Origin of the sequence: Curtobacterium sp. MCLR17_043 (assembly GCF_003224215.1) — a bacterium.
Classification (GTDB): domain Bacteria; phylum Actinomycetota; class Actinomycetes; order Actinomycetales; family Microbacteriaceae; genus Curtobacterium; species Curtobacterium flaccumfaciens.
Map to the genome: position 1 here is coordinate 57,187 of NZ_QKLH01000013.1, position 54,890 is coordinate 112,076.

General features: G+C 71.4%; 60 protein-coding genes (2 of these 60 only partly in view). 23 read left to right on the forward strand and 37 right to left on the reverse strand.

Going from position 1 to position 54,890, the window contains the following annotated elements; all coding sequences use genetic code 11:
• On the reverse strand, positions 1 to 145 hold the 5' end (the start) of the coding sequence (locus tag DEJ03_RS13225) for a TetR/AcrR family transcriptional regulator (protein WP_258366991.1). The gene continues 434 nt to the left of window position 1, outside the view; 145 of the gene's 579 nt are visible here — the first part of the coding sequence; its start codon is at positions 143 to 145; the stop codon falls past the left edge of the window.
• Between the two features lie 106 nt (positions 146 to 251).
• Between DEJ03_RS13225 and DEJ03_RS13230 the strand changes: the two genes are divergently transcribed.
• Complete coding sequence (locus DEJ03_RS13230) at positions 252 to 566, forward strand: multidrug efflux SMR transporter (protein ID WP_027464946.1); 315 nt, start codon at positions 252 to 254, stop codon at positions 564 to 566.
• Between the two features lies 1 nt (position 567).
• A complete protein-coding gene (locus DEJ03_RS13235) occupies positions 568 to 921 on the forward strand; it encodes a multidrug efflux SMR transporter (protein WP_110864955.1) in 354 nt (117 codons plus the stop codon).
• A 211-nt stretch (positions 922 to 1,132) separates the two neighbouring features.
• Here DEJ03_RS13235 and DEJ03_RS13240 read toward each other — a convergent pair whose 3' ends face one another.
• Complete coding sequence (locus tag DEJ03_RS13240) at positions 1,133 to 2,272, reverse strand: CE1758 family FMN-dependent luciferase-like monooxygenase (protein ID WP_027464948.1); 1,140 nt, start codon at positions 2,270 to 2,272, stop codon at positions 1,133 to 1,135.
• Positions 2,273 to 2,432: 160 nt separating this feature from the next.
• Positions 2,433 to 3,233 (reverse strand): phosphatase PAP2 family protein, encoded by an 801-nt coding sequence (locus tag DEJ03_RS18010; protein WP_181422716.1) that lies wholly within the window; start codon positions 3,231 to 3,233, stop codon positions 2,433 to 2,435.
• Between the two features lie 340 nt (positions 3,234 to 3,573).
• Between DEJ03_RS18010 and DEJ03_RS18015 the strand changes: the two genes are divergently transcribed.
• On the forward strand, positions 3,574 to 4,020 hold the full coding sequence (locus tag DEJ03_RS18015) for a DUF4383 domain-containing protein (protein WP_171907796.1): 447 nt from the start codon (positions 3,574 to 3,576) through the stop codon (positions 4,018 to 4,020).
• 322 nt (positions 4,021 to 4,342) lie between these two features.
• Here DEJ03_RS18015 and DEJ03_RS13255 read toward each other — a convergent pair whose 3' ends face one another.
• From DEJ03_RS13255 to DEJ03_RS13310, 12 genes are all read right to left on the reverse strand, one after another.
• Positions 4,343 to 5,665 (reverse strand): ATP-dependent RecD-like DNA helicase, encoded by a 1,323-nt coding sequence (locus tag DEJ03_RS13255; protein ID WP_071404912.1) that lies wholly within the window; start codon positions 5,663 to 5,665, stop codon positions 4,343 to 4,345.
• The gene (locus tag DEJ03_RS13260; RefSeq protein WP_110864957.1) at positions 5,662 to 7,704 is read right to left on the reverse strand and encodes a cytochrome c oxidase assembly protein; all 2,043 of its coding nucleotides are present in this window, start codon (positions 7,702 to 7,704) and stop codon (positions 5,662 to 5,664) included. The genes DEJ03_RS13255 and DEJ03_RS13260 overlap by 4 nt, the downstream gene beginning before the upstream one ends.
• Positions 7,705 to 7,867: 163 nt before the next feature.
• The gene (locus DEJ03_RS13265; protein ID WP_017886454.1) at positions 7,868 to 8,155 is read right to left on the reverse strand and encodes an HU family DNA-binding protein; all 288 of its coding nucleotides are present in this window, start codon (positions 8,153 to 8,155) and stop codon (positions 7,868 to 7,870) included.
• A 290-nt stretch (positions 8,156 to 8,445) separates the two neighbouring features.
• Positions 8,446 to 8,751: a 30S ribosomal protein S14 gene (gene rpsN / locus DEJ03_RS13270; protein ID WP_017886455.1), complete on the reverse strand. Its 306-nt coding sequence runs from the start codon at positions 8,749 to 8,751 to the stop codon at positions 8,446 to 8,448.
• Between the two features lie 2 nt (positions 8,752 to 8,753).
• Positions 8,754 to 8,924, reverse strand: coding sequence for a 50S ribosomal protein L33 (rpmG, locus tag DEJ03_RS13275; protein ID WP_017886456.1), 171 nt, complete (start codon positions 8,922 to 8,924; stop codon positions 8,754 to 8,756).
• Positions 8,924 to 9,160, reverse strand: coding sequence for a 50S ribosomal protein L28 (gene rpmB, locus DEJ03_RS13280; RefSeq protein ID WP_027464952.1), 237 nt, complete (start codon positions 9,158 to 9,160; stop codon positions 8,924 to 8,926). The genes rpmG and rpmB overlap by 1 nt, the downstream gene beginning before the upstream one ends.
• A 384-nt stretch (positions 9,161 to 9,544) precedes the next feature.
• Complete coding sequence (locus DEJ03_RS13285) at positions 9,545 to 11,026, reverse strand: lipase maturation factor family protein (RefSeq protein ID WP_110864958.1); 1,482 nt, start codon at positions 11,024 to 11,026, stop codon at positions 9,545 to 9,547.
• 108 nt (positions 11,027 to 11,134) lie between these two features.
• Positions 11,135 to 11,830, reverse strand: coding sequence for an alpha/beta fold hydrolase (locus DEJ03_RS13290; RefSeq protein WP_071246243.1), 696 nt, complete (start codon positions 11,828 to 11,830; stop codon positions 11,135 to 11,137).
• A gap of 10 nt (positions 11,831 to 11,840) precedes the next feature.
• Positions 11,841 to 12,266, reverse strand: coding sequence for a Fur family transcriptional regulator (locus tag DEJ03_RS13295; RefSeq protein WP_027464954.1), 426 nt, complete (start codon positions 12,264 to 12,266; stop codon positions 11,841 to 11,843).
• Positions 12,263 to 13,201, reverse strand: a complete 939-nt coding sequence (locus tag DEJ03_RS13300; RefSeq protein WP_071404908.1) for a metal ABC transporter permease — start codon at positions 13,199 to 13,201, stop codon at positions 12,263 to 12,265. The genes DEJ03_RS13295 and DEJ03_RS13300 overlap by 4 nt, the downstream gene beginning before the upstream one ends.
• Positions 13,201 to 14,046, reverse strand: a complete 846-nt coding sequence (locus DEJ03_RS13305) for a metal ABC transporter ATP-binding protein (protein ID WP_110864994.1) — start codon at positions 14,044 to 14,046, stop codon at positions 13,201 to 13,203. Before DEJ03_RS13305 ends, DEJ03_RS13300 begins: the two co-directional genes overlap by 1 nt.
• Positions 14,047 to 14,093: 47 nt before the next feature.
• A complete protein-coding gene (locus tag DEJ03_RS13310; RefSeq protein ID WP_110864959.1) occupies positions 14,094 to 15,005 on the reverse strand; it encodes a metal ABC transporter solute-binding protein, Zn/Mn family in 912 nt (303 codons plus the stop codon).
• Between the two features lie 113 nt (positions 15,006 to 15,118).
• Here DEJ03_RS13310 and DEJ03_RS13315 point away from each other — a divergent pair, with 113 nt between their 5' ends.
• Both DEJ03_RS13315 and DEJ03_RS13320 read left to right on the forward strand, forming a co-directional pair.
• Positions 15,119 to 15,664: an RNA polymerase sigma factor gene (locus DEJ03_RS13315; RefSeq protein WP_181422717.1), complete on the forward strand. Its 546-nt coding sequence runs from the start codon at positions 15,119 to 15,121 to the stop codon at positions 15,662 to 15,664.
• Positions 15,657 to 16,697 carry a CU044_5270 family protein gene (locus DEJ03_RS13320; RefSeq protein ID WP_110864961.1) on the forward strand — a complete coding sequence of 347 codons (1,041 nt, stop codon included), beginning with the start codon at positions 15,657 to 15,659 and terminating at the stop codon, positions 16,695 to 16,697. The genes DEJ03_RS13315 and DEJ03_RS13320 overlap by 8 nt, the downstream gene beginning before the upstream one ends.
• Positions 16,698 to 16,756: 59 nt before the next feature.
• Here the strand turns inward: DEJ03_RS13320 and DEJ03_RS13325 are convergent, their stop codons facing one another.
• Complete coding sequence (locus DEJ03_RS13325) at positions 16,757 to 18,025, reverse strand: PTS transporter subunit EIIC (protein ID WP_110858671.1); 1,269 nt, start codon at positions 18,023 to 18,025, stop codon at positions 16,757 to 16,759.
• 178 nt (positions 18,026 to 18,203) lie between these two features.
• Between DEJ03_RS13325 and DEJ03_RS13330 the strand changes: the two genes are divergently transcribed.
• Complete coding sequence (locus DEJ03_RS13330; RefSeq protein ID WP_110864962.1) at positions 18,204 to 18,440, forward strand: PTS transporter subunit EIIB; 237 nt, start codon at positions 18,204 to 18,206, stop codon at positions 18,438 to 18,440.
• Positions 18,437 to 18,889: a glucose PTS transporter subunit IIA gene (locus tag DEJ03_RS13335; protein WP_110864963.1), complete on the forward strand. Its 453-nt coding sequence runs from the start codon at positions 18,437 to 18,439 to the stop codon at positions 18,887 to 18,889. Before DEJ03_RS13330 ends, DEJ03_RS13335 begins: the two co-directional genes overlap by 4 nt.
• Positions 18,890 to 18,967: 78 nt before the next feature.
• On the opposite strand, the gene DEJ03_RS13340 is transcribed toward DEJ03_RS13335, so the two are convergent.
• Entirely contained in the window at positions 18,968 to 19,702 is a 735-nt protein-coding gene (locus DEJ03_RS13340; RefSeq protein ID WP_017886466.1) for a GntR family transcriptional regulator, read from the reverse strand.
• A 208-nt stretch (positions 19,703 to 19,910) separates the two neighbouring features.
• Here DEJ03_RS13340 and DEJ03_RS18020 point away from each other — a divergent pair, with 208 nt between their 5' ends.
• From DEJ03_RS18020 to DEJ03_RS13355, 3 genes are all read left to right on the forward strand, one after another.
• Positions 19,911 to 20,303, forward strand: a complete 393-nt coding sequence (locus DEJ03_RS18020) for a lactococcin 972 family bacteriocin (RefSeq protein WP_181422718.1) — start codon at positions 19,911 to 19,913, stop codon at positions 20,301 to 20,303.
• 63 nt (positions 20,304 to 20,366) lie between these two features.
• Entirely contained in the window at positions 20,367 to 22,394 is a 2,028-nt protein-coding gene (locus DEJ03_RS13350; protein ID WP_110864964.1) for a hypothetical protein, read from the forward strand.
• A complete protein-coding gene (locus tag DEJ03_RS13355; protein ID WP_110864965.1) occupies positions 22,391 to 23,029 on the forward strand; it encodes an ABC transporter ATP-binding protein in 639 nt (212 codons plus the stop codon). The genes DEJ03_RS13350 and DEJ03_RS13355 overlap by 4 nt, the downstream gene beginning before the upstream one ends.
• A 4-nt stretch (positions 23,030 to 23,033) precedes the next feature.
• Here DEJ03_RS13355 and DEJ03_RS13360 read toward each other — a convergent pair whose 3' ends face one another.
• The 5 genes from DEJ03_RS13360 to DEJ03_RS13380 form a co-directional block, all read right to left on the reverse strand.
• Entirely contained in the window at positions 23,034 to 23,615 is a 582-nt protein-coding gene (locus DEJ03_RS13360; protein ID WP_181422719.1) for a GNAT family N-acetyltransferase, read from the reverse strand.
• 140 nt (positions 23,616 to 23,755) lie between these two features.
• Entirely contained in the window at positions 23,756 to 25,354 is a 1,599-nt protein-coding gene (locus tag DEJ03_RS13365; RefSeq protein WP_110864967.1) for a dihydrolipoamide acetyltransferase family protein, read from the reverse strand.
• A gap of 41 nt (positions 25,355 to 25,395) precedes the next feature.
• Positions 25,396 to 26,355: an alpha-ketoacid dehydrogenase subunit beta gene (locus DEJ03_RS13370; protein WP_110864996.1), complete on the reverse strand. Its 960-nt coding sequence runs from the start codon at positions 26,353 to 26,355 to the stop codon at positions 25,396 to 25,398.
• A gap of 86 nt (positions 26,356 to 26,441) precedes the next feature.
• Positions 26,442 to 27,578 (reverse strand): thiamine pyrophosphate-dependent enzyme, encoded by a 1,137-nt coding sequence (locus DEJ03_RS13375; protein ID WP_110864968.1) that lies wholly within the window; start codon positions 27,576 to 27,578, stop codon positions 26,442 to 26,444.
• Between the two features lie 23 nt (positions 27,579 to 27,601).
• On the reverse strand, positions 27,602 to 28,681 hold the full coding sequence (locus tag DEJ03_RS13380; protein WP_110864969.1) for a histidinol-phosphate transaminase: 1,080 nt from the start codon (positions 28,679 to 28,681) through the stop codon (positions 27,602 to 27,604).
• A 60-nt stretch (positions 28,682 to 28,741) separates the two neighbouring features.
• Between DEJ03_RS13380 and DEJ03_RS13385 the strand changes: the two genes are divergently transcribed.
• The 5 genes from DEJ03_RS13385 (at position 28,742) to DEJ03_RS13405 (ending at position 33,253) form a co-directional block, all read left to right on the forward strand.
• Positions 28,742 to 29,140, forward strand: a complete 399-nt coding sequence (locus tag DEJ03_RS13385) for a phage holin family protein (RefSeq protein ID WP_027464967.1) — start codon at positions 28,742 to 28,744, stop codon at positions 29,138 to 29,140.
• Between the two features lie 47 nt (positions 29,141 to 29,187).
• Entirely contained in the window at positions 29,188 to 29,700 is a 513-nt protein-coding gene (locus DEJ03_RS13390) for a low molecular weight protein-tyrosine-phosphatase (RefSeq protein WP_017886476.1), read from the forward strand.
• Positions 29,697 to 31,082, forward strand: coding sequence for an adenylosuccinate lyase (gene purB / locus DEJ03_RS13395; RefSeq protein ID WP_110864970.1), 1,386 nt, complete (start codon positions 29,697 to 29,699; stop codon positions 31,080 to 31,082). The genes DEJ03_RS13390 and purB overlap by 4 nt, the downstream gene beginning before the upstream one ends.
• A gap of 165 nt (positions 31,083 to 31,247) precedes the next feature.
• The gene (locus DEJ03_RS13400) at positions 31,248 to 32,444 is read left to right on the forward strand and encodes a hypothetical protein (RefSeq protein ID WP_146237729.1); all 1,197 of its coding nucleotides are present in this window, start codon (positions 31,248 to 31,250) and stop codon (positions 32,442 to 32,444) included.
• 41 nt (positions 32,445 to 32,485) lie between these two features.
• Positions 32,486 to 33,253 (forward strand): L,D-transpeptidase family protein, encoded by a 768-nt coding sequence (locus DEJ03_RS13405; protein WP_110864972.1) that lies wholly within the window; start codon positions 32,486 to 32,488, stop codon positions 33,251 to 33,253.
• 65 nt (positions 33,254 to 33,318) lie between these two features.
• On the opposite strand, the gene DEJ03_RS13410 is transcribed toward DEJ03_RS13405, so the two are convergent.
• Entirely contained in the window at positions 33,319 to 34,233 is a 915-nt protein-coding gene (locus DEJ03_RS13410) for a LysR family transcriptional regulator (protein ID WP_110864973.1), read from the reverse strand.
• Positions 34,234 to 34,305: 72 nt separating this feature from the next.
• Between DEJ03_RS13410 and DEJ03_RS13415 the strand changes: the two genes are divergently transcribed.
• Positions 34,306 to 35,280 carry an EamA family transporter gene (locus DEJ03_RS13415; protein WP_110864974.1) on the forward strand — a complete coding sequence of 325 codons (975 nt, stop codon included), beginning with the start codon at positions 34,306 to 34,308 and terminating at the stop codon, positions 35,278 to 35,280.
• On the opposite strand, the gene DEJ03_RS13420 is transcribed toward DEJ03_RS13415, so the two are convergent.
• Together DEJ03_RS13420 and DEJ03_RS13425 are read right to left on the reverse strand one after the other, a co-directional pair.
• Positions 35,249 to 36,226, reverse strand: a complete 978-nt coding sequence (locus DEJ03_RS13420) for an epimerase (protein ID WP_110864975.1) — start codon at positions 36,224 to 36,226, stop codon at positions 35,249 to 35,251. The two genes, DEJ03_RS13415 and DEJ03_RS13420, sit on opposite strands and share 32 nt — an antisense overlap.
• A 1-nt stretch (position 36,227) precedes the next feature.
• Positions 36,228 to 36,896 (reverse strand): DUF4166 domain-containing protein, encoded by a 669-nt coding sequence (locus DEJ03_RS13425; RefSeq protein ID WP_110864976.1) that lies wholly within the window; start codon positions 36,894 to 36,896, stop codon positions 36,228 to 36,230.
• Positions 36,897 to 36,943: 47 nt separating this feature from the next.
• Here DEJ03_RS13425 and DEJ03_RS13430 point away from each other — a divergent pair, with 47 nt between their 5' ends.
• Positions 36,944 to 37,858, forward strand: coding sequence for a cation diffusion facilitator family transporter (locus DEJ03_RS13430; protein WP_110864977.1), 915 nt, complete (start codon positions 36,944 to 36,946; stop codon positions 37,856 to 37,858).
• Between the two features lie 111 nt (positions 37,859 to 37,969).
• Here DEJ03_RS13430 and DEJ03_RS13435 read toward each other — a convergent pair whose 3' ends face one another.
• Together DEJ03_RS13435 and DEJ03_RS13440 are read right to left on the reverse strand one after the other, a co-directional pair.
• Complete coding sequence (locus DEJ03_RS13435; protein ID WP_146237730.1) at positions 37,970 to 38,575, reverse strand: hypothetical protein; 606 nt, start codon at positions 38,573 to 38,575, stop codon at positions 37,970 to 37,972.
• 130 nt (positions 38,576 to 38,705) lie between these two features.
• Positions 38,706 to 39,995 (reverse strand): MFS transporter, encoded by a 1,290-nt coding sequence (locus DEJ03_RS13440; protein ID WP_110864979.1) that lies wholly within the window; start codon positions 39,993 to 39,995, stop codon positions 38,706 to 38,708.
• 81 nt (positions 39,996 to 40,076) lie between these two features.
• On the opposite strand from DEJ03_RS13440, the gene DEJ03_RS13445 reads away from it, so the two are divergent.
• A complete protein-coding gene (locus DEJ03_RS13445; RefSeq protein WP_181422720.1) occupies positions 40,077 to 40,955 on the forward strand; it encodes a LysR family transcriptional regulator in 879 nt (292 codons plus the stop codon).
• A 132-nt stretch (positions 40,956 to 41,087) separates the two neighbouring features.
• On the opposite strand, the gene DEJ03_RS13450 is transcribed toward DEJ03_RS13445, so the two are convergent.
• The 6 genes from DEJ03_RS13450 to DEJ03_RS13475 all read right to left on the reverse strand — a co-directional run bounded on the left by DEJ03_RS13450 (position 41,088) and on the right by DEJ03_RS13475 (position 47,348).
• Entirely contained in the window at positions 41,088 to 41,864 is a 777-nt protein-coding gene (locus tag DEJ03_RS13450; RefSeq protein WP_146237731.1) for a hypothetical protein, read from the reverse strand.
• The gene (locus tag DEJ03_RS13455; protein WP_258370821.1) at positions 41,854 to 42,399 is read right to left on the reverse strand and encodes an RNA polymerase sigma factor; all 546 of its coding nucleotides are present in this window, start codon (positions 42,397 to 42,399) and stop codon (positions 41,854 to 41,856) included. Before DEJ03_RS13455 ends, DEJ03_RS13450 begins: the two co-directional genes overlap by 11 nt.
• A 114-nt stretch (positions 42,400 to 42,513) precedes the next feature.
• On the reverse strand, positions 42,514 to 42,777 hold the full coding sequence (locus tag DEJ03_RS13460; protein ID WP_071404886.1) for a hypothetical protein: 264 nt from the start codon (positions 42,775 to 42,777) through the stop codon (positions 42,514 to 42,516).
• Positions 42,774 to 43,451 carry a DUF308 domain-containing protein gene (locus DEJ03_RS13465; protein WP_110864982.1) on the reverse strand — a complete coding sequence of 226 codons (678 nt, stop codon included), beginning with the start codon at positions 43,449 to 43,451 and terminating at the stop codon, positions 42,774 to 42,776. The genes DEJ03_RS13460 and DEJ03_RS13465 overlap by 4 nt, the downstream gene beginning before the upstream one ends.
• A gap of 125 nt (positions 43,452 to 43,576) precedes the next feature.
• Positions 43,577 to 45,592 carry a DUF11 domain-containing protein gene (locus tag DEJ03_RS13470; protein WP_110864983.1) on the reverse strand — a complete coding sequence of 672 codons (2,016 nt, stop codon included), beginning with the start codon at positions 45,590 to 45,592 and terminating at the stop codon, positions 43,577 to 43,579.
• A gap of 109 nt (positions 45,593 to 45,701) precedes the next feature.
• Positions 45,702 to 47,348 carry a glycoside hydrolase family 13 protein gene (locus DEJ03_RS13475; protein WP_110864984.1) on the reverse strand — a complete coding sequence of 549 codons (1,647 nt, stop codon included), beginning with the start codon at positions 47,346 to 47,348 and terminating at the stop codon, positions 45,702 to 45,704.
• A gap of 106 nt (positions 47,349 to 47,454) precedes the next feature.
• Between DEJ03_RS13475 and DEJ03_RS13480 the strand changes: the two genes are divergently transcribed.
• The 5 genes from DEJ03_RS13480 to DEJ03_RS13500 all read left to right on the forward strand — a co-directional run bounded on the left by DEJ03_RS13480 (position 47,455) and on the right by DEJ03_RS13500 (position 51,362).
• Positions 47,455 to 48,021, forward strand: coding sequence for an NADPH-dependent FMN reductase (locus DEJ03_RS13480; protein ID WP_027464982.1), 567 nt, complete (start codon positions 47,455 to 47,457; stop codon positions 48,019 to 48,021).
• Between the two features lie 174 nt (positions 48,022 to 48,195).
• Complete coding sequence (locus DEJ03_RS13485; protein WP_027464983.1) at positions 48,196 to 48,708, forward strand: MarR family winged helix-turn-helix transcriptional regulator; 513 nt, start codon at positions 48,196 to 48,198, stop codon at positions 48,706 to 48,708.
• 113 nt (positions 48,709 to 48,821) lie between these two features.
• Positions 48,822 to 49,328 (forward strand): Dps family protein, encoded by a 507-nt coding sequence (locus DEJ03_RS13490; protein ID WP_017886495.1) that lies wholly within the window; start codon positions 48,822 to 48,824, stop codon positions 49,326 to 49,328.
• Positions 49,329 to 49,336: 8 nt separating this feature from the next.
• Positions 49,337 to 50,137, forward strand: a complete 801-nt coding sequence (locus DEJ03_RS13495) for an SDR family NAD(P)-dependent oxidoreductase (protein WP_071246288.1) — start codon at positions 49,337 to 49,339, stop codon at positions 50,135 to 50,137.
• A 31-nt stretch (positions 50,138 to 50,168) separates the two neighbouring features.
• Positions 50,169 to 51,362 (forward strand): NAD(P)/FAD-dependent oxidoreductase, encoded by a 1,194-nt coding sequence (locus tag DEJ03_RS13500; RefSeq protein WP_110864985.1) that lies wholly within the window; start codon positions 50,169 to 50,171, stop codon positions 51,360 to 51,362.
• Positions 51,363 to 51,482: 120 nt separating this feature from the next.
• On the opposite strand, the gene DEJ03_RS13505 is transcribed toward DEJ03_RS13500, so the two are convergent.
• From DEJ03_RS13505 to DEJ03_RS13520, 4 genes are all read right to left on the reverse strand, one after another.
• Entirely contained in the window at positions 51,483 to 52,553 is a 1,071-nt protein-coding gene (locus DEJ03_RS13505) for an alpha/beta fold hydrolase (RefSeq protein ID WP_110864986.1), read from the reverse strand.
• A 70-nt stretch (positions 52,554 to 52,623) separates the two neighbouring features.
• Complete coding sequence (locus DEJ03_RS13510) at positions 52,624 to 53,499, reverse strand: SMP-30/gluconolactonase/LRE family protein (RefSeq protein WP_110864987.1); 876 nt, start codon at positions 53,497 to 53,499, stop codon at positions 52,624 to 52,626.
• A 79-nt stretch (positions 53,500 to 53,578) separates the two neighbouring features.
• Positions 53,579 to 54,412, reverse strand: coding sequence for a DUF1206 domain-containing protein (locus DEJ03_RS13515; RefSeq protein ID WP_110864988.1), 834 nt, complete (start codon positions 54,410 to 54,412; stop codon positions 53,579 to 53,581).
• A gap of 126 nt (positions 54,413 to 54,538) precedes the next feature.
• Positions 54,539 to 54,890, reverse strand: the end of a protein-coding gene (locus DEJ03_RS13520) for an RtcB family protein (protein ID WP_110864989.1). Its footprint extends 815 nt past the window's final position; 352 of the gene's 1,167 nt are visible here — the last part of the coding sequence; the start codon falls outside the window, past its right edge — the gene reads right to left on this strand; the stop codon is at positions 54,539 to 54,541.

A 54,890-nucleotide genomic window follows, 5' to 3' on the forward strand; every position in this document is an offset into this window, starting at 1 on the left:
TGTAGCGGACCGTGCTCGGCGGCAGTCCGGCCTCGGCGGCGACGTTTCGCACGCTCAACGCTCCGAGCCCGTCGCGCACGAGGACCCGGCACGCCGCCTCGGACACGGTGCGGCGCCGTTCGTCGACGTCCATGCTCCTGGCCACGACGCCATACTCGCACAGTCGTACGAACTCGTGCTACCGTCGATCTCCTTGTCGCACAGTCGTACGACAACGAGAACGAACGACTCCCGCAGGAAAGGACATCGTCATGGCATGGGCAATCCTCGTGCTCAGCGGCGTGCTCGAGGCCGTCTGGGCCACCGCCCTCAGCGCCTCGAACGGCTTCAAGAAGGTCGTCCCCACGATCGTGTTCGTCGCCGGGATGGCGCTGAGCATGGTGGGGCTGGCCTTCGCGATGAAGAGCATCCCGGTCGGCACCGCCTACGCCGTCTGGGTCGGCATCGGGGCGTCCCTGACCGTGGTCGTCGCGATCCTCCGTCGACAGGAGGCCGCGTCCTTCGCCCGCCTCGCCCTCGTTTTCGGCCTGGTGGCGTGCGTCATCGGCCTCAAGGTGGTGAGCTGACGTGGCCTGGATCGTCCTGTTCGTCAGCGCCGCGCTCGAGACCGTCTGGGCGACCGCCCTCGGCGAGAGCGACGGCTTCACCGAGCTCCGCCCGACGGTCGTGTTCGCCGTCACGATCGTGATCAGCCTGGTCGCCTTCGGCTACGTCTTGAAGCACATCCCGATCAGCACGGCGTACGCGGTGTGGACCGGGACCGGCGCCGCCCTCACCGTGCTCTGGGGCATGGCCACCGGCGCGGAGCCCGTCACCGTCCTGCGCCTGCTGTTCATCGCCGGCATCGTCGGGTGCGTCGTCGGCCTCAAGCTCGTGCCGGCCCGCCCCGTCGTGGAGCCCGCCGCCGACCTCACGCGCTGAGCGACAGCTCACGCACCAGCGATCCTGTGACGTGTCGCTGACCCCGTGAGGCGAGTGCGGTCCGAGCACGCGCGCCGAGACGGACGGGAGGCCCGGTGCCAGCTGGCACGGCGCCTCCCGTCCGTCTGTGGGTCGCGCCCACCGCGCATGGTGAGCAGGAATGGTCGGGTCACCTCGCGGGACCCGACCGTTCCTGCTCACGAAGCGAGCGTCAGACCGACGCGCCCGTCCACTCGTCCTCGGCGGCGACGTGGTCGCTGCCGACCGTGCCGGCCGCCATCGCAGCAGCGGCGCGTGCCGCGTGCGACGGCGGGTCCGACGGCACGTCGGCCGGGCGACCCTCGTCGTTCAGCTTGCGCAGTTCCGGCACGATGTCCGTGGCCAGGATGTCGATCTGCTCGAGCACCGTCTTGAGCGGCAGACCGGCGTGGTCGATGAGGAACAGCTGGCGCTGGTAGTGGCCGACGTGGTCCTTCATCGCCGCGTACCGGTCGATGACCTGCTGCGGCGAACCGACGGTGAGCGGGGTCTGGGCGGTGAAGTCCTCCATCGAGGGGCCGTGGCCGTAGACCGGGGCGTTGTCGAAGTAGGGCCGGAACTCGTTGATCGCGTCCTGCGAGTTCTTCCGCGCGAAGAACTGCCCACCGAGCCCGACGATCGCCTGATCGGCGCGGCCGTGCCCGTAGTGCTCGAAGCGCTGGCGGTACAGGCCGACCATCTGCTCGGTGTGCTGGATCGGCCAGAAGATGTTGTTGTGGAAGAAGCCGTCACCGTAGTAGGCCGCCTGCTCGGCGATCTCCGGCGTGCGGATCGAGCCGTGCCAGACGAACGGCGGGACACCGTCGAGCGGACGCGGGGTCGAGGTGAAGCCCTGCAGCGGCGTGCGGAACTTGCCCTGCCAGTTGACGACGTCGTTCTCCCAGAGCTGGCGGACGAGCGCGTAGTTCTCGATCGCCAGGTTGACGCCCTGGCGGATGTCCTGCCCGAACCACGGGTAGACGGGGCCGGTGTTGCCGCGGCCCATCATCAGGTCCATGCGGCCGTCGGACACGACCTGGAGCATCGCGTACTCCTCCGCGATGCGCACCGGGTCGTTCGTGGTGATCAGGGTCGTCGACGTGGACAGCGTGATGTCCTTCGTCTTCGCCGCCAGGTAAGCGAGCAGCGTGGTCGGCGACGAGGCCACGAACGGCGGGTTGTGGTGCTCACCGGTCGCGAAGACGTCGAGCCCGGCCTGGTCGGCATGCTCGGCGATCGTCAGGATGTCGCGGACGCGCTGGGTGTCGTCCGGCGTGGTGCCGGTCGTGGGGTCGGTCGTGACGTCACTGACCGTGAAGATGCCGAACTGCATGATGCGCCGCCTTTCGCGATTTCGATGCGTTTGCATCGACTTGCTCGGTACAACGTAGCGCACGGCGTGGCATTCCCGCCAGGCTCACGCCCGTCGGACGGGCGGCCTGGAGGCCCGGCTCGGCTCCCCGGGTCAGCCGACGGCTTGCAGCGTGGCTGGGTCAGCGGGCGGTCGGCAGCGTGGCCGGGTCGGTGCGCGCGGCGTGGTGCATCCCGTCGAGGAACCACACGATGGTCACGACCGCCAGGACGCTCGCGCTGGACGCCAACCGCCCCGCCACCAGGATCGCGGCGTGGTCGTACGCGCCGTCACCGGTCAGGCCGACCACGAGCGCCGCGACACCGATCACCAGCGTGAGCCCGGTCGCGACGAGGAGCACGACGCTCACCACCCGCCGAGGCCCCCGCCGACCGTCACGGTCGCCCCGGAGCCCGCGGTCGACCCGGGGTCCGACCGCGCGGACGATCCCGAGCCAGAACATCGCGATCGCGCAGGCGCCGATGATGTCGCTGACCCGGTGCCAGCCGTAGACCACGGTCTGGTTCGCCACGAAGACCGCGTACCCGACGCCGACGATGGTCACCAGCGGGCGGAACCGACGAGGCGTGACCATCAGGACCGCGAACAGCGCCGCCAGTGCGATCGTCGCGTGCCCGGACGGGAACGAGTTCGGCGTCGTCGACTGAGCGATCTCAGGGCGCACGGCGATACGCTTGAGGAGCGTCGAGGTGGCCGCCGACGCGAGCACCACGACCCCCGCGCCGAGTCCCACCGAGAGCCGCCGTCTGGCGAACGCCACGGCGACGATCACGACGACGAGCAACAGGATCACCGGCACCGAGATGACGTTGAGCGCAGTGTCCGAGCTGAACAGGTCGGACTCCCGGACCCCGCCGAGCGCGGCGTCCTCCGCTTTCTGACCGACCGGGGTCAGCACCGCGACCCCGTAGACGAGAGGCACGATCACGAACCCCAGAGCCGCCAGCGCAGCCCACCGCCCCCGCCGCGAGACCCACGGTCCGCGCGACTCGGATGCACTGCGCTCGGGTGTCAAGGTCACCGGGCTGGTCCTCCTCGGAGTGGTCGTCGTCGGGCTCGTCGCACGACTGGCGGCGGCGCTGCGATTGGGTCGGTCGGGGTCCGACACGATACCGTTGGAGCACCGGCCGGAGGCTGGGAACCGCACCCCCGTCGGCCGTGCACTGCGCGCTGACACGAGGGGATCGGTGATCCCCGCCGGGCCGTCGCACCACGCGGGATCGACGCACGTCGCGTCGGCAGTGTACGAGGAGGAAACCGAAGTGGCCATCAAGGAACCGGGCATCATCGCCTCGCCGAACCGGGGTCTCGCACTCACGGCCGGCGGCGTCCTCGCACTCTGGGGCGTCCTGGGCTTCTTCTTCGCCGCCGACGGCGACCCGGGCTTCTTCAACCGCCAGGGCGGCATGCTGTGGAACGCGTTCGGCGTGAACCCGGCGCTCTGCCTGGTGTGGGTGCTGCTCGCCGCGGTGCTGCTCATCACCGGCCTCGGCAACACCGTCGGATCGCGCAACGGCAACCTGCTCGTCGGCGTCCTGCTCGTCCTCTTCGCGGTGTACGGCTTCGTCTTCGTCGACACCTCGGCCAACGTCTTCGCCCTGAACACGACGGACAACGTGTTCCACGCCATCGTCGGTGTGCTCCTGCTGCTCACCGCGCTCGGTGCCGACAAGGAGAACCTCCGCGCGCTGCGAGCGGCGCGCGCCTGACGCACCCGCTCGACCGCACTCCCGACGCCCGTCTGCCGCTCCGGCAGGCGGGCGTCGTCGTGTGTGCGGGGGCGGGGCGGTTCGGCGGGGTGGTCCGGCGGCGGTGTCGTCCGGCGGGGGTGTCGTGCGGTCACGACTCCCCGCTCAGGTGCGTCGGCCGGTCACGAACTGTCGGATGCGGAGCGTTCAGGCGACGACGAGTGACCACTCGGCGCAGGACCGACGGGGAGCCGTGACCGCTCGGCAGTGTGCGACCGGGCAGGCAGGCGCGCGTGCCCGGCGGCGTGAGGCCGAAGCGGACCCAACGGGTCAGTCGGACGCGTCAGTCGGCGTCGGAGTCGGCGTCGGGCTGCTTCTTCGGGGCCTCGAGCTCGGTGGCGACGATGCGGGGCGCCTCGGACATGAAGCGTCGGACATCCAGGTCGACGATGATGTCCTGCGGCCGGAGCGGCCGGGTGAGGAACAGCCCCTCGAGGGAGGTCAGCCGCGACAGCGCCACGTACGTCTGGCCCGCGCTGAACACCCGGTTGCCGAGGTCGACCACGGCCCGGTCGTAGGTGCTGCCCTGCGACTTGTGGATGGTCACGGCCCAGGCGAGCCGGAGCGGGAACTGCTGGAACTCCCCGACGGTGTCCTTCTTGAGTTCCTTCTTGTCCGCGTCGTACGAGTACTTGAACTTCTCCCACACCGACGGCTGGACCTCGAACGACTCACCGTCGACGTCGACCCACACCGTGTCGCGGATGGCCGTCACGATGCCCAGGGTGCCGTTCACCCAGCGCTGGTCGGCGTCGTTGCGCAGGAACATCACGTGCGCGCCGGGCTTCAACTCGAGGGCTTCGTCGGCCGGGAAGTTCCGTCCGCCGAAGTCCCCGTTCACGTCGGCCTTGGCGGTCTTCACCTTGCCGGGCAGCCGCTCGAGGGCCGCCTTGTTGATCCGGGCGACCGTGTCGTTGCGGGTCGCCAGGGTGATGGCGTCGTCCGGGGCCGGGCGGGCCCCCGCGGTGTTGAGCTGCTCGGCGATGTCCGCGGTGACCCGGCCGTGCCGGACGGCGGTGAGCATCGCGGCGAAGGCGTCGTCGCGCTGCCGGTGCACCGTGGCGAGCTCGATGATGTTGAGCTCGGCCTCGAGCCACACCTTGGCGTCGAAGAACCACATCGACCGGTAGTGGTCGGTGAAGTAGGCGCGCTCGTCGGCGTCGCCGGGCACCGGGGGCAGCTGGTACGGGTCGCCGAACATCACGACCTGCACACCGCCGAACGGCTCGAACTGCCGACCGCGGGCCTTGCGGAGCGACCGGTCCATGCCGTCGAGCAGGTCGGCGTTGACCATCGAGACCTCGTCGATGACCAGGGTGTCGATCGTGTTGAGGAGCTTGCGGGTGTCCGGGCCCTGCCGCAGCTCGGCGTCGGCGATGAGCCCGATCGGCAGCCGGAACAGGGAGTGGATCGTCTGGCCGCCGACGTTGAGCGCAGCGACCCCCGTCGGGGCGCAGATGACGACCTGCTTCTCGGTGTTCCACGACAGGTGGTTGAGCAGCGTGGACTTGCCCGTGCCGGCCCGGCCGGTGATGAACACGTGGTCACGGGTGTGCTCGATGTACTCGAAGACCGCGCGCTGTTCGTCGCTCAGCTCGATGCTCATCGGGCGTCCGCCCCGGGCGAGGGTTCGAGGTCGTCGCTGCCGTCGTCGAAGTCCAGGTCGTCCTGGTCAACCCGGGAAGCGGGCTCGGCGGCGGCGGTCGGACCGGCCACAGCTGCGTCGCCGGCAGCAACTGCGTCAACGGCGTGGGCCGGGTCTCCCCCGTCACGCCGCAGCCGCACGAGCACCACCACGACCACGGTCACCAGGAGCAGCACCCCGGCGACGATCAGCACGAGCCCGGCCCGGGCCTGGTCGACGAGCGGATCCGGCCCCCACGTCCGGCCCATCGCACCGAACCACGATGCCTGCAGCAGCCCGAGCGGCCCGCGCATCGCGATCCCGAGCGAGACGGTGCCCGCCGCGATCACCATCGCCCCGACGATCCGGACGGCGGCGGCAGCCGTGGTCGGGCGACGGTGCCCGGCAGGGATCGGTGTGCAGAGCGTCGGGACGGCCAGCAGCCCGACCAGCAGGAACACGGCGTCGCTGACGGTACGACCGGTGGGGTCGCTCACCGACCACCGGACGGCATCGGTGGCGAAGAAGGCCCACCACAGGGCCGCCGCGAGCAGGAACGCGGGGAACGGCTGGGCCAGGTACCGCACGGAGGGGTGCTCGACGATGACGTCGGTCCACTCACGCACCCCCGTGCTGTCGTCGTTCCGGGGGTGCACGGCGGCGCGGATCAACGCGACGGGTGCCGCCGCCCACACCAGGGCGGGGACCACCAGGCCGAGCAGCACGTGGGCACCGACGTTCGCCGAGACGAGGAACCGGTCGTACTGGTGCAGCGAGCCCGAGGTCGCGACCACCAGGGACACGACCGCCAGGGCCGCGGCGATCGAGCGACGCGCCGGCCACCGCACGCCGCTCCGCCGCAGTCGCACGACGCCGGCCACGTAGGTCGCGGCGAGCAGCACGGCGGCCATCAGCCAGAACAGGTCGATGTTCCACTCGGTCAGCCAGCCCCACGCACCGGGCGCGTGCGGCAGCAGGTCGTCCGTCAGGAGCTCCGCCGGGCTCGGGTCGGTGGTCTTGCTCAGGGCGATCTGGTCGACCGGGGTGGCGGTCCGTCCGAGTGCCGCGGCGAACCCCGACGCCACACCCATCACCGCGAGTTCGACGACGATGAGGGTCCAGAAGGGCCGCTGCCGACCGGGCGAGGTGGTCAGCGCACGGATGGCCCGACGGCGCTGCACCGCGCCGAGGACCCCGATGGCGACGATCGCACCGATCTTCACCAGGACGAGCGTGCCGTACGGGGTGAACAGGTTCGACAGCGCCCCGACGCGGATCTGCGCCGACGCGGTACCCGAGACGGCGACGAGCACGAAGCAGCCGAGGGCGATGCTCGAGTACCGCGCCACGACCACGGCCAGCCGGTCTCCGGGCAGCACCCCGCGCAGCAGCACGAGCATGACGAGCCCACCGACCCACAGCGCCGCGCCGACCAGGTGCAGCCCCAGTGCGGTCACGGCGGCGTCGTGGCTCGCGGTACCGGCGGCGTGGCCCTGCTGTGCGAGCGGGATGAGACCGATCATCGAGACCGCGGCGGTCAGGGCGACCATGCCCCTCGAACGGACGGCGAAGCAGAGCACCGTGACGGCCGCGGCGACGAGGACGGTCACGAGCCAGGCGAGCCCGAGCTCGGTGCCGGTGAGGAAGACCCCCATCGACTGCCCGAACTGCTCGTCGATGCTGATGCGCGAACCGGCCACGCTGAGGAACGTGCAGAACGTGGCGACGGCCGACGCGACCGTCCAGACACCACTGGCCCCGGCAGCGACGTCGATCGCGCGGTTCCACTCGGGGCCGGAGCGCGAGAGGCCGACGGTCGCCAGTGCGAGCCCACCGATCGTGGTGGCCGCGGACAGGTCGACGACGAGCCGGGCGATCGGCAGCCCGAAGCGGACGCCGGGCCCCGGATCGGCGATGAGTGCGGGGTTCGCGCCCCCACCGATGACGAGTGCCGTGAGCAGCGCCACGAACCCGACGAGCAGGAGCACGGCGGGACCGGCGATGCGCGCGATCCGATTCACCCGTCAAGCCTAGGCGGTGCCCACCCGGCCGACGGACGGGGCGGGCCGATCTGTGCAAACCGGCACGGGCCTCCAGGCCAGGACCCGCGCACCACGCGCCCGCGCGCCCCGGGAACGACGAAAGGGACGGCCGAAGCCGTCCCTCCCGATGCGCGGAACAGTCTTACTTGACCGCAGCCTTGAGCTTCGAGCCGGCGCTGACCTTGACCGAGTCGCTCGCGGCGATCTCGATGGCGTCACCCGTCTGCGGGTTGCGGCCGGTGCGGGCGGCGCGGTGCGTCTTCTCGAAGGCGATCCAACCGGGGATCGTGACCTTCGTGCCGTCGGCGACGGACGACGAGACGACGCTGAAGAGCGCGTCGACGACGCCGTTGACGGTGGCCTGGCTCTGGCCGGACTCAGCGGCGACGGCAGCGACGAGCTCGGTGCGGTTCAGTGACTTGTCAGCCATGGATGTCCTCCTCGGACTTCTTGCAGTATCGGTCGGACGCACGTGTCGTCCGGCGCCCGGAGCGGGTGCCCCGTGCCACGGTGCCAGTGGGCCGAGGGCCCGGCGGAACCGGAGTTGAACCTACCAGCCGCCGGGGGTGAAAACCGCCGACTCGCCCGGATTTCCGGGGTTGTCGGGGCTCCGAGGGGGTGCTGGAGGGGCAGATGTGACGAATGACGGCTCGCATGTACCCCGTACACAGCGAACGCCCCGCCACCAGGAGGTGACGGGGCGTCGTGTACTGCGAGTGCTTACCAGGAGCTCTTCGTGATGCCGGGGAGCTCGCCGCGGTGGGCCATGTCACGGAAACGGACACGGCTGATGCCGAACTCACCGAGGTGGCCACGGGGGCGGCCGTCGATGGCGTCGCGGTTGCGGTAGCGGATGGGCGATGCGTCGCGGGGCAGCTTCTGCAGGCCCACGCGGGCGGCCTCACGCGACTCGTCGGTGCCGTTCGGGTCCACGAGGGCCTTCTTCAGCTCGAGACGACGCTCGGCGTAGCGCGCGATGATGACGGCACGCTGGTTGTTCTTCGCGATCTTGCTCTTCTTCGCCATGCTTAGCGCTCCTCACGGAAGTCGACGTGCTTGCGGATCACCGGGTCGTACTTCTTCAGCACGAGTCGGTCGGGGTTGTTCCGACGGTTCTTCTTGGTCACGTAGGTGAACCCGGTGCCCGCCGTCGAGCGGAGCTTGATGATCGGACGGATGTCCTGACCCTTTTTCGCCATCAGATCTTCTCCCCACGAGCGAGGAGATCCTTGACGACGGACTCGATGCCACGTGCGTCGATCACCTTGATGCCCTTCGCGCTGAGCGTGAGCGTGACGTTACGACGAAGCGAGGGCACGTAGTACGTCTTCTTCTGCACGTTCGGGTCGAAGCGACGCTTCGTCCGGCGGTGCGAGTGCGAGATGTTGTGACCGAAGCCGGGAACGGCGCCGGTCACCTGGCACACTGCTGCCATGGTTTCCTCCTGAGTACCGTGCGACCGGACGGCCGCACCCAAGTTCACTTGCCTGGTGCACACGCGCAGTGCCACCGGGGTGGCCGTGCGAGGGGGTTGTGTGCACCGCCCAGGTCCGCATCCCCTGTCGAAGGAGAGCCGGACACCGCGCGACCGCGGCGTTCGCGACGGTCGGAGGGCTTGGAACAACGGGCCCGCCGCGCGGACGCGGAGAACCAGGGCTCCACGTTACGCGAGGACCGGGCGTGTCGCAAGCCGCGCCTCCAGGCCTGGAGGCCCGGTGCGGCCGACCGTCCCGCTCACGTGACCCCGTTGGTCACCCCCACCGCCCGCGATCGTGAGCAGGAACGGTCGGGTCGGGCACCTCGACCCGACCGTTCCTGCTCACGAAGTGGACGAACCGCCCTCCGCGGCACGACCGCGCGGGAGCCCGACCGGTGCCATGAGCAGGTACCGCTCCCGCCGGATCCAGTACAGGCCCGTCTCCCGCCGCTCCGCCCGGGTGGCGAACCGGTAGTGGAACATCCGTGCGCGGACCCAGCGCGGCGGTTCCCCGTCGAACGGGTCGTCGGCGAGCAGCCGCAGCGTGGGCCGGTCGGCCTCGAGCAGCCGCACGACGAACACCCGGAACCACCGGTCGTCGGCACCGAGGGCCAGGAACCACATCAGCCAGTCGAGCCGCAGGTGGTACGGCGCGAACTGCCCGGGCCGACGCCTCGGGTCGCCCGGCTTGCCGCGGAACTCGTACGGTTGCCAGTCCTCGTCGGACGGGTCCTCGGCCAGGGTTCCCTCGACGATGACCTCGTCGCGCTGCTGCGTCACGCTGCCGAAGGCACCGTAGGCGTTCGCCAGGTGCCACCGGTTGAACGAGGCGTTCATGAGCTGCCGCCGCGACACCAGGTTCTTCGCGGCCGGCCAGGACAACCAGGCGAGCAGCAGCCCGACGGCGACCGTCACCGCGACGAAGGAGACCGGCGTCGCGGTCGGCCCGGCCTCGACGCTGTCGTGCAGCCAGGGCAGCACCGCCGCCACCGACCGGTCGTCGATCGCGGCGAAGGCCAGGACGAGGGTGATCCAGTTCAGCCAGGCGAAGTTGCCGGAGACCACCAACCAGAGCTGGGTGAGCAGGACGAGGGCGGCGGCGATCGACGCCACGGGCTGCGGCGCGAAGAGGAAGAACGGTACGACCAGCTGCACGAAGTGGCTGCCGAGCGTCTCGAACCGGTGCACGGGGCGGGGCAGCAGGTGGGCCGTCCGCGACACCGGGTTCGGCATCGGCTGCGTCTCGTGGTGGTAGTACAGCGCCGTCAGGTCACGCCAGGAGCGGTCTCCGCGCATCTTGATCATGCCGGCACCGAACTCGAGCCGGAACACCAGCCAGCGCAGCGCGACGAGCACGACGATCGGCGGCGCGACGTCGTCGGAGCCGAGGAACGCGACGGTGAACAGCGCCTCGACCAACAGGGACTCCCACCCGAAGGCCCAGAAGGTCTGTCCGACGTCGGAGATCGACAGGTACGCCAGCCAGAGCAGCAGGAAGCACAGCATCGGCACCCACCAGGGGGCCCGTTGCGGGACACCGGCGACCAGGGCGAAGGACACCACCGCTCCCCCGCCGGCGAGCAGCCGCAACCGTCGGTCGGTGTAGCGCCACCACCGCCAGACCACCGGCAGTCGGCGGGCGTACGGGCGCTCCATGAACCGGGGCACCGGGAGCAGGCCGTGTTCCCCGACGAGCACCGGGAACTGGGCGAGGGCGGACAGGAAGGCGAGGCAGGCGATCGCCGCGACGCCGCGCTGCAGCACGAACCGGGCGACGTCGTAGTCGGACGCGCCGGCCCACTGCGTCCAGGCTGCGAGGTCCACGGGCGGGACGCTACGCGGGGCGGGCTGCGGTCCGTCTCGGCGTCATGCCCGACGCGTCGCCGACGGCGTGCGTCGCCGACGGCGTGCGTCGCCGACGGCATGTGTGGCCTACGGCGCCTGCGTCGGCTTGGGCGCGAGCGCCTGCACCATCAGCTCCCCGAGCTGCTGCGGCGCCGTGAACATCGGCCAGTGGCCGGTCTCGAGCCCGACGATGGAGAGTTCCTCGGTCGCGACGAGCTCCGCCGCCCAGGCCTGGTGATCCGCCACCATCGCCAGCAGCTCGGCGGCGGGGATCTCGCAGGTGATGATCGTCGCGGGGATCGTGTGCCGTGCCGGGTCGGCGTAGTGGAACCGGTCGGACGGCACCGAGGCCGGCTCGGGGATCGCCCGGTGCTCGACGTCCTGCCGGACCTCGGGCGTCATGCCCCGGACGGTGGCGGGTTCCCAGATGTCCCACGACGGCAGCGGCACGACGCCGTCGACCACGGGCAGCTCGTCGTTGACGCACCCGCCCTCGGGCCCCGGGAACGTGTCGACGTAGAGCAGGTGCGCGACGAGCGACGGGCGCTGGTCGGCGGCCATGTACGCGATCGGCCCGGCACCCGAGTGTCCGGCGAGCACGACGGGTTCGTCGGCGGACGCGACGTCGTCCAGGATCGCGACCAACGCGGCGACCTGCTCGTCGAGCGTGTCGCCATCGCGCGTGACGGCCTGCACCGAGTGCCCGGCTTCCCGGAGCACCGGGGCGACGTCGTCCCACGCGCTCGCGTCGAGCCAGAACCCGGGGACCAGGATGACGTGCATGCGGGGCAGGTTACTCGTCGGTGGCGGCGGTCGCGCGGGCTGCCGTGCAGACGGCGCACTCGCCGAAGATGTCGACGACGTGACTGGCGTTGGTGAACCCGTTGGCGGCGGCGACGTCCTGCGCCCACTGCTCCACCGGGTCCGCCTCGATCTCGACGGTCCGGCCGCAGTTCCGGCAGATCAGGTGGTGGTGGTGCGCGTCCGTCGTGCACGCCCGGTACAGCGATTCACCGTCCTGCTGCAGCGAGTCGGCGTCGCCCTCGGTCGCCAGGTCGGCGAGCGCCCGGTAGACGGTGGCCAGACCGATGGTCGATCCCTCGTCCCGCAGGTGCTGGTGCAGCGCCTGCGCACTGACGAACCCCTCGGTCGAGTCGAGGGCTCCGCGCACCGCTTCGCGCTGCCACGTGTTCCGCTTGGTCTTCTGCACGGCGTTCATGCTGACACCTCTTCCTTCCGACCGGCTGTCGACGTCGTCCCTGCCTGGAGGCCCGGCTCGCCCCCGCCACGCTGGCTCCGGCCGGCGACGCGGTTGCGTCCCCGCTTGTCGCGTCGCGACCCGATGATCCGGCAGACCACCCAGATCGCGAACGAGATCGTCGTCACGTACGGGCTGATCGGCAGGCCGCCACCCAGTGCGAGCAGGATGCCCCCGACGACCGACGTCACCGCGAACACCGTCGACAGCACCGGCACGACGACCGGGTGCGAGCTCAGGCGCAGGGCAGCGGCCGCCGGGGTGACGAGCAGGGACAGCACGAGCAACGCACCGACGATCTGCACCGACACGGCGGTGGCCAGCCCGAGCACGAGCATGAACACGATCGCGAGGGTCCGCACCGGGATCCCCGCGGCCGCAGCCACGTCGGGGTCGACCGAGGCGAACATCAGCGGGCGCCAGATGACGAGCAGCGTCGCCACGACGATCGCGGCGACCACGATCAGGAACGTCAGCTGCGGGTTGTCGACCGAGACGATCTGCCCGGTGAGCAGCCCGAACTTGTTGGCGGCCCGGCCCTTGTAGAGCGCCAGGCAGAGGATGCCGAGCCCGAGCCCGAACGGCATGAGGACGGCGATGATCGAGTTGCGTTCCCGGGCACGCGACCCGAGGAGACCGATGAGCAGGGCGGCGATGACCGACCCGACGAGCGATCCGGACACCACGTTCACCCCGAGCAGCAGCGAGGCGCTGGCCCCGGCGAACGAGAGCTCCGAGATGCCGTGCACGGCGAACGGCATGTTCCGGGCGACGACGAACGGGCCGATGAGGCCGCCGACGATGCCGAGCACCGCGCCGGCCCAGATCGAGTTCTGTACGAGCACGAGGAGCTCGCCGTAGTCCTGGAACGAGAAGACGGTCGACAGCAGGTCCATCAGATCCGCCCTTTGTCGGGCTGGTCGGCGTGCGGGTCGACCTCGCCCGGGTGGTGCTCGTGGGCCTCGTTCGCCCCGACGATGACGATGCGTCCCATGGTGCGGACGACGTCGACGGGCGTGCCGTACAGGTCGCTGAGCACGTCGGCGCGCAGGACCTCGTCCGGTGAACCGATCCGGAACCGACCGCCGGCGATGTAGAGGACCCGGTCGACGACGTCGAGGATCGGGTTCACGTCGTGCGTCACGAAGAGCACGGCGGCCTCGCGCTGCCGGCGCTCGCGGTCGATGAGCTCGGTGATCCCGCGCTGGTGCCGCAGGTCGAGCGAGATGAGGGGTTCGTCGCACAGCAGCAGGGCGGGGTCGGCGGCGATGGCCTGCCCGACGCGGGTGCGCTGCTGCTCGCCGCCGGAGAGCTCGGCGACGGGGGCGTCCGCGAAGGCGGTGGCGCCGACCTCGTCGAGGACCCGGTCGATGCGCATCCGGTCGGCCTTCGACGCCCGTCGGATCCCCCACCGGTGCCCGGTCACGCCCTGGGCGATCATGTCCCGCGCGCGCAGGGGCGTCCCCGCCTCCATCAGGCGCTGCTGCGGGATGTAGCCGATCTTCCGGTGGCCGCGGTGCACCGGCTGCCCGAGGAACGACATCGTGCCGCTCGTGAGCCGCTGCTGCCCGAGGACGGTTCGGAGCAGTGAGGTCTTGCCGGCGCCGTTCGGGCCGAGGACCGCGACGAACTCCCCCGGCGCGAGGTCGAGGTCGAGGCCTGCCCAGAGCTTCCGGGCGCCGTAGGACAACCCGGCGTCGCGGAGCGCGAGGACCGGACGACCTGCAGCCCGGTCGTCCACCGTGGTGGTCGCCGGGCTGGGGGTCGCCGCTGCTGCGGTCGAGGTCGTCACTTCTGGAGCGCTGCCTTCACCGCGTCGATGTTCGCCTGCTGCCACGAGACGTAATCCTGCCCCTTGGGGAGCGTCTCCGTGACACCGACGACGGGGATGTCGTTCTGCTCGGCCGCCTTCTGGACCTGCTCGGTCTCGGGGCTGGACGCCTGGTTGTTGTAGGCGAGGAGCTGCACGCGCTTGCCGGTGAACAGCGCGAGGGTGTCGCGGAGGGCCGCCGGCGGGACGTCGTCGCCTTCCTCGATGGCCTCGGAGAAGTCCGGCGGGGTCTCGTTCTCGAGCCCCATCGCGTCGAACAGGTACCCGGGCACCGGCTCGGTGTACGCCACCTTGTCGCCGGAGTCCTGCTTCTTGACGGCGTCGGTCTGGGACTCGAGGTCCTCGAGCTTGGTGGTGAGCGTGGCGGCGTTCTTCTCGAAGGCGTCCTTGCCGCTCTCGTCGAGCGCGCTGAGGTCCTTCGTGACCGCCTCGACCAGCTTCACCATCGTCGGGTAGCTGTAGAAGACGTGCTCGTTGAACTCGGCGCTGCCGCCCTTGTCGAGGCCGGAGAGCTTCACGACGTTGATCGTGTCGGCCTTGGTGTCCGAGGCGTTCGCGAGCGTCGTCATGAAGTCGTCGTAGCCGCCACCGTTCTCGATGAGCAGGTCGGCCTTCGACACGGAGAGCTGCGTGCGGGCGCTCGACTCGAACGAGTGCGGGTCCTGCGAGGGGTCGCTCAGGATGCTCGTCACGGTGACGGCGTCGCCACCGATGGTCTTGACGATCGAGCCGTAGACGTTGGTGGAGGCGACGACGTTGACCGTGCCGTCACCGCTGGCCTCCCCCGAGGCGGACGAGGTGGCGCACCCGGTCAGGGCGAGCGCGGCGGCGCCGGCGACGAGCGGGAGGGCGAGGAGGCGGTTGCGCATACGACGACCGTACCGACTAGTGATAACGATTGTCAAAACCGGTAGCACCTCGACCTGCTCGGCGTCCGACTACCGTGATGGAACTCCGACGGCAGGACCGGGCAGTACCCATCGTGACCAGCACACACCCACCACCCGACGCGTCCGCGGCGCTCGGCGCGCTCTTCGACCTGCACGGTCGACGCATCCTGCTCTACCTCGCCCGCCGGACGGACCTGCAGACGGCGGAGGACGTCCTCGGCGAGACCTTCGTGGTCGCACTCACCCGGTGGGACGCCCGCGATCCGGACCGGGGCGATCCGCTGCCGTGGCTGTTCGGCATCGCGACGAACCTGCTCCGGCGGCACTGGCGGTCGGAGAGCCGAGGCCGTCGGGCGATGGCCCGCGCTGCCCTTCCGGAAGCACTCGAGAGCGACCCCGGCGACCGTGTGGACCAGGAACGAGCCGTCCGAGCCGTCATCCGTGAGCTCGACCGGATGCGTCCGGCCGTCCGCGACACCGTGCTCCTGCACGCCTGGGCGGAACTCACCTACGAGCAGATCGCGGAGGCGACGGGGGTCCCCATCGGCACCGTCCGCTCCCGACTGAACCGGGCCCGCACCGTGCTCCGCACCGTCCCCGACGCCACCGACCCCCTGAACGGAGCAGCCCGTGCCTGACGAACTCACCCTCCTGCGCTCGGTCCGGTCCACGACCGACGGGGCCCCACCCGAACTGGTCGACGCCGCCCTGCAGCGTGCCCGCCAGCGATTCGAGGCGGCCAGCAGCCCCGCACCGGTGCACTCCCCGCGCATCCGACCCCTGCGGCGGTACCGGACAGCGCTCGTGACCGCAGCCGCCGTCGTGACGGCCGGAGCCCTGGTCGCCACCGGGGTCGGTGTGACGCACCTGCTGGGTCCGGAGTCGGCGGCCGCGGCGACCCTGCACGACGCCGCCCGTGCCGCGACCGCCGCGCCGGATGCCCCCGGCGCCGCCACGCGGGTGACGGTCCGCGAGCTCGCCCTGGGGTACGCGACCTCGGACGGCGAGCACTACGACGAGGGGTACCTCTTCCCCACGACGACGGTCACCTGGATCCCCCGGGACGTGTCCGGCACCTGGACGCGGGAGTCGTGGTCCGAGCCCGCGACGAGGATCTACGGCGGGCGAGCCGCACGCGACGCAGCACAGCGGGACTACGCCACGTCGGCCCACCGCGACGATCCCGTGCGCGACCGGGCTGCGGGTGGAGCGTTCGGCAACGGCGAGCTCGGCGGCACCCCGGCCGGCACCCTCACCCCGGCGGACATCGCCACCCTGCCCCGGGATGCGGACGCGCTCGTCCGTCGTGTCGAGGCGGCTCCGCGCGCGAAGGGAGCGACGGACGCCGAGCACGTGTTCGACACGCTCGCCGACTTCCTCCGTACCGGCCTCGTCCCGGCCGACCTGCGGGGTGCGGTCTACGACGCACTGGCCGATCTGCCCGGCATCGTCGTGACCGACGACCAGGCGTCGCTCGACGGGCGGCACGGCACGGCGATCGGCCTCACTACCAGCGGTGGTACCGACCGCCGCGAGGTCATCGTGAACCGCGTGACCGGCGACTACCTGGGCGAACGGACCCTGCAGACGGAGCGGCTCGGCAGCATCCCCGCCGGGACCGTGATCGACTCGGCCTCCGTCCGCGCCAGCGCGGTGGACCGCACCCCCTGACGGACGGGAGGCCCGGTGCCAGCTGGCACCGGGCCTCCCGTCCGTGGAGACGCTCGCGTCTACGGCTTGGTGGCCGCGTCGATCGTGTTCTCGGCGATCGTGTCCTCTTCACGCCCGGGCGTGCGGAGGTTCCACTTCTTGATCACGAAACTGAACAGGAAGTAGTAGACGACCGCGTAGCCGAGGCCGATCGGGATGAGCCAGATCGCTCCGTCCGCCTTGCCGAAGTTCAGCACGTAGTCGATCGCACCGGCCGAGAACGAGAACCCGTCATGGATCCCGAGAGCGTTCACCAGGGCCAGCGAGGTACCCGTGAGCACCGCGTGGATGACGTACAGCGGGAACGCGACGAACATGAACGAGTACTCGAGCGGCTCGGTGATGCCCGTGACGAACGAGGTCAGTGCGGCGGAGAGCATGATGCCGCCGACGAGCTTGCGGTTCTGCGGCTTCGCGTTGCGCCAGATCGCCAGGGCACCGGCGGGCAGCGCGAACATCATGATCGGGAAGAAGCCGGTCATGAACGTGCCGGCCGTCGGGTCGCCAGCGAGGAACCGGTTCACGTCGCCGTGCACGGCGAGGCCGTCCGCGCCGGTGAAGCTGCCGAGCTGGAACCACGGGAAGAAGTTGAGCAGCTGGTGCAGGCCGACGGGGATGAGCATGCGGTTCGCGAACCCGAAGATGCCACCACCGATGACGGCGTTGTCCGCGACGGCCTGACCGGCTGCGGTGAGTGCGATGTCGAAGTAGCGGTACACGAAGGACATCAGGACCGCGATCACGAGACCGGCGGCTGCGGTCATGATCGGCACCAGACGGCGACCCGAGAAGAACCCGAGGAAGTCGGGCATCTTCGTGCGGTGGAACTTCTCCCACAGCACGGCGGAGACGAGACCCATCACGATGCCGCCGAGGACACCGAAGTTGATGGTGGCAGGGTTGCCGGCGGCGTCCTTCACCCCGTCGAGCACGATCGGCGACATGGCGGCGAACACCTGGTACATGACCATGTAGCCGACGACGGCCGCGAGCGCGGTCGTGCCGTCGGACTTCTTGGCCCAGCCGATCGCGATGCCGACCGCGAAGAGCAGCGGAAGCCATGTGAACACGGCCTGTCCGGCGGCCGCGATGATGGTCGCGCCCTGCTCGAAGCCGGGGATCGCACCGAGCATGTCGGACTGGCCGAGGCGGAGCAGGATGCCCGCGGCAGGCATGACCGCGATCGGCAGGAGCAGGCTCCGTCCGAGTCGCTGGGCGTTCGCGAAGAACCTGGACTGCTTCTTCTTCGGCTTCTTCTCCGGCACATCCGTGGCAGTGGTGGCGCTCATCGGAGGTCCTCTCGTCATTGGGTGGAGCTGTCGGGGTGAGTTGAGTCGTGCAGCCAGCGCAGGTAACCTCGGCGGTGTCGCCAGGTCCGGTCCTGTCCGGTCATGACCAGTTCCGTAGTCTGATCCGCGAGCGGTCCGGTGTCAACCTGCGACGCAAACCCTTAACGAGGAGGAAACGATGGCCGACATCAAGGCAGCCGACATCATCGCCGCACTCGGCGGTGCCGAGAACATCGAAGAGGTCGAGGGCTGCATCACGCGCCTCCGCGTCGAGGTCGAGGACGGGGACCTGGTCGACAAGGCTGCCCTGCAGGCCGCCGGGGCCCAGGCCGTCGTCGGTGGCGGCACCGGTTGGCAGGTCATCGTCGGCACGATCGCCGACAACCTCGCCCAGGACATCCAGGACGAACTGTGACCGTCGTCCGCACCCCGTTCGCCGGACCGGTCGTCGCCCTCGCCGACGTGCCCGACCCGGTGTTCGCCGGACAGCTCGTCGGCGCCGGCGTCGCGGTCGACCCGACGGGCGTCGAGGGTGCGATCACCGCGGTGGCCCCGGTCGACGGCACCATCGTCAAGCTGCACCCGCACGCGTTCGCCCTGCAGGGTGCCGCCGGCACCGACGTCCTGGTGCACGTCGGTATCGACACCGTGAAGCTCTCCGGCGAGGGCTTCGAGCTCCTCGCGACCGAGGGCGACACCGTCACCGCCGGTGACCCCGTCGTCCGGTTCACCCCCTCGGTCATCTCGGCCGCCGGGTACTCGCCGATCTGCCCGGTCGTCGTGCTCGGCTCGACGCCGGACAGCGTCGACCAGGGGACGGTCGGCACCACGGTGCTCGACGGCGACACCCTCTTCGAGGTCTAGGGCCACTTCCCCCTTCGAGAGCGACTGCGTGCTGCGGAACACCCGCGGCGCACAGTCGCTTTCGCGTTGCTGGCCGGACTACGCGACCGCGGGGGTCGCGGTGACCTCCATCTGCACGCGGTAGCGGTCCGAGCGGTACCAGCTGCGGGTGTGCTCCACGGGTCGTTCCCCCGCGTACGACACCCGGTCGAACTCGAGGACCGGCGCTCCGGTCTTCGTCCCGAGCAGCGTCGCGACGTCGTCGGCCGCCGGGTTCGCCGCGACGGTCTGCTGCGCGCGGTCGATCGGAGTGCCGTACTCCGTGGCGATGATCGAGTACACCGACCCCGACAGGTCGTGGTCGAGCAGACCCGGGAACGCGTCGGCCACGAGCCAGGCGTCGTCGATCGACACCGGGGCACCATCGGCCATCCGCAGGCGCTTCACGTGGAAGGCCGGCACGTCCGGATCGATCCGCAGGGCCGCGGCGGTGTCGGCCGGCGGTACCCGCTCTTCGCGCACGAGCACCACGGTGGTCGGCTCGTGCCCCATCGCCCGCATCTCCTCGGTGAACGAGGCGAGGTGCAGCGTCGACTGCACGGGCCGGTGCGCGACGAAGGTGCCCTTGCCGCGGACGCGCTCCAGGTAGCCCTCGTTGACCAGCTGCCCGAGTGCTTCACGCACGGTGATCCGCGAGACGCCGTACTCGGCGATGAGCTGCCGTTCGGACGGGATCGCAGCGCCGGGAGCCAGTCGCGTGGTGACGAGGTCGAGCAGGATGCGCCGCAGCTGCTGGTGCTTCGGTTCGGCACCCTCGGTGATGCGGCTCGTCATGCGTCCCTCGTGCTCCGTTGCTGGTCCTGGGCGGTGGTCATGCGCGGACATGACCAGTTCCCATCACAGTAGCGAGTCAGGCCGGGAAGACCAACGTCGGGCATCTCGGTCCCTGTGGAACATGTATTCCATATTCTTGACATCAGTACTGCACCGCTGCCACGATCGGTCGAGCCTCATCGGGGGGGGCACATGGGAGGAAACAGTCATGCACAAGTCCAGAACGAAGATGCTCGTCGGCCTCGGTCTCACCGTCGGCCTGATCACGGGCACTGCGACGGCGGCATCAGCTGCGCAGTTCGAGGTCATGGGATCAGGGTCGGAAGCCGGCGGAGTGACCGTCGCTGCTTCCGGTGCAAGTGCGAGCGGTGAGACCAGCGGCATCGGTACCGACAACGACGGCGGGGGCGGGAGCTTCTGGCAATGGGGCGTCGGCAAGGACGACACCTGGTCGAACTACTTCCGCGAGAAGCGGTGCCACGGCGCGACCGCGGTCGGCAAGAAGTCGAAGCGCGTCACGAACGTGCCAGGCGGCCGGTACGCGATGGCGATGACACCGAAGGCGCGCAGCGGCAACAAGGCGTACTACCACAACTGCTGAGACCGGGAGCGGGCGGTCCCGAGCGGCCGTCCGCTCCGGCTCACGCTCGCCGCAAGGGGGACCATGAACATCCGATCGGTGGCGCTCGCCTACTTCGTCCCGCCGCTCCTGGCTTCCGTCCTGGGCTTCGTCGGCCTGGTGCAGGTCAGCGACGCCGGCATCGTGGGCGCCTCGTCCGTGGTGACCGCTACCGCCGGTGCTGAGAGCGGATCGAACCAGCGGGTCGCGATCGCACTCGAGCAGGTCGCCGAGGCCGAGCACGCCACGATCGCGCGGGTGGTGGCGGACCGCGCAGCTCCGACGACGCGCCGCGTCGCGCTCGTCACCGACGCGCCCTCGAGCCGCGGAGCCGGCTGGCTCCGCGACGGGTACGAGGACTTCACGAGGTCAATGGCCACCACCGTCCGTCCGATGTCGGAACTCGACCAGTTCGACCCGACCGGCTCGTACTCGGTCTTCGGGGACGACGACGCTCGGCGAGCCGTCGTGAGCGCACTGACAGACGCCGGGTACGAGGTCAGCGTGGACCGCGTGCCGCTCCTGCAACGCATCGGCGTCACCGACGGCTTGGATCAGACCCTGGCCCTGGTCGGAGCACTCGTATCGGGATGCGTGGCGCTCTGCCTGATGACGACCGTCGGCGCCCCTCGCCGCAGCGCAATCCGCCGACTGCACGGAGACACCACAGCCGCCATCGTCGTCCAGGAGCTGGCTGAGCTCCGGACCGCCGTGCTCGTCATCGCCATCGGAGCACCCGTCGCCGCCATCGGGCTCTGGTTCTACAACGGGCTCGCTTCGGCGGCGACCCTCGCCGCCGCGATCTCGGTGTTCTGCGTGGGGCTGCTCGTTCCGGTCGTCGTCGCGCACACGATCGGCACGGTGGTCGCGTGTCGACAGTCGTTGGCTGGCGCACTTCGGGGTGCTCGACCAGCGGGCGCGCTCCTGCTCGTCACACAGATCGCACGGGTGCCCGCGCTGCTGTTGCTCGTCGCGGCCGTCTTCGAACTGACCGGGGCGGTGACCACCGCGCGACAGGGAACGGCAGAACGGGATCTTCGGGCGGCCGGCGAAACCGTCCAGCTCTGGGTCACCCCGGATCCCCGCCCGGTCGAGGAGCAGGCCTACTGGGACCGCATCGGTGACTTCGCCGGCGGGGCACTCGAGCGGCGTGATGCGTTCCTCGCCGCTGCGGTCGAGGTGTCGAGTGGCCGAGGGAAGTCGATGGTTCCTGCGCTCGTCGTCGACCAGGGCTACCTAGCCCTGCAGGACGTCCGTTCCGAGGACGGGGCACGCATCACCACCGACGGCGCGGAGATCGCCGTGTGGATGCCTGCCGACAGTGACCTCTCCCGCGAGCGGCTCGTCGCGGGTCTGACCGACTGGCAGTTGCGGGATGCACCCGACGCCCTCCTCGAGCACGTCATCGGCGGCACGCTGGCCCGCCAGCAGGTCTACTCGTACCCGGACGACGCGTCGTCGCGCGCGTGGCTCGACGATGCCGTGATCGTGGTCGTCCCCACACCGTTCGACGTCTTCTCGGCCGATGAACTCGGATCGTGGTTGTCGACCGGAGACGTCGTCTTCACGTCCCGTGCTGCCGCCGAGCGGTCGATCGGCGCGTCGGGGCTCCGCGACGAGTTCAGCGCGGTCGTCGCGGTGGGTCAGTGTGCGGCGGAACAGGCACGGCACGCAGCGACGACCGTAGCGATCGGGACGGGCACCCTGGTCAGCACCCTCGCCGTCAGCGTCATGCTCGGGATGGTCGCCACGATCGCGCACCGACGCCGTCACGGCCGTGCGCTGTTCGCGAAGTTCACCAGTGGCGTCTCGCCCGTCCGCACCGATGCTGGCCTGCTGACGATCGAAGCCGGTCTGGTCTCGATCGCCGTCATCGCCGTCGTCAACACCTGGTGGTCGCAACACCCGGACGGAAGCGGGCTCAGATCGGCACTCGACCCGGTCGCGCAGTCGGCCGGAGTCGCCGGGGCGCTCGCGCTCGTGACGCTCGCGGCGGTGAGCGCCACCAGCCTCGTCGTCATGGCCGTCACGGCACGGAGCACTGCACGCAGCCGAGGGAACGGATCACGATGATCGAGGTACGGAACGCATCGAAGCGTCGCGGAGGCCGTGCACTGTGGCACGACCTGACGTTCGAGGTGGCAGGCGGAGAGATCGTCGGCTTGGTCGGGCCGAGCGGCTGCGGGAAGTCGACGCTGCTCGACTGTGTCGGGCACGTCGATGCGCTCGACGGCGGCACGATCCGGATCAACGGAGAGTCGGCGGGCTCGAACGAGCGGCGGGCACGACTGATCCGGCGGCGCCACCTCGGGTACCTGTTCCAGGACTTCGGGTTGGTACCCGACATGACGGTCCAGTCGAACGTCGACGTGGTTCGCCTGCCGGACGGACGGCGCAGACACCGAGGCATCCGGACGGGTGAGGCCCTGGGCCGTGTCGGTCTGGCCGGACGCGGAACGGACCGCGTCCACGAACTCAGCGGCGGCGAGCAGCAACGCGTCGCGATGGCGCGGCTCCTGGTGAAGCGTCCGTCGGTCATCCTCGCCGACGAGCCGACGAGTGCCCTTGACGACGGCAACGCCGCGATGGTGCTCGACCTGCTGGACGAGCTGGCGGCCGACGGAGCGGCCGTCCTGATCGCGACACACTCGTCATCGGTCGAAGCGCGCGCCGCACGGAGCATCACGCTCGGCGGACCCGCTCGCTGACGGGTCAGGCGTTGGCGACGAGCCAGGCGAACTGCTCGTCGGAGAGCAGCCGATCGGTCCAGACCTGCCCCTCGACGCCGGCAGCCGCACGGTTCTGCGCAGCCGGAGCCCCCTGCCACACCAGCGACAGCCCCGCACGACGCAGCACGGCTGCAGAAGCAGGGTTGTTCGTGAGCACCCGCCCGGTCACCGGGACGTCCGGAGCGGTGTCGGCGGCGGCACGCACGGCAGCGAGGGCGATCTCAGACGCGAAGCCCTGCCCCCATGCCGCGGGCGCCAGACGGTAGCCGAGGTTCCAGACCCCACCGGCGGTCATGTCGACCCCGCCCACACCGACGAAGGCGTGGTCGGAGGTGCTCCGGACCGCCCAGGACCCGAGGCCGTGGCGTGCACGACCGCCGATCTTGCGCTGCACCATGTCCACGCTCGAGCTCCGCGCCACGTGCCGACCCGTGGGCAGGTGCTGCCACGTGCGGGCGTCCGAGAAGAGCGCGTGCACGTCGTCGATGTCGGCCGGGGTCAGCGGGGTGAGCAGGAGGCGATCCGTTCGGATCTCCTGCGACGGGGTCAGGAGCTGGTGGACCATGCACCGATCATGCCGCCGACCCCCGACATCCGTGTGAACACCACGCGACGTTTGCGGAAGCCCGCAGATGGTGAGCAGGAATGGTCGAGTGGCTCGAAGCAACCCGACCATTTCTGCTCACGAAGCGGAACGACCGGCGCTCAGTCGAGCAGGAGCGCGGGCTCCTCGAGCACCGAGGCGACGTCGTGCACGAAGCGGGACGCCACGTCACCGTCGACGACCCGGTGGTCGAACGACGCACCGATGGTCGTCACCATGCGCGAGCGGACCTCGCCGTCGACGACCCACGGCTTCGGCTTGATCGTGCCCATGGCGACGATCGCGACCTCGCCCGGGTTGAGGATCGGGGTCCCGGTGTCCATGCCGAACACCCCGATGTTCGTGATCGACACCGTGCCGTTCGCCATCTGCTTCGGCGTGGTCTTGCCGTCGCGGGCGGTCAGGGTGAGCTCCTCGAGCGCCTGTGCCAGCTCGAGCAGCGACATGTCCTGCGCGTCCTTGATGTTCGGCACGATGAGCCCGCGCGGGGTCGCCGCGGCGATGCCGAGGTTCACGAAGTGGTGGACGATGATCTCGCGGTCGGTCCAGGTCGAGTTCACCGAGCGGTTCCGGCGGACGGCCCAGATGACGGCCTTCGCGACGATGAGCAGCGGCGAGACCTTGACGCCGGCGAACGTCGGCGAGGCCTTGAGCCGCTTGACGAACTCCATCGTGTGGGTCGCGTCGACGTCGACGAACAACGACACGTGCGGTGCCGTGAACGCGGACGTGGTCATCGCGGTGGCGATGGCCTTGCGGACGCCCTTGACCGGGATCGTCTCGCTGCGGACCTCGCCCCACTCGGGCGTCTCGATGTTCCGGAAGACGCTGGCCTGCTTCGCGTGCCGGATGACGTCGTCGCGGGTGACCTCGCCGGCCAGACCGGTCGCGACGATCTCGGTCAGTTCGACGCCGAGGTCCTTCGCGAGCTTCCGGATCGGCGGCTTCGCCAGCACGTTGGTCGCGGTGCTCTGCTTGTGCGCGGAGCCCGTGCCGAGGGCGCTGATCGCCTCGGCGGTACTCTCCTCGCCCGGGTCGACGGAGGCTTCGGCCGCTGCGGCGGTGTCCACACTGGAGGCGCGGCTCGCCTCGGCCGCGAGCGCTGCGGCCCGGCGGGCGCCCGGCTTGCGACGGGAGGGCGACGAGGTCGCTGAGCCGTAGCCGACGAGGACGGCACCGGAGGACTCGTCCGTGCCCTGGACGGAGGCGTCGACCGCGACCGGCTGGACCGGCGCCGCCGGCGCGGCGGCAGGGGCAGGTGCTGCCGGTGCGGGGGCAGCGGCGCGTGCCGGCACCGCCGCGGGAGCGGGAGGGGTCTGCGCAACCGGAGCCGACGGGGCGGCAGGGGCCGGCGGGGTGGACGCGACCACGGGCGAGACCGGGGCGGTCTGGGTGACGGGCGCCGCGCCTCCAGACTGTTCCGCAGGCGGCGTGAGGGCCGCACCGGAGGCGACCGACGCGTCCGAGTCGACGCGGATGATCGGCTTGCCGACCTCGACCGTGTCCCCCTCGGAAACGAGCAGGCCCGTGACGGTGCCGGCGAACGGCGACGGCAGCTCGACGAGCGACTTCGCGGTCTCGATCTCGACGAGCACCTGGTCGACGGCGATCTCGTCCCCGATCGCGACGCGCCACTGCACGATCTCGGCCTCGGTGAGACCTTCACCCACGTCGGGCAGGGGGAATTCGGCGGCGGCCACTACGGCTCCTTCGCGGATCTGGTCGTGCTCGGTCGGACGGGTCAGTAGGCGAGGGCGCGGTCGACGGCCTCGAGGATGCGGTCGGCATCCGGCAGGTGCAGGTGCTCGAGCTTCGAGACCGGGAACGGCACGTCGAAGCCGGAGACCCGCAGCGGCGGTGCCTGCATCGTGTAGAACGCCCGCTCGGCGACGGTCGCGGCGATCTCGCTGCCGACGCTGACGAAGCCGGAGGCCTCTTGCGCGATGACCAGGCGACCGGTCTTGCGGACGGAGGCGAGCAGCGGCTCCCAGTCGATCGGCGAGATCGAGCGGAGGTCGATGACCTCGCAGCTGGTGCCCTCGGCCTCGGCGATGTCCGCCGCCTGCATCAGGGTGGCGACCATGGCGCCGTGCCCGACCAGGGTGACCTCGGTGCCGGTGCGGGCGACGCGGGTCGTGTGCATCGGGACGTGGCCGTCGACCAGGTCCACCTGGCCCTTGGGCCAGTAGCGGGACTTCGGCTCGAGGAAGACCACCGGGTCCTTCGACGCGATGGCCTCCTGGATCATCCAGTAGGCGTCGTTCGGAGTGCTCGGGCTGACGACCCGCAGTCCCGGGGTGTGCGCGAAGTACGCCTCGGGGGACTCCTGGTGGTGCTCCACGGCGCCGATGTGGCCGCCGTAGGGGATGCGGATGACGACGGGCAGCGACATGTGTGCCGGCAGGCGGTTCGCCATCTTCGCGAGCTGCGAGGTGATCTGGTCGAAGCCGGGCCACACGAAGCCGTCGAACTGGATCTCGACGACCGGGCGGTAGCCGCGCAGGGCGAGGCCGATCGCGGTGCCGATGATGCCGGCCTCGGCGAGCGGGGTGTCCCGCACGCGCTCGGCGCCGAAGCGGTCCTGCAGGCCCTCGGTGATGCGGAAGACGCCGCCCAGCTGGCCGATGTCCTCGCCCATCAGCAGGACCTTGTCGTCCGCTTCCATGGCCGCGGCGAGCCCGGCGTTGAGGGCCTTGGCCATCGGCAGGGTCGGGGTGGGGTCGCTCGGGACCTCACCGGCGCCCGGGTGGGAGCGCAGGGTGTAGTCGAAGAGCTGCTCGGTGGTGCTCATGCGTGGGCGCCCCCTTCGAAGCCGGCCTCGTACTGGGCGAGCCAGGCCTTCTGCTCGGTGATCCGCGGGTGCGGTTCGCGGTACACGTTGTCGAACATGACGTCGACGGACGGTGCGGTCAGGGCGACGGTGCGGCGTCGGACGTCGGCGGCGATGTCCTCGCCCTCTTCGTCGAACGCGGCGAACTGCTCGTCCGTCGCACCCTTCGAGCGCAGGTACGCCTCGGACCGGACGATCGGGTCGCGCAGGACCCACTCCTCGAGCTCGCCGTTGGCGCGGTACCGGCTCGGGTCGTCGGAGCTGGTGTGCGCACCGATGCGGTAGGTGTCGGCCTCGATGAAGGCCGGGCCCTGGCCGCTGCGGGCGTGCTCGGTCGCGACGACCGAGGCCGTGTAGGAGGCGAGGATGTCGTTGCCGTCGATCAGGACGCTCGGGATCCCGAAGCCGCGCGGGCGGTCGACGAGCGGCGTCGGGGACTGCACCGACACCGGCACCGAGATGGCCCAGTGGTTGTTCTGCAGGAAGAAGACGACCGGCGCCTTGGTCGACGCGGAGAACACGAAGGCCTCGTTCACGTCGCCCTGGCTGGTGGCGCCGTCGCCGAAGTAGACGATCGAGCAGGCGTCGCGGTCCGGGTCGCCCGTGCCGACGTCGCCGTCGAGCTTCTGCCCGAGCGCGTACCCGGTGGCGTGCAGGGTCTGCGAGCCGATCACCAGGGTGGAGATGTGCGTGTTGCCGCGCTGGTCCGGATCCCACCCGCCGTGGGTCTGCCCGCGGTACATCGCGATGATCTCCATCGGCTCGACGCCGCGGTGCATCGTGACGGCGTGCTCGCGGTAGGACGGGAACACGTGGTCCTGGGCACGCAGGGCGAAGGCCGAGCCGGTCTGTGCCGCCTCTTGCCCGTGGCTGGGCACCCACAGGCCGAGCTGGCCGGTGCGCTGGAGGTTGTGGCCGGCGTGGTCGAACCGACGGGTGAGCACCATGCGGCGGTGCATCGCCAGCAGGGTCTCGTCGGGGATCGCCCGCGCGGCGGCGGCGAACTCGGCGTTCTCGTCGGTCTCCACGAACCGACCCTCGGGGTCGAGGAGCCGGACGGTGGTCGTCGCGGGAGCCGCGGCGCGGAATGACATGCGGGCCAGCGTAGCGCCAGGCACTAGTCGGCCACCTGGAGGTCCCCCACAAGTGAGCGGGCTGTTTGGAGGAGCGTTTCCACAGCTTCGTGCTCGCCGATCGAGATGCGGATGCCCTCTGGCGGGAAGGCCCGGACGATGATGCCGGCGTCCTCGAACGCGGCCGCCGCGGTGGCCGTCCGCTCGCCAGTCGGCAGCCAGAGGAAGTTGCCCTGGGCGTCGGGGACGTCCCAGCCCTGTGCCCGGAGCTCGACGACGATCCGGTCGCGCAGGGTGGCGATCTCGGTCACGCGTCCGAGTAGTTCGGCCTCGCGTTCCAGGCTGGCGAGCGCCGCCGCCTGGCCCTGGGCGGTCACGGACAGCGGGATGGCGCAGGCCCGGACGGCGTCGAGCACGTAGTCCGGACCGAGCGCGTAGCCCACTCGGAGCCCGGCGAGCCCGTACGCCTTCGAGAAGGTGCGGAGGACCACGAGGTTGGGGTGCGCGGCGAGCAGCGGATGGCCGTGCACGGCGGCCTCGTCGGTCACGAACTCGGCGTATGCCTCGTCGAGCACGACCAGCACCGACTGCGGCACCGCGGCCATGAACGCGTCGAACTCCGCGGCGGTCACGACCGGCCCCGTCGGGTTGTTCGGCGAGCAGACGAGCACCATGCGGGTGCGCTCGGTGACGGCCGCGGCCATCGCGTCGAGGTCGTGCCCGCCGTCGGCGCGGTTCGGCACCTGCACGCTCGTGGCGCCGGCGACCGTGACCACCCCGGGGTACGCCTCGAACGAGCGCCACGCGTAGACGATCTCGTCGCCCGGGCCGGAGGTCGCGCGGGCGAGCTCGTGCAGGATCGCGACACTGCCGGGGGCGACGTGCACCTGCTCGGCGGTCAGCCCGAAGCGGTTGGCCAGCACGGCGCGCAGGGCCAGGGCGGTGGCGTCCGGGTACCGGTTGTACGAGGTCTGGGCCTGCACGGCCTCGACGACCCCGGGGAGCGGCGGGAACGGGTTCTCGTTGCTCGACAGCTTGAAGGCGGAGTCGGACGCCTGTCGCCCCTGCTTGTACGCGGGGAGGACGGCCACCTCGGGCCGGATGTGCACACGCTGCTCGCTCACGGGTCCAGGCTACCGGCAGGCCCACGGCAGCCACGAGGGGAACGAGGGCATCATGGGCGCATGCGATTCCTCGTCCGCCTCGTCGTCAACGCCCTCGCGCTCTGGCTCACCACGCTCATCGTCAGCGGCGTCTCCGTCACGCCGTTCGGCGACGGCGGGACCACCGCGACCGTCCTCACCTTCCTGCTCGTGGCGTTCGTGTTCGGTCTCGTGAACGCGGTCATCGGCACGGTCATCCGGATCGTCGCGTTCCCGATCTACATCCTCACGCTCGGGCTCATCTCGTTCGTCGTGAACGCGATCCTGCTGCTCATCGTCGCGGGCATCTCGGACGCGTTCGGTTTCGGGCTCGAGGTCGACTCCTTCGGCTGGGGCATCGTCGGCGCCTTCGTGCTCGCGGTCTTCGCCTGGCTGATCGGGCTCTTCGCCCGCCCGGTGCTCAACCGCCAGCGGGCGTGACCCCGGCGGACCTCGCGGAGGACCCCGCCCTGCGTCATGATGTGCTCATGACCCAGGACGTCGACGCCCCGTTCCGCGTCTCGTTCGTCTGCAGCGGCAACATCTGCCGCTCCCCCATGGCCGGTGTCGTGTTCGCGCAGATCGCCGCGGACGCCGGCCTGGCCGACCGGTTCCAGGTGGAGTCGGCCGGCACCGGCGACTGGCACGTCGGCGAACCCGCCGACGAGCGCACGATCGCAGCGCTGGCGGCACGCGGATACGATGGCAGCAGGCATCGCGCCCGTCAGTTCGACCCGGACCGGTTCCCGGACCTCGACCTGGTGGTCGCACTCGACCGCTCCCACGAGCGCATCCTGCGTTCGTGGGCCCCGACCATGGACGACTCCGCCAAGGTGACGCTCCTGTTGCGGTACGACGCCGCCTGGCCCCAGCAGGCCGACGTGCCGGACCCGTACTACGCGGACCGGCACGAGTTCGACCGAGTGCTCTCGACCGTCGAACGGGCCTGCCGGGCGCTCTTCCACCAGCTCGAGCCGGCAGTCCGTCAGGGAGCCCCATGACCCCCCTTCCCCCGCAGCCGATCAGCCCGCTCGACGGGCGCTACTACCCGATCGTGCACACGGTGGGCGAGCACCTCTCCGAGGCCGGCCTCAACCGCGCGCGCATCGTGGTCGAGGTCGAGTGGCTCATCTTCCTGACCGACCACGCGATGTTCACCACCTCGCCGCTCAGCGTCGACGACAAGGCAGCACTGCGCGCGATCGCCTCGACCTTCGGCCAGGACCAGATCGCGGAGCTCGCCGAGATCGAGGCGACGACCCGTCACGACGTCAAGGCCGTCGAGTACTTCGTGCGCCGCCGGCTGTCCGAGCTCGGGCTCGACGCGATCGCCGAGCTCACCCACTTCGCCGCCACCAGCGAAGACGTCAACAACCTGTCCTACGCACTCACCGTGCGGGACACCGTCGACCAGGTCTGGCTCCCCGGCTTCCGCGCCGTGCTCGAGAAGCTCCGGACGCTCGCCGTCGAACTGCGGAGCGTGCCGATGCTCTCGCACACCCACGGTCAGCCGGCGACCCCGACGATCCTCGGCAAGGAGCTCGCGGTCGTCGTGTACCGGCTCGAGCGCGTGCTCGCCCAGATCGAGGGCGGCGAGTACCTCGGCAAGTTCTCCGGCGCGACCGGCACCTTCTCGGCACACCTCGCCGCCGACCCCGAGGCCGACTGGCCCGCGCTGTCCCGCGAGTTCGTCGAGGGCCTCGGCCTGACGTGGAACCCGCTCACCACGCAGATCGAGTCGCACGACTGGCAGGCCGAGCTCTACGACCGGGTGCGTCACGCCAACCGGATCCTGCACAACCTGGCCACCGACGTGTGGACCTACATCTCGATGGGGTACTTCACGCAGATCCCCGTGGCGGGTGCCACCGGGTCGTCGACGATGCCGCACAAGATCAACCCGATCAAGTTCGAGAACGCCGAGGCGAACCTCGAGATCTCGTCGGCGCTCTTCTCGACGCTGTCCGAGACCCTCGTGACCAGCCGACTGCAGCGCGACCTGACCGACTCCACCACGCAGCGGAACATCGGCGTCGCGTTCGGGCACTCGCTGCTCGCGCTCGACAACCTGCGCCGCGGACTGGGCGAGATCGCCGTGAACGAGGTCAAGCTCGCCGACGACCTCGACCACAACTGGGAGGTCCTCGCCGAGGCCATCCAGACGGTCATCCGTGCCGAGGTCACCGCCGGGCAGTCGAACATCGAGGACCCCTACGCGATGCTCAAGGAGCTCACGCGCGGCAAGCGGGTGAGCCAGCAGGACCTCATCGTCTTCGTGAACCGTCTGGACATCTCCGACGGCGCGAAGGCCCGGCTGACCAACCTGACGCCGGCGACCTACACGGGCCTGGCGGACGAGCTGGTCGACCACCTCGACGTCTGAGCACGACGGACCGGCGGCCGGACGGTCGTCGGTCCGTCATCGGATCCGCATTCGGGGGTGCGGAAACCTGAGCGGTTCGATAGGTTCGTATCGCTGAGTACATCTCAGCACGGGGGGCGTCGCAGCGGATGCACCCTGTCCACTGACCGGATGGATCTCCACACCGTGCTTCGTTCTCGCATCACCGCGGCCGCCGTCGGCGCCACCGTGCTCGGCGTCTCCGCCGCCCTCGTCCCGACGGTCTCGACCGCCAGCGTGTCCACCGGGGCCGCTTCGGCCATCGTCACCTGGACCGACTCGGCCGACGACTTCACCGCCGCGCCGACCGGCACCTTCCCGCTGACCGACCAGTGGTACTGGGCCTCCGTGACCGACCTGGACGCCGGCGGCACGATCACCGACCACGCCACGATCGACGAGGACGGCTTGTCCGTCTCCGAGGGCGAGGCCGTCGGCCTGGTCCGTGGTCTGAACAAGCCCGTCGCCGCGAGCGACTTCCCCGCACTCGCCGCCGGCATCAGCACCACGACCACCGGCGCGACGAGCTTCGGCATCGCGGTCCGGGAGGGTGGCGACGACAGCGCGCAGACCGTGGTCTTCGCCACGGACGAGACCAGCGGTGACGGCATCTCGGACGGCGCCAGCAACTGGATCGACCCCTCGACCGGCGAGGTCGAGTCGACGACGACGCTCACCGCCGACCTCGAGGCAGCCGACGCGCAGGTCGTCGGCTACGTCGTCTACGTCGGCATCGACATCGCCGGCGAGGTCGTCGCGCCGCCCACCGAGACCCCGGACCCGACGGACACGCCCACCCCGGCCCCGACCGTCGACGGTGCTCCGGCGCCGACCGCCGAGGCGCCCGGCGCCGAGCTGAAGAGCCTCGCCGCGCCGCTCCAGGCGAACGGCCAGGCTCTCGCCGCCGACGCCAGTGGTTCGATCTCCGCGCTCCGCATCGACGACACCACGACGTACTTCACGCCGCAGCCCACCGCCGCAGCGAAGCTGCTCACCCCCACGGCGACCCTGACCGAGGCGACCACCACCGGTGTCCGCATCCAGGGTTCGGGCTTCGCCCCGAACGAGCTCGTCGGCGCCGGCGTCGGCACCGGCGCACAGGGCACCGAGATCTCCGGGGTCGCGTTCCGCGCCGACGCCGAGGGCAACGTCTCCGGCACCATCGTCCTGCCGGCCGACTTCGTGAACATCGCCGGCGCGTACAGCGTCGGTCTCGTCGGCGCCTCGTCGGCGCAGGCCGCACAGGCCGAGCTCACCGTCACGGCCGACCCGGCCGCTGCCGGTGACCCGGGCACTGCTCCGGTCGCCGTCCCGGTGCCCGGAACGGCGAACTTCACGGGCTGATCTTGCCGATCCTCCCGACCGAGCCACGGCGGCGTGCGACTGTGATCGCCGCCGCCGTGGCCGTCGTCTGTGCGGGGGCCGTCGCGTTCGTCGCGCTCGGTCCCCTGTCAGCCGCGCCCGCCCCGACACCGACGCGGTCCGTCGCGGCACCGACGCCGACCCCCACGACGACACCGGAGCCGACCCGGTCGGCAGCACCCGTCGACGCGGTCGACGCCCCGGCCAGCACCACGGTCGCTGCCGTGACCGGCGCGTCCGTCCCGGTCAGCGCGAGCGCGGGCGGCACGGCGACACAGACCCTCGAGAACCCGCAGGCATCCGGCGCGCCGCTTGTCTTCCGGGTCGTCGACCAGCAGGACGGCTGGGCGGAGGTGCAGCTCGCACAGCGCCCGAACGGCAGCACCGGTTGGGTGCCGACCAGCGCCGTCACCCTGACCGAGGACCCGTACGCGATCGTCGTCACCCGCTCGACGAAGACGCTCGACCTGTACAAGGACGGCAAGGTCGTCGACAGCTACCCCGTCGCCACCGGCACCGGCGGCACACCGTCGCCGACCGGCCGGTTCGCGCTGACCGAGCTGCTCGCACCGACAAACGAGGGCTACGGCCCGTACGCGTACGGCACGACGGCGTTCTCGGACGTGCTCAACTCGTTCGGCGGTGGCCCCGGCCAGATCGGGCTGCACGGCACGGAGGACACGTCGAGCATCGGCACCGCCGCCTCGCACGGCTGCATCCGCATGCACAACGCCGACATCACGGCGCTGGCGGAGCGCCTGCCGCTCGGCACGCCGTTCCAGGTGCGCTGACGTTCCAGGTGCGCTGACAGGCGGCCTGGAGGCACGGCGCGCGCCCGGCAGTGGGCGCCACCGTCTCAGGTGGTGACGTCCAGGGCGACGGCGACCAGCGCCTCCAGGACGGTGCGCACCACGGGACGGACGGCACGGTCGGGGCGGACCAGTGCCTCGATGCGGCGTCCGGCACGGACGTCGGCGAGTTCCGCCAGGCGGAAGCGTCCGGCGGCCCGCGTGCCCGACGTATACCGCGGGACGAGTGCGATGCCGTGGCCGCCGGCCACCAGGTTCTCGATGACCGGCAGGTGGATCGTGCGGAACGCGACACTCGGCGGGGTGTCCGTCGCCGCGGCCATCGCGTGCAGCACCCGGTCGATCGGGTAGCCCTCCGGCACGCCGATCCAGCGTTCCCCGACGACCTCGTCGATGCCCACGCGTGCGCGGCCGGCCAGGGCGTGCCCGGGCGGCAGGGCCACGTCGAGGGGTTCGCGGAGCAGCGGCACGGTGTCGACCGATCCCTGGTCCGCCGGGCGGACGCCGTCGGACCGGTGCCCGACGACCACGTCGTGGTCGGCCGCGAGCGGTGCGAACTCCCCCTCGCTGACGTCCACGTCGACCAGGGTCAGCGCGATGCCCGGGTGCGCCTGCATCCGGGTGAGCACGCCGGGCAGCAGCAGTTCCGCCGCCGACGGGAAGATCGCCAGCGACACCGGTCCGGTCGTGCCGCCGAGGTGCTCTTGCCAGGCGGCGTCCACCCGCGCGAGGGCGGTCGCGACCCCGGACGCCAGGCCCGCGAGCACTTCGCCGTGCGGGGTCAGCCGGACCCCGCGCCCGACGCGTTCGACCAGCGGGACGCCGACCTGCCGCTGCAGCGTCTGCAGCTGCTGGGAGACGGCGCTCGGTGTGCGGTGGGTGGCCTCGGCGACGGCCGTGACGCTGCCGCGCTCGGCGAGCTCCCGCAGGACCGCCAGCAGCTGCACGTCGAAGTCGACCATGCAGGGACCCTACATCGTGGTTCGCGAAGGTATCGATGGACCTACAAGGTGCGTGCCGGGACCATGAGGAGCATGACCACCCGAGACCGCCTCCTCGCCGTCGTCGTCGCCGTGGTCTGGGGCCTGAACTTCCCCGCGACGGCACTCGCGCTCGAGCACTTCCCGCCGTTCCTGCTCGCCGCGCTGCGGTTCACGATCCTGGCGGTCCCGACGCTGCTGTTCGTGCCGCGGCCGCGGATCCCGTTCGGGCGGCTGCTGCTCGTCGGTCTCGGACTCGGCGTGCTGCAGTTCTCGTTCCTGTACCTCAGCATGGCGTCCGGCATGCCGTCGGGGCTGGCCTCGCTCGTGCTGCAGGCCTCCGCGCCGTTCACGGTGGTGCTGGCCGGGGTGTTCCTGCGCGAGCGGCTGACCGGCAGGCAGGTCGTCGGGGTCACCGTCGCCGTGGCCGCCCTCGCCGCGATCGCCCTGCACCGTTCCCAGACCGCCGCGCTGCTGCCCGTCGTGCTCGCACTGTGCGGTGCGCTCGGGTGGGCGATCGGCAACGTCGCGACCCGGCGGGCGGGGGCCGCGAACCCGCTGCACCTGACCCTGTGGTGGTCCGTCGTGCCGCCGGTCCCGATGGTCGTGCTGTCGCTCGTGGTCGAGGGTCCGGACCGCATCGGCACCGCACTCGGTTCGGCGTTCACGGCGGCCGCGCTGCCCGCCGACCTCGGCCTGCTCTACATCGTGGTGGTCGCCACCCTGGTGGGCTACGGCATCTGGTCACGGCTGCTGGCGGCCTACCCGTCGAGCACGGTCGCGCCGTTCTCGATGCTCGTGCCCGTGGTCGGAGTGCTCGCGTCGTGGGTGGCCTTCGGCGAGGTGCCCGACCTGGTCGAGGTGCTCGCGGGCGCGGTCGTCGTGGCCGCCGTGCTGTGGTCGTCGCGACCGGCACGCAACCGCGGGCCGCGACCGGGCCGCGACCCGGCGCCGGCCCCGGCCCCGGCCCCGATCGACGGCGTCCCGGTCCCGGTGCTCAGCCCCGGTGCTGGCGACGCTCCGCGATGATCCCGGCGAGCGCCCCACGCAGGTGCGGGTACCGGAACTCGTAGCCGGCCTGGGTCAACCGGGTCGGCACCACCCACCGGCTCTTCAGCACGAGTTCGGTCTCGGTGCGGATCGCGAACGACCCGAGCTCGAGCATCCACCGCCAGGTCGGCACCCCGAACCGGCGCCCGACGGCGTCGCGGAGGGTCGCCATCACGGTGCGGTTGTCGGACGGGTTCGGGCTCGAGATGTTCACCGGCCCCTCGATCTCCGGGTGGTCGCGGAGGAACCGGATCGACCCGAGGACGTCGGCGATGTGCACCCAGCTGAAGCGCTGCCGACCGTGCGTGGGCCGGTGGTGGTGGTACGTGCCGGCGCGGAGCCGGGAGCGCGTCGGCACCCACGGTCCGTCGTACTGCGGCCCGCCGAGGCCGGCCTGCGCGAGCCGCAGCAGCGGCAGCAGGGCGCTGCCGTCGCCGAACACGATCGCCATCCGGAGCGCCACACGACGGGTGCCGGGCAGGTCGGCGCCGAAGAAGGCGTCCTCCCACGCGCGGGCGACGGAGACCGAGAACCCCTCGCCGATCTCCCCCGTCGCTTCGTCCTGCGGTCGGTCGTCGGCGTGCCGGTAGATCGTCGCGGTCGAGGCGTTCATCCACAGCGGCGTCGGGTGCTCGGACGTCCGGATGGCCTCGGCGAGCTCGAGCGTGGTGTCCACCCGCGAGCGCATGATCTCCGCACGGTTGCGTCGGCCGTAGCGGCAGTTGACGCTCTTGCCCGCCATGTTCACGACCATCGCGGCGCCGTCGACGAGTTCCCGGATGCGCATGGTGTTGCCCCACACGGCGTCGCCGGTCCGGCCGATGGTGACGACCCGGTACCCCTCTTCCGTGAAGGCGTCCCGCAGGTACCGCCCCACGAAGCCGCTCGCTCCCGCGATCACGACGCGGCCCTTCTGGTCGCTCATCTCATCCCCGTTCTGTGTCCGGCGCGATCTCGTACCGGAACGCCCCCTCGTACCGGTACAGCGTGCCGAGCACCGGCGCCGTGAGCACCAGGGACACGCGCTGCAGGTCGGCTTCGTCATCGAATCGTTCTGTGAGCGTCACACGCGGGCTCAGGGCGGCCGGGAGGCGCAGATCGCGTCCCAGCGCACGGAACGTCACGCGCGTGGAGACCAGGCGCAGGGCGCCCGCGTCCGGGCCGTCAGCGTCGACCTGCGCCCGGAGCCGGGCGCTGACGCGCCCGTGGCGACCCAGGTGGTCGACCAGGCCGTCCGGTTCGGCGGTGATGGCGTCCACCATCGTGCGGCTCCCGGAGCGGAACCGGAAGGTGCGGTGCGCGCGGACGGCGGGGCGGGCCTCCAGGCTGGCCCCTGACCCGCGGCGGACGCGAGCCGGCCGGTTCTCGACCGTGAACGGGACGTCCCGCTCCCAGACCGGGAACATGACGGAATCGCGGGCGAACAGCGCGAGCACCGGCCAGAGCCACCGACGTGGGGTGCCGACGACGTCGAAGACACCCTCGCCGCGGCCGACGTGCCCGGGCCGGATCTCGCCGAAGTACGTGCGGAGTCGCGGGTGCAGCCGGGCCAGCACGTCCGGCGGTGTGGACAGCTCGTAGGGCGACCGGCTCACGGTTCGATCCTGGCATGTCGTCAGTGCGGATCCCTACGATGTCGCACATGGGACACGACCACGGGCACGGCGTCGGGCACGCCTCGGAGCGCGCCCTGCTCGTCGCGTTCTGCATCTCGGCGGGCATCCTGCTCGCCGAGGTCGTGGGCGCCGTGGTCACGGGTTCGCTCGCGCTGCTCGTCGATGCCGGGCACATGGTCGTCGACACCGGCGGACTCGGCATCGGGCTCGTCGCGACGCGGCTCGCCCGCCGGTCCCCGACCGCGCAGCGCACCTGGGGCTTCCAGCGGGCCGAGGTCCTCGGGGCCACCGCACAGGCCGCGATCCTGCTCGCCGTCGGGGTCTACGTGATCATCTCGGCGGTGCAGCGGCTGTTCGTGCCGGAGGAGATCCACTCCGGGCCGCTGCTCGTCTTCGGCATCGTCGGACTCGTCGGCAACCTGGTGGCCTACGCGGTGCTGCTGCGGGCCTCGGGCGAGGGGTTCACCTCGCGCGCCGCCCGGCTCGAGGTCCTCAACGACACCCTCGGCTCGGTCGCCGTCATCATCGCCGCGGTCGTGCTCATGCTGACCGGGTGGGAGCGGGCGGACTCCGTCGCGGCGATCCTGATCGGCCTGCTCATCCTGCCGCGGGCGATCCGGCTGCTGCGCGAGACCGCGAACGTGCTGCTCGAGTCGACGCCGCCGGGGCTCGACCTCGACGACGTGCGTGGTCACATCCTCGAGCTCGACCACGTCATCGCGGTGCACGACCTGCACGCGACGCTCGTGGCGACCGGGGTGCCGAACCTGACCGCGCACGTGGTCGTCGACGACCACTGCTTCTCGACGGCGCACGCCCCGGCGATCCTCGACGAGCTGCAGCGGTGCGTGGCGGAGCACTTCGACGTGCCGGTGGAGCACTCGACGTTCCAGTTGGAGCCGGCGTCGCACCGGCGGCACGAGTACGAGGTGCACGCGTAGGGTTCCGCGCTCGGGCGTGCGGGCGTCGGTCGGGGGTGCTCCGGCTTCGCGACGATCCACCAGGTGATCGACGCGTGGTCTGTCGCAGAACGGGTGTCCGCGGGTGCCGCGTCAGCAGTCGTCGGTACGCGTGGGGTAGGCCGTGATCACCCGGTCGGTGGTGGCCGAGACGATCACCTTGACCCAGGGCTCGTCGTCGGGGCGTGAACCGTCGTCGAACCGGACGGGTGCGGCGTAGCAGACCTTGCCGTCGCCGGCGTCGAGCGGGAACCCGGGGCGCGGGTCCTCGAGCGCCGTCTGCACCGCGGTGAGCATGGCGTCGTCCCAGTCGCGCGAGCCGTGCCCGGTGACGACGTCCTGCCAGTCGGCGGTGTGCCGCACCCGGATGTGCTCGTAGCCCTGGGCAGCGGTGCCGCACTGCAGGGTGACGCGGCCCAGGGCCTCGGTCTCGTACTGCGCGACGGCCGCCTGGGTCGTGGTGTCGCATCGGCCGAGCGCGGTGCTGCCGGGCATGTCCGGCCCGGTGCGGGTGATCGTGACGGTGCCGTCACCGGCGGCGGTCGGCGCGTCGCTCGACGTCCGTGAGGCCGAGCCGGCACCGATGGTGGGGTCGTCCGCGCCCTGCCGTGCCGTCAGGAACAACCCGCCGGCGAGGAGACCGGCGGCCACCACGGCCGCGACGCCGGTGATCACGGGACGGTTGCGGTTCCGGGGCACGCGCCCAGTATGCCGGGAGTGCGACCGCACGACGGAACCAGGCTCCGGACACGGCACCGCGCGATCGCGTGGTGCGGTGTCCGGAACCTGGTTCCGGGGTGCGACGGGCGGACGGGAGGCCCGCCACACGTCAGGCGCGCGCGGCCAGCCGGGTGCCGGCGACGACGGCCAGGACGGCGACGAGCACCACGTACCCGATCAGGACGGGGAGCGTCGGGATCACCAGCAGCGCCGCCCCGACGGCCACGACCGGCACGGTGAGCCCGGCGTAGGCGATGAGGAACGTAGCGGCGAGCACGCCGCCCCGACGCTCCGGGCCGACCAGTGCTGCGGCGCTGCCGATCGCGGCGCGGAACAGCAGGCCGACGCCGGCTCCCGCGACGACCCCGCCGCCGATGAACCCGGCGACCTGCAGCAGGACCGCGGCGACGGCGAGGACGACCAGTCCGACGACCAGGAGCACCATGCCGAGCCGGATCTGTGCACGCTGCGACAGTCGGGCGAAGACGATCTGCGACAGCGCGCTCGCGGCGAAGACCCCGAAGGTCGTGGCACCGGCGGCCAGGCGGTCGGTGACGTGGAACGTGGTGCCGAGGAAGCTCGGCGCGACCGAGGTGAAGAGGCCCTGCACGGCGAGCGCGGCGAACGCTGCTGCGCCGGCTGCCCAGAACGCCGCACCCTGCCCCTCCGGCGCTTGCATGCGCTGCGGGCGGTAGGCCACGGGCTGCTCGGGACGGTCGACCGTCTCCGGTGCGGCCAGCACGAGCACGAACGCGACGGCCAGCGCGATCACGAACACCACGTACGGGACCATGAGCGGCTGCCCGACGAACTCGGCGAGCGCTCCGCCGACCAGGGCGCCGAGCGACAGCCCCCCGAGGTTCACGGCTCCGGCGGCGACGCTCGCGCCCTTCGCGGAGTCGCTCGACCCGGTGGCACGGACCCGGAGCTCACCGAGGTGTGCCGTCGCGGTCGCCGTCAGCGTCCCGACGCCGAGGCCGGTCACGAGCCGGGCGACGATGAGGCCGGTGACGTCGTTCCAGAGCAGGAACAGCACGGCGGCGACGAGTTCGAGGGCGATCGACACCAGGATGAGCGGGCGCCGCCCGTGCACGTCGCTGAGGTGTCCCGCCAGGTACAACGACCCGACGACCCCGACCCCGTACGCCGCGAAGATCACCGTCGTGGTGAAGGTCGGGAAGCCGTCGCGGGCCTGGTAGATGACGTAGAGGGGTGCGGGGACGGTCGCGAAGGCCATCACCGCGAGGAACGCGAAGGCGACGATCCAGAAGCCGAAACCGTGGCGCCGACGGGTGTGGACACGGCGTCCGCGCGGGGCGACGACACGGTCGCTCGCGGATGCGGGAGCGGCGGTGGTGGCGGGGACGGTACCCCTCGGGGTGTCGGTGACGGTTGACATGCTCCGATGATCGTGCTCGCGGTGCATCGAGTCCAACGGATGCGCTTGATGTGCACGATCGATCTGTTCGATACTCGGACGATGGAGACCCGACTGCTCGAACAGTTCGCCACCGTCGCGGCCGAGGGCAGCATCACCCGGGCAGCGGAACGGCTCTGGGCCGCGCAGTCCACGGTGTCCGCGGGCATCGCCTCGCTCGAGCGCAGCTTCGGGGTGCGGCTCTTCGATCGCACCGGACGACAGCTCGTGCTGACCCCCGCCGGCGAGGACCTGCTCCCCCACGCCCGCGCGGTGCTCGAGTCACTCGACCGGATGCGCGACCTGGCCACCGCCGACGACGCCGACCTGCGGGGCCGGGTGCGGCTCGGCATCTTCACGAGCATGGACATCGTCGACCTGACGGGCGTGCTGCAGCGGTTCCGGCGGCAGCACCCGCTCGTCGCCGTGGAGCTGATGACCTCGCCGTCGGGGACGACCGGCCTCGTGCAGGACCTCATCGCCGGGCGGCTCGACATCGCCTACACGGGTCTGCCCACCGTGCCCGCCGGCGTCGTCGTGGAGCCGCTGCGGGAGATGCCGTTCCGGGTGTTCACCGCGGCGGACCACCCGCTCGCCGGCCGGTCGTCGGTGTCGCTCGCCGAACTCGCCGATGAACCCTTCGTCGACACCGCGCACGGGTTCGGCAACCGGATCATCCTCGACGGGGCACTCGAGCGGCTCGGCATCCGTCGGCGCATCGTCGCGGAGATGAACGACATGCCCGCAGTGATCCGGTTCGCCTCGGCCGGGCTCGGCGTCGGGGTCGTGCCGGACTCGGGGGTGCGGTACGACGGGGCGGTGCTCGACCTGGAGGACGAGGTCGACCCGCTCCGCATCGGCCTGGCGGTCCGGACGTCCCCGGAGCCGAGCCGTGCGGTCCGGACGCTGGCGCGTGACATCGTGGCGGCGCGGGTGGGGTGACGCGGTCGCGCTCGCTGTGCTTCGTGAGCAGGAACGGTCGGGTCGCGGTGCGCGAGGCGACCGTTCCTGCTCACGATCTGACCACCGACGGACTGGAGGCACGGGTCGGGTCCGCCACGTGCCTCCGGGCCGTCAGTCCCCCCAGAACGTCGCGATGAGGGCGGGCAGGAGCCCGTCGGTCGGGACGTTGGTCTGTTCGATGGTGATCCAGGTGTCACCGCGGGCGAAGTACGTGTAGGCCTTCTCGACGCCGTACGGCTCGACGATCCCGCGGGACTGGCAGAAGGTTCCGCCGTCACGCTCCGTGCAGGTCCCGCCGCCGTCGTACGCGGGGAACTCCTCGATCTCCCGCTGGATGGTCGCCTCGGTGGCGGTCCCGGCCCGGACCTCGATCCCGGACACGTCCGCGCGCGGGTCACGCCACGAGCAGGAGACCTTCGACTGGGTGCCCTCCGGGTCCTGACCGTCCGGCACTCGATCGGTACCCGACGGTGGGTCGGCCTGCGTCAGCGGGGTGTCACCGAAGAAGCGGTCGTAGTCCTCGGCGGGGACGAGCGCGCGACAGTCCGTGGGGATGGTCGCCGCGGCGGGGGTCGGTGTCGACGTCGGGGTGGGCTTCGGGACCGGGGCACCCGTGATCGGGGCGGAGCTCGGCGTCGTGGAGGACGGCGCGGGCTCGGGCTGCTGGGTCTGGGTGGGAGCGGCGACCGGGTCGGCGTTCTGCTGCGACAGGGTCAGGGCGACCGCACCGGTCGCGGTGCCGACGGCGAGCAGCGCGACGACACCGATGACGATCCCGGACCGGCCCCGACGACGCTTCGGGAGCGGGGTGGCACGTTCGAGGACGTTCTGCTTCATCGAGACGAGCATGCGCTGCAGGTCGTCTCCCTGCGGAGGCTCAGTGTTCATCGTGCATCACCACCTTCTTGAGTCGTCGACGGTTGCGGGACACCCGCTGGGTGACCGCGCCGACCGTGAGTCCGAGGAGTTCGGCGGCCTCGGCGTACGAGTGCCCCTCGAGCAGGCAGAGCTCGCAGATGCGGCGGTCGAGGTCCGGGAGCGCGGCGATCTCGGCGCGGACCCAGCGCAGGGTCTCGCGGGCCTCGTCGTGGTCGGCGGGCGAGGCGAGGTGCTCCGGCAGCTCGTCCGTGCGGCGCCGGGCCTGCTTGCGCCCGGTGTTGAAGGCGTGGTTGCGGCACACGACGAGCAGCCACGGCAGCACCGTGTCCGCCGGCAGCTCGAGGGTCGCGGCGCGCTGCCAGAGCGTCAGGAACGCGTCCTGCACGATCTCCTCGACGTCGGACCGGTCGTCGACGAGCGCCCACGCGTAGCGGGTGAGGGTGGCGGCGTACCGGTCGAACGCCCTGGCGAGCGCGCCGGTGTCTCCCTGTGCCATCGCACGGACGAGTCCTTCGTCCGTGTCGGTGCCGGTGCCGGTCGTCACGTCCACATCCCACCTCCTTCACTCAGAGGTGTCGGCAGGACCCGCGATCCTGACAGGACCGTGGCGGATTCGAGATCTCGGGCGTGTCCGCCCGGAGCCGTCAGCCGTCAGCCGTCAGTGGAAGTCGTCGCCGTCGCCCTCGCCCGGCGTCTTGTGTCCGCCGAGCATGTCGTTGTCGTCCTGCTCGCTCGACGAGGCGAGCTGCAGCATCGCGAGCACGACGACGACCACGATGAACGCGACGCCGAGGAAGATCACGGCCAGCTGCAGTTCCCGCGTCGAGAACAGCACGACGAGCCCGGTGAACACCGCGATGATCGCGGAGATCCCGAGGAGCTCGACCGGGCGCAGACGGTCACGACGGCTGGGGGTGGTCATGCGTGTGGTGCTCCGTCCGGGGCGACGGCCGGCGTGGCCGTGCCCCACTTGTGCGAGAGGCCGGCGATCACGTGGAAGACGGCCGTGATGGCGAGGTACGCGCCGAGCAGGCCGACGAGCACGATCGAGGCGTCGAGGGTGCCGGTGACCTGCTCCACGCCACCGAGCTGCTGGGAGTAGTCCGGCGGCGTGACGAGGAAGGCGACCGCGAGCAGCAGCGTGAGACCGCCGATCGTGGTCCAGTCGCGAGCGAAGGGCGAGCGTCGCCGGGCACGGAGCCCCTGCGACAGCTCGAGGGCCCCGGTCAGCACCGCGAACGCGACGATGACCGTGATGAAGGCCGGCAGCCCGAACCCGTTGCACGCGAAGGCGGCGACGGCCGCGAGCAGGGTGATGACGGCCTGCAGCAGGGTCGTGCGACGCGATCGACCGTCGAGGGGCAGTCGGGAGATCCCGGCGAACAGGAGCACGAGGCCCTCGACCAGGGCGAAGCCGCCGAACAGCAGGAGACCGTAGCCCGCGGCGTGGTTGGTCGAGAAGGTGATCACCATCGCGACGACCGCTGCGGGGACCGCCCGGAGGATCGGGATCGGCCAGTACCGCGCGCGCTGGGTCGCGTCTTCCACGGTGGTGGCGTCGTCCACGGTGTCGGACACGAGACCTCTTTCGGGCATGCGGATCGTGGATCCGATCCTACCGCCGGTGGGGTGGACGCCCGACCGGAGCGGACTCGACCCACTGTGGACGTCCACACCCGTGCACCGGGACGACACCGCCTCCGGGTGCCGTCCCGGCGGTGTCAGGGCTGCTGCGGGTCGTCGGACGGCGCGTTCCGGCGAGCACGACGTCGGGCGAGCCACCAGCACACGGATCCGGCGGCGGCGGCCAGGGCGGCGAGCGCCGCAGCGAGGCCGAGCCCTTCGGCGCCGGTGTAGGCGAGGGCTCCGACGGGGGCAGCCGCCCGACGGTCGGCTGCGGGGTCACCCGCTCCGCCGTCGTCGTCGACACCGGCGCCGTCACCGTCGTCACCACCGGAACCGTCACCACCGGCGTCCCCGTCGTCCGGAGCCGGCCCGGTCGTCGGCACTGGGCCGCTCGTCGGCACGGGGCTCGGCGCGGGCCCCTCGTCGTCCGGGCCCACGACGATCGCGACGCCGGTGGACGGGTCGCCGCCGTCCGCGTCGGTCGGCGAGGTCGCCGTCGCCACGTTCACCACGTCGGAGCCGTCCCCCTGGTACGCGGGGTCGAGCTCGGCGCGGATCCGGAAGTCCAGGGTCTCGCCCACCTCGAGCGACACGTCGGAGCTGCAGGTCACCCGCTGTCCCTCGGCCGTGCACCCGTCCTCGGAGCCCACGAACCGCATGGCCTGGGGCAGGTCGTCGACCGCCCCGACCTGCTGCGCCACCGACGGCCCCCGGTTCCGGGCCGTCACGAGGTACTCGACCTCGTCACCGGGCCGGACGGTCGACGGCGACACCGATTTGTCCGTCTCGACGTCGGCGGCGATCACGGGGGCAGTGACCGTGGTGGTCGCCCGCGAGGCGTTGTCGGCCTCGTTCGTGTCGGACAACGAGGTCGGCGGGGCGATGGTCGCAACGCTCTCCAGCGCTCCGGACGTGCCCTCGGCCACCCGGCCCTCGATCGTGACGACGGCCGAACCCCCTCGGGGCAACGACAGGTCGGTCGCGACGTCACCGGTGCCCGACCCGGTCGCACAGGCGGAGCCGTCCGCGGCCGTGCAGGTCCAGGTGACGTCCTCGACGCCGTCGGGCACGTCGACCTGCAGCGGGCTCGGGTCGGCGGCGTTCGGGCCGGGGTTCCGCGCCGTCACGGTGTAGCGGAGCGGTTCGCCCGCCGTCGCGGTCGCGGGCAGGTCGTGCTCGACGGACAGGTCCGCCGGCTTCCAGACCCGGAGCGCGTCGACCTCGTGCTTGTCGACGTGGCTGCCGGTGGCCCCGGCGAACCCGAGGCGCAGCGTGCTCGGCAGTGAGGCCTGCCCGTCGCCGTGCAGCGGGACCGAGTCGAGCACGGTGCGCATGGTCGAGCCGACCTGCAGCCGGACGGTGACCGCGAGCCCGCCGTCGTCGTCGGGCAGCAGGGTGATCCGGACCGTCCGGGGCGTCGAACCGGCCGTCACGGTGCCGCCAGGTGCCGCGGCACCGGCGACGTACCGGTAGCCCTCGGTCCCGTTGCCGGAGCCCCGGACCACCACGTGGTCGGGCTGTGCTCCGGGCCCGGACCCGTTGATGCGTGACGAGAAGTTGCCGTAGTGGTCGATCGCGACGGCCGCGAAGCCCCCGGGGACGCCTGGCAGGTCACATTCGCGACCGCCGCCCTCGGTCGCTTCCTTCCGGCAGGCGTAGCCGAGCCCGGCGCCGAAGGACCCGACGCCCTGCGCCGCAGCGCCGTCGGCCAGGTACAGCAGCAGCCCGTCGGCCCCGGGGTCGTCCTTCTCGGTGTGCATCGCGTACGTGAACTCGATCTCGAGCCCGGTGTCCGACGGGAACGTGTCGTTCGTCGACCACGCTCCCGCCTGGTTCCGGACGTCGTCGGTCAGGCGCAGTCGACCGCCGGACACGGCGGCGTCACCGTGCAGGGCACCGCCGGACGCACTGGAGAACTGGTTGACGTACGGGAAGTCGAGGGCGGCCGCACTCGACCCGGACGGCAGGACCGCGGGTGCCGCGAGCACGCCGATCGCGGTCAGGGTGGCGCACGCCGCGGCGAGACGGCGGACGACCCGCGAGCGGAACGACCGCCGGTCGGAGGAAGGAGCTGGTACTGGTGCAGGTGCTGATGCAGTGGGATCTGTCATGCCCCGATGCTCGCGACCGGGACGTCACCCCCGGGCGGCGGCGAGACGATCTGTGGAACGCCCCCACGGGCCTCCCGGCTGTGGAGGACGAACGACGCAAGCGGACCGCTCAGACCAGCCACACCGTCGTCTCACCCGGCAGCAGCCCCGGTGCGACCCCGTCGAGCGGCCCGGACGCGACGACGACGGTCCCGGCCGGCAGGGGCACCGGCGCGGTGCCGAAGTTCGTCACCGAACGCCAGCCGTCGTGCCGCGCGAACGCCACGACCTCGGAGCCGGACTCCAGCCACGTCAGCGCCTCCCCCTGCTGCAGGCGACGGCGGGCGGCCAGCGCCCGGCGGTACAGCGACAGGGTCGACTCGGGATCGCCGTCCTCGGCCTCGACCGAGGACTCCCCGAAGTCCTGCGGCTGCGGCAGGTGCGGTGCGACGTCCCCGAAGCCGAACGACGGCCCGGAGCGCGTCCACGGGATCGGCACGCGGCAGCCGTCCCGGCCCTTCACGGTGTGCCCGGTGCGGAGCCACTTCGGGTCCTGCAGCAGGTCGCGCGGGATCGCGGCGGCCTCGTGCAGCCCGAGTTCCTCGCCCTGGTAGACGTACGACGACCCCGGCAGCGCCAGCATGAGCAACGTCGCCGCGCGTGCCCGACGGAGCCCCCGTGCACGGTCGAGCTCCGGAGTCGTGCCGTCCGTCATGAGCCAGGCGTCGGTGTCGGTGCCGTCCGGCAGGCCGTACCGGGTGGGGTGCCGCACGACGTCGTGGTTCGACAGCACCCAGGTGCTCGAGGCACCCGAGTGCTCCGAGGCGGCCAGGTTCCGCTCGATGATCTGACGGAACGCCTCGGGCTCGAACGGGGCCTCGAGCAGGTCGAAGTTGAAGGCCTGGCCGAGCTCCGTCGGCCGGGCGTACAGGACGCGGCGGGGTGCAGGGGCCCAGGCCTCGGCGACCGCGGCACGGGGCGGCTCGTACTCGTCGAGCACCCGACGCCAGGTGGCGAAGATCTCGTGCACCTCGTCGCGGTCGTACAGCGGGTCGGAGCCGTCGAGCGGCAGGTCCTGCTCGTTCGACGGCCGGTACGGGGTCGACAGGTCCTTCGCCAGCCCGTGCGCGACGTCCACGCGGAACCCGTCGACACCGCGGTCGGACCAGAAGCGCAGCGTGTCCTCGAAGTCGGCGCGGACCTCGGGGTTCGACCAGTCCAGGTCCGGCTGCTCGGGGGCGAACAGGTGCAGGTACCACTGCCCGTCCGGAACCCGGGTCCACGCGCTGCCGCCGAAGTTCGACACCCAGTCGCTCGGCGGCAGTTCCCCGGAGTCGCCGGACCCCTCGCGGAACACGTACCGCGCCCGCTCGGCCGACCCCGGAGAGGACGCCAGCGCAGCCCGGAACCACTCGTGCTGGTCCGAGGTGTGGTTCGGCACGATGTCGACGATGACCTTGAGGTCGTGCTCGTGGGCGGCCCGGACCAGGGCGTCCAGGTCGTCGAGGGACCCGAGCTTCGGGTCGACGGCGCGGTAGTCGGCGACGTCGTAGCCACCGTCGGCGAGCGGCGACGGGAAGAACGGGGAGAGCCACAGGGCATCGACGCCGAGCGACGCCAGGTACGGCACCCGGCTCGTGATGCCCGCGACGTCACCGAGCCCGTCGCCGTCCGTGTCGGCGAAGCTGCGCGGGTAGACCTGGTAGACGACGGCATCGCGCCACCAGGTCGGGTCGGTGGTTCGTGGCGTGCTGGCCGGGGTCCGAAGCGTGGTCACGTCGCCACCGTACCCAGGGTGCTGGGAATAGCGCCCCCTACGATCGCATTAGTTGTCGCTGACACCTTTCCGTCCAGCAACAGCATCCCGCAACAGAAGGAGCTCCATGACGAACGTCCTCGTCCTCGTCGGCAGCCTGCGCGCCGACTCCATCAACCGCAAGCTCGCCGAGGCCGCCGCGCACCACGCGCCGGAGGGCATCGAGCTGCACACCTTCGACGGCATCGTCGACCTGCCGTTCTACAACGAGGACATCGACGGCGACACCCCGCCCGCCGCGGCCGTCGCCTTCCGCGACGCCGTCGCCACCGCGGACGCCGTCCTGCTGATCACCCCCGAGTACAACGGCACCATCCCCGCCGTCCTGAAGAACGCGCTCGACTGGGGTTCGCGTCCGTTCGGCGCCTCGCCGCTGTCCGGCAAGCCCCTCGCCGTGATCGGCTCGGCGTTCGGCCAGTACGGCGGCGTCTGGGCCCACGACGACGCCCGCAAGGCCGCCGGCATCGCCGGCGCGAAGGTCCTGGAGGACGTCAAGGTCGCCATCCCGCAGTCGGTCGTCCGCTTCGCGGAGACCCACCCGCGCGAGGACGCCGAGGTCACGACGCTCGTGCAGGGCGCGCTCACCGCGCTCGCCGAGGCCGCAGCCGGCACGGACGAGCAGGCAGCCGCGTAACGCGACGAACCGCCGGACAGGAGGCCCGTGGCGACCCCGCCACGGGCCTCCTGTCCGTCCGGTGCGGACGCATCGGACGGTGCGGACGCATCGGACGGTGCGGACGCATCGGTCGTGGCGGAACCCGGGAGTCCGCTAGACGACCGAGATACGAGACGGGCTACCCTGAACGCCATGTCGACGCAGGAGATCACCGAGGCGTCCGGGTACTGGTTCCCGGACGACGACGCGACCCAACGCGGGGTCGCGGTGCTGAACGCCCTGCGCCGGTACCGGTCCGCCGAGACGGCCATGCGCCGCCGGACCCGTGACTCGATGGGCATGGGCGAGACCGACCTGCTCGCCGTGCGCTTCCTGCTGCAGGCGCAGCGCTCCGGCACCGCTGTGAGCCCGAAGGACCTCGCCGCGTACCTCAAGATCTCGTCGGCCTCGACGACCATCCTCATCGACCGCCTGGTCAAGTCGAACCACGTCCGCCGGGACCCGCACCCCACCGACCGACGGGCGCTCGTCATCACGCCGACGACCGAGACCGACGACGAGGTCCGCGCCACGCTCGGCGTGATGCACCGCCGGATGATGTCGATCGCCGAGGGGCTCCCCGCGTCCGAGGCGCGGATCGTCGCCGGCTTCCTGGAGCAGATGCGCGAGGCCGTCGACCAGGTGGACCCCGCGCCGTCGCACTGAGCGGCACCGCGCCGGACGTCCTCGGGGGACGCTGCCTCCGAGCGCACTGAGAGCGTGCACTGCGGCACCGCGTAGACCGGAACGGTCACACCGACGCGAAAGGAGCCACAACCATGCACGCTTCGGACAAGATGGCCAAGAACCTCCAGGCGGTCCTCGTGGACCTCATCGACCTGCACCTGCAGGGCAAGCAGGCCCACTGGAACATCCTGGGCACCAACTTCCGCGACCTCCACCTGCAGCTCGACGAGATCGTCGATGCCGCTCGTGAGTTCGCCGACGACACCGCCGAGCGCATGCGCGCGCTGTACCTCGTACCGGACGGCCGCTCGGCGACCGTCTCCGCCGGCAGCCACCTCGACGCGTTCCCCTCGGGCGAGATCACCACGCACGACGCCATCGACCAGGTCACGCTCCGGCTGTACCAGGCGACCGGCACCATGCGCGACGTCCACGACGAGGTCGACGAGGAAGACCCGACGACCGCGGACCTGCTCCACGGCTTCATCGAGCGCCTCGAACAGCTCGCGTGGATGGTCTCCGCCGAGAACCGCGCGCCCAGCACCCCGCTGGCCTCCGCCACCACGCCCGCCGTCGCCGACGCGTCGGCACACGCGTAGGGGCCCGGGTGGACCTCGGTATCCAGGGCAAGACCGCACTCGTCTTCGGCGGCGACTCCGGCATCGGCTGGAACACGGCGCGCATCCTCTTGGCAGAGGGTGCGACCGTGGTCGTCACCGACATCGACCAGAGCCGTCTGGACACCAGTGCGGACCAGCTCGAGGCGCCGCTCGGCAAGCTGCACGCCTTCGCCGCCGACGTCCGGAGCGCCGAGAGCCTCGCCGCCCTGCACGACAAGGTGCGTGAAGCGGTCGGCGAGATCGACATCCTGGTGCAGTCCTCGGGCGTCACCGGCGCCCAGGGCATGTTCCACGAGATCGACGAGGCCGGCTGGGCGGAGACGATCGACATCGACCTGATGGGGCCGGTGCGGATCACCCGCGAGTTCATCGGCGACCTGCGCCAGGGCGGCTGGGGACGCATCGTCTACCTGGTGTCCGAGGACGCCTCGCAGCCGTACGACGACGAGCTGCCCTACTGCGCCGCCAAGGCCGGGGTGCTCTCGTTCGCGAAGGGACTGTCGCGCTCGTACGCGTCCGAGGGTCTGCTCGTGAACACGGTCTCGCCCGCGTTCATCCACACGCCGATGACCGACGCGATGATGGACAAGCGGGCCAAGCAGCGCGGGACCTCGTTCGACGAGGCCATCGGCAGCTTCCTCGAAGAGGAGCGGCCGTACATGGAGCTCAAGCGCCGCGGCGAGCCGGAAGAGGTCGCGAACGTCGTGGCCTTCCTGTGCTCCGACCTCGCCAGCTTCGTGAACGGCGCCAACTACCGGGTCGACTCCGGCTCGGTCGCCACGATCTGATCGTGGCACCACAGCACCGCCAGGAGGCGTCATGACCGACTTCCGCTACCTCATCGTCGGCGGCGGGATGGTCGCCGACGCCGCTGCCCGTGGCATCCGCGAGCTCGACACCGACGGGTCGATCGGCATTCTCAGCGAGGACGTCGACCGACCCTACGCCCGGCCCGCGCTCTCGAAGAAGCTCTGGACCGACCCGGACTTCAGCTGGGACGACAAGGTCGACCTGCACACCGAGGAGACCGGGGCGCAGTTCGTCCTGGGAACCGCGGTCACCGCGATCGACCGTGCCGCGAAGACCGTCACGACGGCCGACGGCGCGACCCACGGCTACGAGCGGCTCCTGCTCGCGACCGGCGGGAAGCCACGCGGGCTGCCGGGGCTGTCCCCGTCGGCACGCGTGCTCGACTACCGCAGCGCGTCGGACTACCGCCGGCTGCGTGAACTCGCGGACGCCGGAGCACACGTCGCCGTCGTGGGCGGCGGGTACATCGGTCAGGAGATCACGGCGGGCATCGTGCAGAACGGCGCACGCGTCACGCTGGTCGACCCGGACGAGGTCGTCGGCGGACGGATGTTCCCGGAGGACCTGGCACGGGCGTTCCAGCAGCGCTTCGTCGACCACGGCGTCGAGCTCCGCACCGGCCGCCGGGTGTCCGAGGGCACCGAGACGGCCGACGGCGTGCGGCTGACGCTCGACGACGGCTCCGTGGTCGAGGCCGACGCGGTCGTCGCCGGACTCGGCATCGAACCCGCGACGCAGCTCGCCGCCGACGCCGGCCTCACCGTCCGCGACGGCATCGTGGTGACCTCGACGCTGCTCACCGACGACGACTCCGTGTTCGCCGCCGGTGACGTCGCCGAGTACCCGGACCGGATCCTCGGCACCCGCCGGGTGGAGCACGTCGACAACGCCCAGCAGCAGGGTCGGCAGGCCGGCCGCAACCTGGCGGACGCCGACGAGACCTACGACCACACGCCGATGTTCTACTCCGACGTCTTCGACATGGGGTACGAGGCCGTGGGGCAGGTCAGCTCCAAGCTCCGCACGGTCGAGGACTGGCAGGACCCCACCGTCACCGGCGTCGTCTACTACCTGGACGACGACGACACGGTCCGGGGCGTGCTGCTCTGGAACGTGTGGGACAAGACCGACGAGGCCCGCAAGGTGCTCGCCGAGGCGAACGCGCTGACGCCCGACATGCTGCCGGGCCGCATCACGCCCTGATCGCTCGCCCGTCGCTGTGGTCGCGACTGGCTGGAGGCCCGGTGCCGGTCCGTCGGACCGGCACCGGGCCTCCAGGCGGTCGCCCGCAGATCGCGACGCCCGCTGCTTCGACGGTGCTGGCTACTTCGACTCCGGCGCGACCTCGTCGACGACCGCACGGCGGTCCGCCGGGTCGACCGGCAGGTCGTCGCCGTCCGCCATCGCGACGGCGTGCGCGGACTTGGCTGCCTCGAGCGTCTCGTCGTCGTTGCGGGCCATCCCGAACAACTCGATGAACCGCGACTTGACCAGCAACCAGGCGTCCCCCGGGCTGACCCGCGCCAGGTCCGACGACGTCGAGTCGTCGCGCACCTGCTGCAGCGACGACACGCCCCGGTCGGGGATCCGGCGGTCGACGTGCGCCACCGCGAGCCGCGCGACCGCGTCGGCCTGTGCGTGCATGACCGAGTGTGCGCCGTCGACGACCTCGCGGAGGACCGCGTACGGGAACACCCGCGCCAGCCGACGGACCCAGTCCCGCGGCACCATCGCGTCGTGCTCACCGCGGACGATCAGGGTGCGGGCCTGCACGTGGGCGGCGCGCTCCTCGATCGGGAACGCGATCATCCGCGGCAGGACCTTCCGGAACCAGTGCCAGCCGCACAGTGCGTACGCCGTGATGCCGTGCCAGCGGACCGCGGCGGGCTCGTGCAGCGTCGACCGGAGGAACCGGAACGCCGACTGCCGCACGGTCCGTGCCGACGAGTCGACCACCGGGCTGATGAGCACGAGGTCGGAGATCCCTGGACGGCGGGCGGCGACCTCGGTGACGACCTGTGTGCCCATCGAGTGCCCGACCAGGACCGGGTCCTGGAGCCCGAGGTCGTCGATGACCCGCTCGACCGCGTCGGCGTAGCGCTCGATCGAGACCTTGCCGCGGAACCGCGGGACTCCGGCGAAGCCCGGCAGGTCGAGCGCGTGCACCGGCCCGTTCTCGTTGAGGTGCGGGGCGAGCCGCTCGTAGTAGGTCGACGCGATGCCGAGCCCCGCGACGAGCAGGAAGGCCCGCTCGCCCGGCTCACCGATCGAGCTCACCCGGACGTAGGTGCCGTCGACCGCGACCCGGTCCACCTGCACCGTGACGTCAGCGTCCTCGGCCTGGGCGAGTTCGCCGGCCGGGTCTGGCCGGGGTGCCTGGCGTTCGTCGTCCACGTGGGTCTCCTCCGGTCGGGCGGTCGCCCAGGATACCCGGCCGCCGTCCGCGCGGGCGGCGACGACGTGCTCAGCCGCTGAAGGTGTTCGCGGGGAACCCGTGCACCGTCGTCGGCACCGCGAAGACCGCGCCGGACCGGGGCGCCTGCTCCAGGTCCTGCTCGGTGAGGTTCTCGCGGGCCGTCCCGACGAAGAGCGTCGACATGTCCGGGCCGCCGAACGCCACCGACGTCGGGTTGGCGACGGGGAGCTCCACCGTCTCCAGGTGCGAGCCGTCCGGCCCGTAGCGCTCGACGCGGGACCCGCCGTAGATCGCGCTCCAGAAGCAGCCCTCGTCGTCGCGGACCAGGCCGTCGTGCGCCTGACCGACGATGAACGGCTCGAGTTCGCCGAGCTCGCCGTCCGGGCCGTACGACCCCCGGAAGACGGTCGAGGCGCTGGTGTCGGTGACGTACATCGTGCTGCCGTCCTCCGACCACTCCATGCCGTTCGTCACGCCGAAGCCGCCGCGGAGCGCCCGGGTCGTGCCGTCGGCCTCGATCGAGTAGAGCGCTGCGTCGGGCTCGCCGGTCGTCACGTTCATGCTGCCGACCAGGAACCGGCCGAACGGGTCGCACTTGCCCTCGTTGAACCGGTTGCCCGAGGTGCTGTGGGTGACGCGGGCGATCTCACGCTCCACGGATCCCTGCTCGTCCGTCACCACGACGGTGTCGCCGAGGGCCGCGACGAACCCGCCGGAGGCCCGGGGCTGGAAGCTCGCCAGCGGGGGCGGCAGCGGCACGCTCGAGCGCACGGTGCCGTCGGCCTCAGCGGTGTTGAGGGTGCCGAGGGTGATGTCGGCCCACCGGAGCAGCTGTGCGGACGGGTCCCAGACGATGCTCTCGGCGAGGACCGCTCGGGCGTCGGCGAAGACGGTCGCGGGGCCGGTCGTGACGTTCGTGCTCATCGACCCCGTCTACCGCGGGGGCGGTCCGTGCTCGCTCAGGCGTGCGTGCGTCGGCGGGTAGCGCGGCAGCGCCCGCGGGTCAGAGGCGGGCGAACCGCGCGCGGAAGAAGCTGTAGACGCCGAAGGCCAGGAACCCGATGCCGATCGCGACGAGGACGAACACCCCACCGGGCATGCTCCGCACCGCGTCGAACGCGGCGTCGAGGCCGGTGGCCTGGTCGGGGTCGCTCTGCAGCCCCGCGACGGCGATGAGCACGCCCACGATCACCACGGCGATGCCCTTGCCGACGTACCCCACCACACCGAGCACGGTGACCACGCGGTCGAGCTGGCCCGACGGTCGCGTGATCTGCTTGCGGAACGACCGACGGCAGCCGATCACCACGAGGCCGATGCCGACCGCGACGGCGATCGCCCCGGCCAGGACCAGCACGAACACCCCGCCCGGTGTCGCCAGGGTCTTCGCCGCGGCACTCTGCGACGAGCTGCTCGAGCTCGACCCGGCACCGAGCGCGTACGAGGCCGCCGAGTAGGCGATCACGCCGTAGACCACGGCCTTCGCGACGTCCTTCAGCCGGGCGAGCCAGCCCCGCGTGGTGTCGGAACGGCCACCGACGATCGCCTCGACGACCAGACGCACGGTGAGTGCGGCCGTGCCGACGGCGATCAGCCAGAGCAGGAACACCCCGCCGGGGACCGCGGCGATCTGCTGCAGCGCACCGGACTGGTCCGTCTCGCCGCCGGAGGACGCGTTGCCGATGCCGAGCAGGATCGCCAGGTACCCGATCAGCAGGTGGACGATGCCGCTGCCGACGAACCCGGCGCGTGCCGTGACCTCGAACCAGCGGCTGTCGGCCGCCCGCCGGACCTGTCGTCCGGTTTCCTTCGCTGCGTGCTCCGCCGTGTCGCTCATCACGGCCCAGCGTGCCCGACGCGTGCCGTCCTGTCCGGGGCGCGCCGGCCCTGCGGTCCGCCCCGTGGCGGACGGGAGGCCCGTGGCGGTGCCGCCACGGGCCTCCCGTCCGCCGGTGGGAGCGTCTCAGTCGCCCTTCACGTTGACGACCTGCCGCAGGGTGTGCCGGATCGACACGAGGTCCTCGGCGTCCGCCATGACCTGGTCGATCGGCTTGTACGCCGCCGGGATCTCGTCGAGGAACGCGTCGGTGTCGCGGTACTCGATGCCGGTCATCGCCTCACGCAGCTGCTCGTGGGTGAAGGTCCGCCGGGCAGCGCTCCGCGAGAACAGCCGGCCGGCACCGTGCGGGGACGACTCGAGCGAGGGCTTGTTGCCGAGCCCCTCGACCACGTACGAGGCGGTGCCCATCGACCCGGGGATCAGGCCGGGCTGACCGGCCTTCGCCTGGATCGCACCCTTGCGCGAGACCCACACG

Excerpts from the sequence above, each read along its gene's own strand:
- rpmG (WP_017886456.1), bottom strand. The coding sequence starts at position 8,924 with ATGGCGAAAAAGGGTCAGGACATCCGTCCGATCATCAAGCTCCGCTCG.
- DEJ03_RS13460 (WP_071404886.1), bottom strand. The coding sequence starts at position 42,777 with ATGACCACCCCCAGCCGTCGTGACCGTCTGCGCCCGGTCGAGCTCCTC.
- DEJ03_RS13500 (WP_110864985.1), top strand. The coding sequence starts at position 50,169 with ATGACCGACTTCCGCTACCTCATCGTCGGCGGCGGGATGGTCGCCGAC.
- DEJ03_RS13230 (WP_027464946.1), top strand. The coding sequence starts at position 252 with ATGGCATGGGCAATCCTCGTGCTCAGCGGCGTGCTCGAGGCCGTCTGG.
- DEJ03_RS13255 (WP_071404912.1), bottom strand. The coding sequence starts at position 5,665 with ATGAGCATCGAGCTGAGCGACGAACAGCGCGCGGTCTTCGAGTACATC.
- DEJ03_RS13325 (WP_110858671.1), bottom strand. The coding sequence starts at position 18,025 with ATGAGCGCCACCACTGCCACGGATGTGCCGGAGAAGAAGCCGAAGAAG.
- rpsN (WP_017886455.1), bottom strand. The coding sequence starts at position 8,751 with ATGGCGAAGAAGAGCAAGATCGCGAAGAACAACCAGCGTGCCGTCATC.
- DEJ03_RS13490 (WP_017886495.1), top strand. The coding sequence starts at position 48,822 with ATGCACGCTTCGGACAAGATGGCCAAGAACCTCCAGGCGGTCCTCGTG.
- DEJ03_RS13415 (WP_110864974.1), top strand. The coding sequence starts at position 34,306 with ATGACCACCCGAGACCGCCTCCTCGCCGTCGTCGTCGCCGTGGTCTGG.
- DEJ03_RS13355 (WP_110864965.1), top strand. The coding sequence starts at position 22,391 with ATGATCGAGGTACGGAACGCATCGAAGCGTCGCGGAGGCCGTGCACTG.
- DEJ03_RS13300 (WP_071404908.1), bottom strand. The coding sequence starts at position 13,201 with ATGGACCTGCTGTCGACCGTCTTCTCGTTCCAGGACTACGGCGAGCTC.
- DEJ03_RS13485 (WP_027464983.1), top strand. The coding sequence starts at position 48,196 with ATGTCGACGCAGGAGATCACCGAGGCGTCCGGGTACTGGTTCCCGGAC.
- DEJ03_RS13370 (WP_110864996.1), bottom strand. The coding sequence starts at position 26,355 with ATGGCCAAGGCCCTCAACGCCGGGCTCGCCGCGGCCATGGAAGCGGAC.
- DEJ03_RS13445 (WP_181422720.1), top strand. The coding sequence starts at position 40,077 with ATGGAGACCCGACTGCTCGAACAGTTCGCCACCGTCGCGGCCGAGGGC.
- DEJ03_RS13430 (WP_110864977.1), top strand. The coding sequence starts at position 36,944 with ATGGGACACGACCACGGGCACGGCGTCGGGCACGCCTCGGAGCGCGCC.
- DEJ03_RS13265 (WP_017886454.1), bottom strand. The coding sequence starts at position 8,155 with ATGGCTGACAAGTCACTGAACCGCACCGAGCTCGTCGCTGCCGTCGCC.
- DEJ03_RS13420 (WP_110864975.1), bottom strand. The coding sequence starts at position 36,226 with ATGAGCGACCAGAAGGGCCGCGTCGTGATCGCGGGAGCGAGCGGCTTC.
- DEJ03_RS13330 (WP_110864962.1), top strand. The coding sequence starts at position 18,204 with ATGGCCGACATCAAGGCAGCCGACATCATCGCCGCACTCGGCGGTGCC.
- DEJ03_RS13480 (WP_027464982.1), top strand. The coding sequence starts at position 47,455 with ATGACGAACGTCCTCGTCCTCGTCGGCAGCCTGCGCGCCGACTCCATC.
- DEJ03_RS13375 (WP_110864968.1), bottom strand. The coding sequence starts at position 27,578 with ATGTCATTCCGCGCCGCGGCTCCCGCGACGACCACCGTCCGGCTCCTC.
- purB (WP_110864970.1), top strand. The coding sequence starts at position 29,697 with ATGACCCCCCTTCCCCCGCAGCCGATCAGCCCGCTCGACGGGCGCTAC.
- DEJ03_RS13290 (WP_071246243.1), bottom strand. The coding sequence starts at position 11,830 with ATGCACGTCATCCTGGTCCCCGGGTTCTGGCTCGACGCGAGCGCGTGG.
- DEJ03_RS13440 (WP_110864979.1), bottom strand. The coding sequence starts at position 39,995 with ATGTCAACCGTCACCGACACCCCGAGGGGTACCGTCCCCGCCACCACC.
- DEJ03_RS13465 (WP_110864982.1), bottom strand. The coding sequence starts at position 43,451 with ATGCCCGAAAGAGGTCTCGTGTCCGACACCGTGGACGACGCCACCACC.
- DEJ03_RS13410 (WP_110864973.1), bottom strand. The coding sequence starts at position 34,233 with ATGGTCGACTTCGACGTGCAGCTGCTGGCGGTCCTGCGGGAGCTCGCC.
- DEJ03_RS13390 (WP_017886476.1), top strand. The coding sequence starts at position 29,188 with ATGACCCAGGACGTCGACGCCCCGTTCCGCGTCTCGTTCGTCTGCAGC.
- DEJ03_RS13510 (WP_110864987.1), bottom strand. The coding sequence starts at position 53,499 with ATGAGCACGAACGTCACGACCGGCCCCGCGACCGTCTTCGCCGACGCC.
- DEJ03_RS13350 (WP_110864964.1), top strand. The coding sequence starts at position 20,367 with ATGAACATCCGATCGGTGGCGCTCGCCTACTTCGTCCCGCCGCTCCTG.
- DEJ03_RS13470 (WP_110864983.1), bottom strand. The coding sequence starts at position 45,592 with ATGACAGATCCCACTGCATCAGCACCTGCACCAGTACCAGCTCCTTCC.
- DEJ03_RS13515 (WP_110864988.1), bottom strand. The coding sequence starts at position 54,412 with ATGAGCGACACGGCGGAGCACGCAGCGAAGGAAACCGGACGACAGGTC.
- DEJ03_RS13385 (WP_027464967.1), top strand. The coding sequence starts at position 28,742 with ATGCGATTCCTCGTCCGCCTCGTCGTCAACGCCCTCGCGCTCTGGCTC.
- DEJ03_RS13340 (WP_017886466.1), bottom strand. The coding sequence starts at position 19,702 with ATGACGAGCCGCATCACCGAGGGTGCCGAACCGAAGCACCAGCAGCTG.
- DEJ03_RS18020 (WP_181422718.1), top strand. The coding sequence starts at position 19,911 with ATGCACAAGTCCAGAACGAAGATGCTCGTCGGCCTCGGTCTCACCGTC.
- DEJ03_RS13310 (WP_110864959.1), bottom strand. The coding sequence starts at position 15,005 with ATGCGCAACCGCCTCCTCGCCCTCCCGCTCGTCGCCGGCGCCGCCGCG.
- DEJ03_RS13360 (WP_181422719.1), bottom strand. The coding sequence starts at position 23,615 with ATGGTCCACCAGCTCCTGACCCCGTCGCAGGAGATCCGAACGGATCGC.
- rpmB (WP_027464952.1), bottom strand. The coding sequence starts at position 9,160 with ATGGCAGCAGTGTGCCAGGTGACCGGCGCCGTTCCCGGCTTCGGTCAC.
- DEJ03_RS13450 (WP_146237731.1), bottom strand. The coding sequence starts at position 41,864 with ATGAACACTGAGCCTCCGCAGGGAGACGACCTGCAGCGCATGCTCGTC.
- DEJ03_RS13295 (WP_027464954.1), bottom strand. The coding sequence starts at position 12,266 with ATGAACGCCGTGCAGAAGACCAAGCGGAACACGTGGCAGCGCGAAGCG.
- DEJ03_RS13240 (WP_027464948.1), bottom strand. The coding sequence starts at position 2,272 with ATGCAGTTCGGCATCTTCACGGTCAGTGACGTCACGACCGACCCCACG.